The sequence below is a fragment of the Williamsia sp. DF01-3 genome, assembly GCF_023051145.1.
Lineage (GTDB): Bacteria > Actinomycetota > Actinomycetes > Mycobacteriales > Mycobacteriaceae > Williamsia.
In genome coordinates this window covers 5114699-5172234 of record NZ_JALKFS010000005.1, presented here as the reverse complement: position 1 = coordinate 5172234, position 57536 = coordinate 5114699, and the positions used below count along the sequence as shown (strand labels likewise).

Sequence of the window (57536 nt, the reverse complement as noted above, 5' to 3'; positions counted from 1 at the left end):
CGTAGGCCCGGCCCACCACCGTGACGCCGAATTGTGCTGCTGAGCCGTCGCTTTCGACCACCTCGCCCGCCGGGACGGACACCGCGCAGAGGTTGAACAGGTTGCAGAAGTTGGTGTAGGTCCCCATCGTTGCGTTGACGCCGACGGGGTCGGCCTCCACGTCAGCGAGCGTCGGATGCATCGGGGCAGTCGGGATCAGCAGTGCGGTCGCGTCGCCGAGCACCGACATGGCGCGCTCGCCCAGCGCCTGCACGCGTCGGCGATCCGACAACAGGTCGGTGGCGCTGAACCGGTCGGCCGGGCCGATGATCGCGGCGACCGTCGGGTCCACGAGGTCGGAAGGGGATGCCGCTGAGATGAATTCGCCCACCGCGTCATACCGTTCGGCGACCAGGGCACCCTCGTACAGGAGCTTGGCCGCAGCCAGGAAGTCCGACAGATCGATTCGCTTGATCCGCACACCCGCGTTCTCGGCGTGTTCCACCGCGTTGTGGAAGGCCTCCTGCCACCGTGTATCGAGAGCAGGCAGCGTGGCCGGCACGGCGACCACCGGACTGTCGGGGGCAGCGAAATGCGTTGACGCCGGCCACGCAGCACCTCCGGCCATCACCCCCATCGCACGATTGGCGAGGTCCAGATCCGCGGCGAGGATGGTCACACAGTCATAGCTGGCACAGGCCGGCAGCACGCCCGCGGTGCTGACCACTCCGATGGTGGGCTTGATGCCGACGATGCCCTGCAGGCCGGCGGGCACCCGTCCCGATCCGGCGGTGTCGGTGCCGATGGCGATGTCGGCGAACCCCAGTGCAACGGCCACAGCCGAGCCGGAGCTCGAGCCCCCGGATATATGGTCGGGTCGGCGTGAATCACGCACGGCTCCATAGGGACTGCGCGTGCCGACCAAACCGGTCGCGAACTGGTCGAGGTTCGTCTTGCCGATGACCACCGCTCCGGCCGCGCGAAGGGCGGCGACCGATGCGGCATCGTGTTCGGGCCGGTACTCATAGCCCGGGCAGGCGGCGGTCGTCGGCAGCCCAGCGACGTCGACATTGTCTTTGACCGCCAGCACCACCCCGGCCAATGCGCCACCGGCAGCGATGGAGGCAGCGTGGTCTCTTTCGACGTCCGCCTGATCGCGCAGGGTGATGAACACCTCCGGCCGATCGGCCGCGGCGATCTGGGCGTAGATGTCGGCTATGCGTGTCACGCGACTTTTCCTGTCTTCGTGGCGAACTCGCCGCCGTCGGACCAGCGTTTGCGCTCCTCGGCGCGCGCCGTCTCCATCGCTGTCCGTTCGACCTTGATGTCGTCGGCGTTGTCGGTGAGGAACTGCTGATGCTCGGCCAGTGAGAACGTACCGTCGGTGATCTCCACATGTCCTCGGCCGGCGGCCATGTCGGCCCGCAGGTCGAGTAACTCGTCGGCACTGACCGGGTACCAGCTGATCTTGTCGAAGAACCGCAACAGCCATGGGTGCTCGGGTTCGAACCCTGCTGCCTCGAGTGGATGCCGATGGTTCCACACCTGGGTGGTGCGACCGACGAACTGGTAACCACCGGGACCCTCCATGCCGTAGATGCACATGTAGGCGCCGCCGATGCCGACCGCGTTTTCCGGGGTCCAGGTGCGAGCCGGGTTGTACTTGGTGGTGATCAGACGGTGTCGCGGATCGAGTGGAACGGCAACGGGAGCGCCGAGATACACGTCGCCCAGGCCAAGCACGAGGTACTCGGCGTCGTAGACGATGCGGTACACGTCGTCGACGGATTTCAGCCCGTTCATCCGCCGGATGAACTCGATGTTCCACGGGCACCAGGGCGCGTCGGAGCGCACGCCCAGCATGTACCGTTCGATCGCCTCGCGGGTCGCCGGATCGTCCCACGAGAGGGGCATGTGGACCGTGCGGCTCGGCACCACCAGCTCGGACGCCGAGGGCAGTTGAGCTTCGCACTCGATGAGCCAGTCCAGCAGGAGTGATTGCCGCATCACGGTTGCGTCGACCTTGACCTGAAGTGACCGGATGCCGGGTGTGAGCGAGACGAGTCCCGCGGGCCGGTCGGCCTCGATCCGTTGTGCAAGGGCATGGACCCGTGCTCGGAGCGCGAGATCAAGTGTCATGTCACCGTATTCGACGAGAACGTTGTCGTCGCCGCTGCGGCGATAGGTCACCTCGGTGGTGCCGTCGGCGGTCCTGGTGGATCCGAGCACTCCGTCGTCGAGATCGGTACCAGAGGACAGAACGGTGACCATGTTCGCACGCCGAGCCGTTCCCAGAGCGGCCGAACTCGCCACCTCGGCAACCCGCACCGGTACGAACCGGACGGTGTCGCCCGGTTTGAGCTGACCCATCTTCCAGCGGTCCGCCGTGGTGACGGTGACCGGGCAGACGAAGCCGCCCAGACTCGGTCCATCGGGACCGAGCAGGATCGGGGTGTCACCGGTGAAGTCGAGCGCGCCCACGGAATAGGCGGTGTCGTGGATGTTGGACGGGTGAAGTCCTGCCTCACCGCCGTCGGTGCGTGCCCAGCGTGGCTGCGGTCCGAGCAGGCGGACACCTGTGCGGTCGGAGTTGAAATGCACCTCGTAGGCGGTGTTGTACAGATCCTCGATGTCCTCGGGGGTGAAGAACTCAGGAGCACTGTGTGGTCCGACGGTGACGGCGAGTTGCCAATTGTTGGTCAGCGCCGGCTTCTCGTCGATCAGGATCCGGCGAGGAGACCCAGCGGCCGACGTCTGTGCCCGAGCCAGCGTGTCCCCGTCGGTCAGAGAACGTCCGTCCTTTCCGCCGAATCGCCCGAGGGTGAACGTGGCTCGGCTTTCCAGGTACAGCTCGGCGTCGATCCCGCCCGTAACGGCGATGTACATCCGCATCCCGACTTTGCCTGCTGCGCCGACATCGAGGATCTGTCCCGCTTTGACCTCGATCGGTGACCACTGCGGTACCACCTCACCGGCCACCGTCACCGGCACAGGTGCGCCGGTGACCGCGACGACCGTGTCTTCGTCGAACCTCAATTGCGGCCCGAGCAGGGTGCATTCGAGGCCAGGCGCTCCTTCTGCGTTGCCCACCGCGATGTTCGCAAGCCGGAACGACAGATCGTCCATGGGTCCGGACGGTGGAACACCCACCTGCCAATACCGGATACGGCCCGGCCAATCCTGAATGGTGCTCTGCGGGCCCGCCCGCAGTACCGAGATGCTCGACATCTGTTATGCCTCTGGTCGTGTCACGATGACCCGCACCGAGGTGGGGTCGAATCCGTTGCAGGGGTTGTTGATCTGGGGGCAGTTCGAGATCAGCACCAGGGTGTCGGTTTCGGCGCGCAATGCGACCCGCCGTCCTGGCGCGGACAATCCGTCGACGATGCCGAGCGAGCCGTCGGGATCCACCGGCACATTCATGAAGAAGTTAACGTTGCCGACCAGATCCGACTTACCCAGCCCGTGTCGCGCCCCACCGATCAAGAAGTTCTCCACACATGCGTGCTGGTGTTTGGTGTGGTGGCCGTAGCGAAGAGTGTTCGACTCCTGCGAGCACGCGCCGCCGACGGTGTCGTGGTTGCCCACCTCATCGGCGACGATGGTCATCATCGGCGCCGAATCATGGTCGCGGATCACGGTTCCGGTGGTGAGGAAGATGTTGCCCTGGGCGGCGATGGTGGTCTGGGCGGAGTAGCGGATGGTGTGATCGGCACCGCCGAAGAACAGGGTGTCCACGGCCTGGTTCCCGTGCAGATCGACGATGGTCAGCACATCGCCGGCTTCGACGATGCCCGACCACGGTGCGCGTTCGCCGATCTCGTGGTCGAGGATCACCTGTCCGTCGACGAGAGCGAGGTCGCGTGCCGATGCCGTTGTGGCAGAGGTCATCACGGTGTCCTTTCGGAAAAATTGCGGAAGGGGTTCACTGGGTGCGGGAGGTCGGACTCTAGAAGTGGGCCGCGCCCCACACGTCCTCGGAGTTGAGCACCGCTCGCTGATATTCCGGGTCTGTATCGGGTAGCGATGCCAACGCGGAGTCGAGATCGCCCGGTGCCTTCCACGCCAAGATCTCCAGTGGCCCCACATCGAAACCGGGAGACGGGTCGAGAGGGTGCGCCGTGTTGACGATCGCGACGGTGCAGGGGAGATGCAAGAGCAGATCTACATACTTGTCGCGGCCGGCGGAGCCCTTCGACGTCAGTGTTCCGTCGGCCTCCACCACGATGCTGTGGAAGAACGACAGGGACGGAACCACGTCGGTGGGGGTCAGTCCGTGCTTCGCCGCCGCCAGCGTGAACATCTCGCGGCCGGCCGGCGACGTCGAATGAACAGCCCCGGCACCATATTTCGCGACGTTCCCGGCGAGGGTGCTGGTACCGCACAGGGCGTCGTGATGGCCGGAGGTGTCGGTGACGATGGTCGCGAGTGCACGACCCTGATCGCTGAGGAGCGGGTGACCGGATCCGAGGTACGCCTGCCACGGCACCTTGACCGTGTCGGCGACATTGAGCCGCTCCCACGGTGCATCAGCGCGCCACAGGAGGATGTGCGCACATCCGGTGCCGGCCACATCACGCAGTCGCAGGCGTGTTCCGCGGGCAAGAACCTTCACCGTGTAACGCCCACCGGGAACCGTCTCCGCCCACGTCATGTCGTGCGCGGCGACGTTGTCGGGCAACGGTGTCCACGTCGATGCCGGCACCACCGGCATGGAGTCGGTGATGGTGGCGGCCTGTGCCCGCGCATGCTCGCGGGCACCGGCGGTGGTGCCGGTCGAACCGGTTGTTGTCCCGGTGGACGTTGTCATGACGAGAGTTCCTTTTCTGTGAGAGCTGCTCGATCAGGCCGGCTGCGCCGGGCGGATCAGATGGGCTCGGCGGGCGCGGCGACCTTCACGGGCATCGGATGCTTCTTGCCGTGTGGGAAGCAGGCGACTCCGAGCAGGATGGCCACGGCGATACAGATCGGGCCCGCCCATTTCAGGATGGGCATCTCGCCGGCCGGGTCGAAGATCTCCGATCGCGGCCATGCCAGGTTCACGACCATGGCGAGCCCGTAGATGACTGCGAGAAGGTTGATGGGAATCCCGAAGCGGCCCAGGCTGAACAGCTTCTTGCCCTCGGCGTCGACGGTGGGGGTGCCGTGAGGCCAGCCCTTGAGGCGTCGCCACAGCATCGGACCCGTGACGGAGAGGTAGGCGAGGTAGATCAGGATGATGCAGACACTGGCAAGGGTCGCGAAGATCGCCGAGTTGCCCACGTTGACCACCAGGACACCGATGCAGAGAACACCGATCAGGATCGACGGGGCGATCGGGGTGCCGGTTCTGGGGTTGACGTGCGAGAGAATCCGGGATCCGGGAAGCCGGTCGTCGCGGGCCATCGAGAACATCAGCCGGGAGCATGCGGTCTGAATTGCCAAGGTGCAGATGAAGATCGCCACCACGACGTCGCACAGCAGGACCTTGCCCCAGAACGATCCGAGCACGGAGTCGAGGACGTATGGCAGCCCGCCGACGGCCAGTTCTTCACCGAGGCTCGGTGCTGCCATCAGGGCGCCGAGCAGCATGAGCCCACCGCCGATGGCCGATACGGTCAACGCCAAGCGGATGGTCCGCGGTGCGACGCGCCGCGGGTTCTTGGTCTCCTCGGCGAGCTCGCCTGCGGAGCCGAAGCCGACCATGACGTAGGCGGCCATCAAGCCGGAGACGATGAAAGCCCAGACGTACCCTGGCTGTTCGCCGGGAATGCCGGTGTCGAACACGACGTCGGGGCCGCGCTCGGCATGGGTGAACAGAGCCAGGATCACGGCGATGACGCCGACGATCTCGCAGGTGACACCGATGCTGTTGACTCGGCTCATCCAGTTGACGCCGATGCAGTTGATGATGGTGGTGATCACCAGCAGGATCGAGCCGAGCAGCACGGCGTTGGACGCGCCGCTGGTGCTGGTGAGGGCAGGATCGGAGCCGATGAGCTGGAAGCCGGTCCAGATGGACGGCATCACCACCTGCAGCGCAATTGCTGCCGCCGAGGCGGTGACGATCTGCGCGAGGATCATGAACCAGCCGCCGAACCAGCCGATCACCTCGCCGCCCATCCGGCGCGACCATTGGTAGATGGCCCCCGAGATGGGGAAACGAGCGGCGATCTCGGCGAAGCACAGAGCCACCAGGAGTTGACCGACGTAGACCGCGGGCCATGTCCAGAAGAATGCCGGACCGCCGAACGAGAAGCCGAGTCCGAAGAGCTGGAAGATGGTTGTCAGGATGGAGACAAAGGAAAATCCCGCCGCAAAGGACGCGAATGTTCCCAGCGAACGATGGAGCTGCTGGGTGTAACCGAACGCGGAGAGATCGTCGGAGTCGCCGTTCTCGGTGACGCCGCCGCTCACTGGTGCCGAAGGTGGTTGCGCAGTTGCGGTCATGGGAGATCTTCCTGGTAGTGGGCCCATGAGCCCGGTTTATCTGTCAGGTGATAGATAAACCGTTCGCTATTTCTGTCGAGTGACAGGTTTGTTACCCCGAGGCAAACGAGTGCAACAACTGTGTTTCCGAATGCGCACTGGCCAGGTCAGGTCCATTTGTCATCCGAGCCGCGCTGCGACGACGGATCGGCTGCGGCGGATGACAGTAAGGTGCTCTGTGTGAGTTCGGTTTCGGCAGGGCCAGGTCGCCCGAGGTTGGTGGAGCAGCGTCGCCGTGGGGACACCGCGCGGGACGAGATCCTCGACGCCGCCGGAGAACTCTTCACCACACGCGGATACTCCGGTACCTCCACCCGGATGATCGCGGAGGCCGTCGGTATTCGGCAGGCCTCTCTCTATCATCACTTCAAGACCAAGGACGACATCCTCGAGGCGTTGCTACAGAACACCGTGGCGCGGGCGCTGGCCACGGCGCAGCAGCTGCGAGAGGCCGTCGGCGAGCCGGCGCTCGAACGGCTGCAGTCGCTTGCCAGATTCGACGCCGCCCAACTCGCGGGTTCGAGGTGGAACCTCGGCGCCCTGTATCTCTTGCCTGAACTGCGCACCGAGCGCTTCGCCGAATTCCGCCAGGCGAGAACAGATCTGGCGCGGATCTACGCCGCGCTGGCAGGCGAGGTGCTCGGTGACCCCGACGATCCGCGTCGACACCTGCCGTTCCGGCTCGTCGAGTCGGTGATCAGCATGCGTTCCGATGAGATGGCCGGCGCGCTCGGCGCCGACTCTCTGCACGAGATGGTCGACCTCTTGGTCGATACGATCGCACTGGTCTTGAAGTAGTTGCCGCAGCGACGAATTCGCAGGTTTTGTGTCCAGGCGCAGGAGTTGCAACGCCTGCCCCGAGACGGAAAGCCTGTGTCCGTGGACGGTCGAACGCGCGACGTCGAGTTCAGAGCACCTCACCGGGCAATGCGTCGTGAACCAGGAGTGCTATCTGCACCCTGTTGTTGAACGCCAGCTTCTCCAGGATGTGCGAGATGTGACTCTTGACCGTGGCGATGGACACGAACAACTCTTCGGCGATCGCAGCGTTCGACATCCCTCGCGCGACCGCGATGGCCACGCGCTGCTCGCCGGCGGTCAGCAGATCGAACTGTTCTGTTGCCTTCGTGCGGCGATCACCGGGGTCGGTGAAGCGCACGATCAATTTGCGGGTGATCGACGGCGACAGGATCGGCTCGCCCGCAACAACTTTGCGCAGAGATGCGATGAGGTCGGCGGGCGGGGTGTCCTTGAGGAGGAAGCCGCTGGCGCCGGCTTGCAACGAACGCAACACCAAGTCGTCGGTATCGAAGGTGGTCAACATGATCACCTGTGGCGGCTCGGCCATCGAACGTAAAGCGATGGTGGCCTCGAGCCCGTTGACCTTCGGCATCCGGATGTCCATCAGCACCACGTTGGCGCCGGACTGCTGTGCGAGCGCCGCGACCGTGGACCCGTCTGCGGCTTCGCCGACGATGTCGATGTCCGGCTGCCCCGACAGCATCGTCCGCAGACCCGCACGCACCAGCCACTCGTCGTCCACGAGCAGCAGGCGAATGGTGGATGGGGCCTCGGTGCTCACAGGCTGCCCGCTTCCCATGGCAGGCGAGCGGTCAGCACGAAGTTGCGCTCCACGACGCCATACGACAACTCGCCGCCGGCGAGAGTGACCCGCTCGTTGATGCCGACAAGACCCGACTTGGCCCCCGGGATCGGTTCGATGGCCGAATTGGCAGCCATCGACAGTGGTTGGTGAATTCTCACACTCAGCCCATCTCCGGGTCCGCCGCTGATGTGCACGGTCACCGGAACAGCACCCGCGTGTTTACGCGCATTGGTCAAGCCCTCCTGAACAATTCGATAGGCGGCCCGGCTGACCACACCCGGGACGTCGTCGAGGTCGCAGATGTCGATGGTCGCGCGGATCTGACTGCCCGCCTCCTCGGCTTCGCCGAACAGGGTGGGCAAGGTGCTCAGCGATCGGGTGGGCTGAGCAAAATCCTCGGAGTCCTCACGCAGCATGGCGATCACGTCACGAAGGTCGACCAGCATCTGATGGACGCCGGCGCGGATCACCCCGGCCGCCCGGCGGATGTCTTCCGGTGGTGCGTCGGGCCTGAACTCGAGCGCGCCGGCATGCACGGACAGCAGGCTCATCCGGTGGGCGAGCACGTCATGCATCTCCCGTGCGAGCCGTTCGCGTTCGGTGGCCCGCGCATTGGCGATCCGCTCGCGCTGCTCGGCCTCGACGGTTCGCGCACGCTCGGCCAGTGAGATCAACAGCTGCCGGCGGTTGCGGACCATGGTTCCCCACCCGACCGCCACCGCAGCCATCAGTGACCAGAACACGAGTACAGCGAGCAGCGACTCCTGACCTTCCGGGTACAGCCAGCGGTTCGTCAACGCCGTGACAAAGCTGGCCAGGGCCACCGAGACCGCGTAACGCATCGGCTTGTGGACGGCGAGCGAGAAGACCGCCAGCAAAGCCACCCCGCCGATGGCAGAGGTGAATCCGGAGGCGACCGTTGTGACAATTGCCAGAGCCAGCGGCCATCGGCGCCGCCACACCATGGCCACGCAACCCGCGACCCCGACCGCAAGATCGGCGACGATCATGCCGGAGATGTCGTCCAGGCGTGGGCTGATGGCGACAGCACCGATCGCGGCGGCCAGCAGGATCATCAGTACGTCGATCGCGATGTCGCGTTTGCTCCGCCGGCCGATCAAGGGGTGGGGATCGGTCTCCAGTTCGGCCCGCACGGCCCCGGGCATCCACGCGCCCCGAGCCGTCAGATCATCCCATCCATCTGTCACAGCAGCCCACCGGTTCGCATCGCCCGATCATGCGCGTCGAGGCGGCCCCGGGGCATCAGGCGAAAGGCGGAACTTCGGCGGGCGATGAGTTTTTGTTGCGGGCGATGTCTGTTGTGGTGTCCGCTTGATGCACAAAACGACCCTGGATCGGAGTCATCATCATGTCCCGCATGCTGTTCCTCAACACAACCGCCACCGACATCCCCGCGACACGCAAGTTCTTCGGCGAGCTCGGATTCGAGTTCAACGAGACCTTCAGCGACGAGAACACCCTGTGCCTGGTGATCAACGAACTCACCGTCGCCATGCTGATGACGCCCGCCCGGTTCCAGGACTTCATCACCGGAGGCATCGCCGACACCAGCAAAGAGCGTGAGGTGCTGATCGCCATCTCCGCCGAATCCCGTGAGGCCGTGGACACACTCGTCGACAAGGCACTGGAGATCGGTGGCTCCAAGTGGATGGACGCGCAGGATCACGGGTTCATGTACGGGCGTAGCTTCCTCGACCTCGACGGCCACGTGTGGGAGGTCACCTGGATGGATCAGTCCGCCATATCGGGTTAGGACAGCATTTCGGGCTAGCTCGGCATCTCGGGCTGAACCGGTTATTTGTCCGACTCCGACGGGCCGGGAGGCACGGCCGGCAGTCCGAACCGGGCGAAGTCGGCCTCCATGGTGTCGGAGAAGAAAGCCACCACATGACCGACGCCGTCGGCGGTGATGTCCAGGACCTGCAATTGGAAGGGCCTGTGCACACCGTCGGCGTCGAGCATGTACAGCCCGAACGCGGGCTGTCCGTTGGCCACCGCCGGTAGCAGAACCATGTCGCCCGCTGCGGTTGCCGGGCAGTTGGAACCGATGAGCGTACCGATGACCTCCGGGCCCTGGTACCAACCGATGAACGGTGGCATCTCCCAGATGGCCTTGTCGGTGAACAACGCGACGATGGCGTCGATGTCGTACGCCTCGAAGGCGTCGACCCACTTCTGCAAGAGTTCTCGTTGAGCGGCGTCTCCGGGTTCGACCACCGAATCGCGTTCCGGTGCAACCTCTTTGAGCTGGGCGCGGGCGCGCTGGAGCAAGCTGTTCACCGTTGCGGTGGTCAATCCCAGCGTCTCGGCGACCTCGGCAGCGCGCCACTGGAGTACATCACGGAGGATCAGGATCGCGCGCTGGCGCTCGGGGAGATGCTGGAGCGCAGCGATGAACGCCAAACGGATGGATTCACGAGAACCCACGACGGTGGCGGGGTCCGCGGTCTCCGACAACGTCTCGTCCGACCCGGCGAACGGCTCGAGCCATGGCACCTCGTGGTCCTCGAGGAGAGCGCCCTGAGGATCGGACGACTCGCCGCCGAGTCCCGAGGGCAGCGGCCGGCGCTGCTTGGACCCGAGAGCGGTGAGGCAGGTGTTGGTGGCGATCTTGTAGAGCCACGTACGTACCGAAGCGCGACCGTCGAACCGGTCGTAACCACGCCAGGCGCGGATGAAAGTTTCCTGGAGAAGGTCCTCTGCGTCGTGATGTGAACCCATCATCCGATAGCAATGTGCAAGCAGTTCACGTCGGTACGGTTCGGTGACTTCCAGGAAGTCAGAATCTACCGCGGCCTCGATAGTCATGGAGAAAAGGTTACGGGAGCGGTCTGACAACAACCAGGGTTCTCCAGCCATCGATTGCGCCAGGTTGGGCGGTTTTCGGGTGTCCGGTCGAGCGATGGCCGCCGCTCGTGTAGAGGTTGGGGAATGATTCGAGTCGGCACCTCGGGGTGGGTGTATCCACCCTGGCGAAAAACCTTCTATCCGGAGGGCCTGGTCCAGCGCCGCGAACTCGAGTACATCTCCCGGGTTCTGAACTCGGTCGAACTCAACGGGTCCTTCTATTCTCTGCAGCGGCCGACCAGCTACCTGAAGTGGACGGAGCAGACGCCTGACGACTTCCTCTTCTCCGTCAAGGGCCCGCGCTTTGTCACCCATATGAAGCGGCTCGTCGACGTGGACCAGCCGCTGGCCACCTTCTTCGCGTCGGGCGTGCTGGCACTCGGACCCAAGTTGGGGCCGATCCTCTGGCAACTGCCACCCAATCTCCCGTTCGACGCAGACACACTGGCCGCGTTTGCACGTCTGCTGCCGCGCACCACCACCGCAGCAGCCGAGCTCTCCACCGGACACAGTGACCGGATCGCCGACCGGGCCTGGACCACAACCGACGCGGAGCGGCCGATCCGTCATGCCCTCGAGGTCCGGCATCCGAGTTTCATGACACCCGAGCTGCCCGACCTGTTGCGCGAGCTCGACATGGCGCTGGTGCTCGCCGACTCGGCGGGCAAGTTCCCCGTGATCGACGAGATGACATCCGACTTCGTCTACGCCCGTCTGCACGGCGACACCGAGCTCTACACCAGCGGCTACACCGACGAGGCGCTCGATTCGTGGGCCGAGCGGTTCCGGGCGCGGGCGGTGGACCGCGATGTGTTCGTCTACTTCGACAACGACGCAAAGGTCAGGGCGCCATACGACGCGAAAGGGCTGCTCGACCGCTTGCTGTGACCTGGCTCGGGTAGCGTTGTCGCTGCGCTCAACAAGCGATGGCGCGCCAGGCAACGACTGGGGTGCATGATGATCGAGCGTTTGGACAAGCTGCAGAGGCGGCACCCCGTGTTGGGTTTCGGCATCGCCGTGATCTACAAATACGCTGACGATCAGGGTGGATATCTCGCCGTTCTCATGACGTACTACGCGTTCCTGGCGTTGTTCCCCTTGTTGCTGCTCTTGACCACAGGCGTCGGCATAGTGCTCGACGACAATCCCGAGTGGCAGGCGAAGGTACTCGATTCGGCGCTCGGCCAGTTCCCGGTGATCGGCCCGCAGCTCGGCGAACCGCAGGAACTCAGCGGTGGCACAGCAGGAATCGTGATCGGCATCCTCGGCGCCCTGTACGGCGCCTCGGGTGTCGGCCAGGCGGCCCAAAACGCGATGAACACCGTGTGGCAGGTGCCGCGTAACGACCGGCCCAACCCGATCTTCTCCCGGTTCCGCAGCCTGCTCTTGCTGACCGTGCTGGCGATGACCCTGGTGGGTACTGCGGTGTTGTCGACCTTCGCGGGACTACCCGGGCCCCTGGGGGCCTTGGAGGGGGTGACCATCGGTCTTCTGGCAGTGGTCATCAACTCGGCGGTGTTCACCATCGCCTACCGCCTGAGTACCAGCAACGACGTGAGCTATCGCGATGTGTTGCCGGGCGCGGTCGCGATGGCGATCGTCTGGCAGCTGTTGCAGACATTCGGAACGGTGTACGTCACCCAGGTGGTGAAGAACGCGAGCACCACCAACAGTGTGTTCGCCGTGGTTCTGGGCCTTCTCGCGTTCTTCTATCTCACCTCCATCGCCGTGGTGTTCACCGCGGAGATCAACGTGGTGAGAGTGCATCACCTCTACCCGAGGGCGTTGCTGACCCCGTTCACCGATGCCGTGGACCTCACCCACGGTGACCGCAAGACTTACACACGTCAAGCAAAGGCTCAGCGAGCCAAGGGTTTCGAACACGTCGATGTCACGTTCCGCAAGAACGACGACACCTGAGACCCGTTCGGCGTGTGTCCTTCAGATGACCCCGTGCAGCGGCGGTGGTGTGTCGTGCAGCAACGAACGACCGATGTGCTGATACTTCCACCGCACCGGGTCGTGCAAGGTGTGCGTGCGCGCGTTGCGCCAGAAGTGATCCAGGCCGAGATCTGCTGCGGCGCTTCGCGTTCCTGACACCTCGAAGAGTGCGCTCGACACCTCGTTGGAGGCCCGGTCGGCAACGATCTTCGCTGTCGCCACCGCAATCGAAGCGGCGGCGGCTCGCTCTGCTGACGCGTCGGCCTCGGCGACGAACGTGGCGTCCACCGCCTCGCCGGCGCTCTTCAGGGTTGCCTCGGCGGAGATCACCTCCACGGCCAACTCGCCGACGCGTTGAATCACCAACGGGTCGTCGATGGCGCGATCGACACCTGCCTCGAACCAGGGGCGACGGCGGTTTCGGACGAAATCAGTTGCGGCAGACAGCGCTCCTCGAGCGATGCCGGCGTCGATGGCCACGTGCAGCAGCTGGGCAAACGCGCCGTACCCGGCGGGGGCGCCCACCGCGCGAGCCCGGGCGACCAACTGGTCGCGGCGTAGGGACACTCCTTCGAACGTGATGGTGCCGCTGCCCGTGGTGCGTTGGCCGAGTCCGTTCCAGTCATCGACGATGCGGACACCGGCGGCGTCGACGGGGATGAACGCCACGTACTCGCCGTGCTCGAGCCCCGTCTTGTGGTCGGGGTCGTCGAGCCGTGCCAGCACGGCGAGCGTATGGGCGTACAGCGATCCGGTGCAGTAGTACTTCGAGCCATCCAGACGGAGCACGCCGCGGTCCGCTCTGACCGTGGTGGTGATGTCGGCGACGGTCTTGCCGCCCCGCTCGGACTGCGCGTTCGCGATCCGGCTTCCGCCGAGCACCGCCTCGAAGAGATCACGCTGTTGCGGTGGATCAGCGGCCAGACGAAGCAGATTCAGATACACGAAGTGGCTGTGCGGGATCTGCGCGATGTTGGGATCGGCTGTCGCAAGGATGCGGACCACCTCGGCCACGATGCTAGGCGGCAGATCTGCACCACCGAAACGGCTCGGCACCGTGATCGCCAGCAGTCCGCTGGCCGAGAGCTGATCGATCTCGCGATAGGGCAGTTTGCGGTCGCGATCGCGCGCCACCGCTCCGGTGGCGAAATGTGCTGCCAGGTCGTGGGCCACCGACAGTGCCTGCTCGGCAGTGTCGATGCGAGAGGCGATCGCGGTGCTCACGATGCGCCGACGCCGGCTTCCGCGTCAGCCGCTTCGAGTTCACGAACCAGCGGCAGCACCCTCGCACCGAAGTATTCGATCTCTTCCTGGAAGTGCAGGAACCCGCCGAGGACCAGATCGACGCCGAGTCGCTTGTAGGCGACGATTCGCTCGGCGACCTGTTCCGGCGTGCCGATCAGCTTGGTCTTGAACCCGTCGTTGTACTGCACGAGGTCCTCGAAGCTCGACTCGGCCCACATGCCCTTGCCGTCCGAGGTGGACGCGCCGGCCTGTCGCACCGAATCCCGGAACCCCTCCACTGCAGGACGATTGGCCTTCTCGATGATCTCCCGGAGGGTGTCCCGGGCCTCGGCCTCGGTGTCGCGGGCGATGATGAACCCGTTCAGCCCGAACTTCACCTCGCGGTCGTGGGCCCTGGCGACCGCACGCAGGTCGTCGACTTGTTCGGTGACACCATCGAAGTCCTTGCCGTTGGAGAAGTACCAGTCGGCGAAACGTCCGCCGTTGCTGCGGGCCGCGGTGGAGTTACCTCCCTGGAACAGTTCGGGATTGGGGCGCTCGGGTGTGTTGAGCGGCTTGGGCTTGAGGGTGAAGTCACGGATCCGGTAGAAGTCGCCACCGTAGTCGACATTGTCCTCGGTCCAGATCTTGCGGATGACCTCGAGGAACTCGGCACTTCTCCGGTAACGCTCGTCGTGCTCGAGCCAGGGCTCACCCAGCGCCTTGAACTCTCCGGCGAACCATCCCGACACGACGTTGATGGCGAACCGCCCGCCCGACAGGTGGTCGGCGGTGGCCCCGAACTTGGCCAGCACCGCCGGATGCCACAGGCCGGGGTGGATGGCGGCGATGACCTTGAGCTTTTCGGTCGCCCCCAACAGTGCGAGGCTGAAAGCTGTTGATTCGTGCTGGAACTCGGCACCGTAGGACGCCATGTACCGCACCTGAGACAGGGCGTACTCGAAGCCGTTGTTCTCTGCGGTCTGTGCGAGCTTCTTGTTGTACTCGAAGTCCCAGCTCGTTCGCTGTTCGATGTCGCTGGTCACCAGGCCGCCACTGACGTTGGGGACCCAGTAGGCGAACTTGATCTGATCGGCGATGTGTTCGGTGCTCACGGTTTGCTCCAATGGTTCTGCGGGAGGGGACAATCGGCTTGGGTGAGGGCGGCTTGGGTGAAGGCGCAGCGGCTCAGGAGGCGCCGGCCGGCGACAACGACGGCAGGAAGGCTCCCCGGACAGGCTCGGACGCCCGGTCATCGGCACTGAGCAGGCCGCGCCGGATGAGCCTCGGGCGCACGCCCTCTCCGAAGTGGTAGGCCTCTTCCACGTGGGGATAGCCGGACAGGATGAAGTGATCGAGCCCCAGAGCCGCATACTCCGCGATACGGTCTGCGACCTCATCGTGCGAGCCGACCAGCGCCGTGCCGGCTCCGCCTCGGACGAGACCGACGCCCGTCCAGAGGTTCGGGTAGATCTCCAGCGAGCGGGCATCGGTACCGCTGCTGAACGCGGCGCCTCCACCATGCAGTTCGAGCATCCGCCGCTGTCCTTCTGATTCGGAACGGGCGAGGTTTTGCTGGGCTCCGGCGACCACCTGAGGGTCGAGTGCACCGAGGAGCCGGTCGGCTTCGGCCCAGGCCTGTTCTGCGGTGTCCCGCGAGATCACGTGCAGCCGGATGCCGTAGGACAGTTCGCGACCTTCGTCCGCGGCGAGCCCGCGGATCCAGTTGAGCTTCTCGGCGACGGCGTCCGGTTTTTCACCCCAGGTCAGATAGGTGTCGGCGTACTTGGAAGCGACGGTTCCCGCCGCCGGGGAGGAACCCCCGAAGAACACCGGCGGAAGCGGGTCGGGCTTGCGGGCCAGATTCGCGCCCTCGACCCGCAGATGCTTGCCCGTGAAGTCCACCGGGCCGTCGGAGGTCCACAACTGCCGGATGATGTCGAGGTACTCGCCGCAACGCTCGTACCGGGCCTCCTTGGACAGGAAGTCGCCGAAAGCGCGCTGTTCCGACGATTCACCTCCGGTGACCACGTTGAGCAGGAGCCGTCCCTTCGACTGCCACTGATAGGTCGCCGACATCTGTGCCGACAGGGTGGGGCTGGTCAGCCCCGGTCGCAGGGCGACGAGGAACTTGAGGGTGTCGGTTGTCTCCAACAGCATCGCGGTGGACAACCACGCATCCTCGCACCACAAGCCGGTGGGCGTCAGGACGGCTTCGAATCCGTTGACCTCGGCGGCGCCGGCGAGCTGATTGAGATAACGCAGATCGGCGGGCCGATCTCCGGACATGTCAGAACCGTGACCACCCGCCATCAGATTCCGTGAGTCGCCATACGTCGGCAGGAACCAGTGGAAATGCAGGGACACGGAGGACGCCTTTCTGTTTGTCTGGCGGTTCGTCTGGATCGACCCGTGGTCGACGACGCCAAAGCCCGGAGTTTCGAACACAGTGTGGGCGGCGTCGACGCGGAGGTCCCAGGGTTCGGATCGGTGTGATTCCAAGTCGGCGATCACGCTGCCGCGGGGCTATTCTCGCCGGTGAGCGCGGTGTCCACCTGCGCTCAGATCGTCACGTCCACGACCCCGGTCCGTTGGACAGGTGTCGGCGCCGCTGCTACTTTGACCTTCATGACGAGCAACGGCCACCACATCCCGGAGGTCACCTATGTGACCACCGCGCTGGGATGTCGTCTGCCTTTCGCTCGTGTCCTCTGTTGTCGAATGTCCTGACCCGAACCGCCGCGCTCGCGGCATTTCTCTCAGACATCTCCCCGCCCCGGCCATCGTTGGTCCTGGAGGCGACAACTCGATGAGGACCTTCGATGACTGCAACACTTGACCACCGCATAGCAACACCTGTTCGCCCGTCCGCTCGACCCAATGCGCTAGCTGGTTCGCGGGTTGCTTCGCCTGCTCGGCCCGCTCATCCGCAGCCTGCGCTCGGCCAGAAGGCGCCCGCGAAGTTCGGCGGAACCCGCGCCGGGATCCACGTCGCGACACCTCAGCTTCATCTGTCGACCAAACCGGCGGCAGTTGTCCTGCGAGCGGCCCGGCTGCACGGCCCGGTGTTCCGCGACGCGGCATCGGCCGCATCGGGGTTGAGTATCTCGACGGTGAACCGTCAGGTCAGCGCCCTGCTGAAGGCCGGGCTACTGCGCGAGCGCGCCGACCTCGCACCTGCGGGCGCAATCGGTCGTCCCCGCCTCCCGTTCGAGCTGAACACCGCCGAATACCTGACGGTGGGCATTCACATCGGTCTCAAGGTCACCTCGATCACCACCCACGACCTGTTTCACCGCGTGGTGGGCGCCATCCAGATCCCGACCCCGGCTGCCGACACCCCCGAGCAGACCTTGACGTCGATCGGATTGAGCGCGAAACGTTTCCTCTCCCGCTGGCAGAACAAGCGTGTGCTCTGGGCCGGGGTGGCGCTGGCCGGCAGGGTCGACAACGGCGGACGTGTGAGCCATTCCCGGTTGAACTGGCAGTCCGCACCCGTCGGTGAAGTACTGGCGTCGGTGATCGGTCTGCCCATCTCGGTGGCGTCGCACGTCGAGGCGATGGCTGCCGCGGAACTCCTGCTCAACCCCCAAGCGGAACTGCTGGTCGATCCAGGTCAAGAAGGCGGCAGCTTCGTCTACTTCTACGCCCGGGAAACGGTTGGTATCGCCTTCACAGTCGGTGGAAGCGTGTACACACCCACCGCCGGGCCGCCGGAGATCGGACATTTCCCCGCGGGCCGCACCGAACTCCTCGACCCCCACCGCACCGGTCGCCTCGAACCGACCGTGAGCGACACCGGTGTGGTCGACGCCGCGATCGCTGCGGGGTTGACCATCGAGACCGTCGAAGACGTGCACCAGCTCGCTGCCGCAGGCAACGACGTGGCCCGCGCCATCCTGACCGAGCGGGCCGAAGTACTCGGCCGTGCGGTCGGCCTCATCTCTGACATCTTCAACCCCGACCACGTTGTCCTGGGCGGGCAGGCGTTCACGGATGCGCCTTCGACTCTGCCCGTGGTGGCCAGAGCTGTTCGCGAGACCTCCGTGTCCGAACGGCGCGACGTGCGCGTGTCACGGTCGGGTGCCACCGTGCAGCAGCAGGCCGCCGGCGCGGTTTCGCTTGATGCGATCTACAGCGACCCGATCGAGGCTCTGTCCCGGAGTCTGTGAAACGCAATCAAGCGGGCCGGATCACCGGCCCGCTCGATGTGCTCACAGGGTGTTGCTAGTCCGTGGTGCGCTTGCGGTAAGCACGCAACGCGAACGGCGCGAAGATCAGCGTGAGTGCCACCGACCAGAGCACCGTGGAGAGCTCCGGGTTCTGAAGCGGCCACGGAGCACCGGCCGGCGCTGCCGGCCCATTGCCCCACAATTCGCGCATCGCCTGGACGAGCGACGAGATCGGGTTCCACTCCGCGATGGTGCGCAACCAGGTGGGCATGGGCTCTGTGGGCACAAAAGCGTTGGACAAGAACGTGATCGGGAACAGCAAGGTGAACATCACGCCGTTGACCGCTTCTGGCGACCGCATCACCGAACCGATCAGGATGCCGAACCAGATCATGGCGAACCCGAACACGAGCACCAGAGCAAAAGCCAACGCGGCCTTGGCGATGCCTTCGTGGATTCGCCATCCGATGAGCAGACCCGTGATGGCCATGACCACGATGCCGATCGAGGAGTGGATCAGCGCGGCAACCGAACGTCCGACCAGAACGGACGAGCGTGCCATCGGCAACGACCGGAAGCGGTCGATGATGCCTTTCTCCAGATCGTTGGTGAGGCCGAGCGCGACGATGAACGCAGAGAAGGCAATGGTCTGGCCCATGATGCCGGGCAACAGCCACTCTTTGTAGTCGAATCCGGAGCCAGGACTGATCGACGCACCGAACACGTACGCGAACAACAGCACGAACATGATCGGCTGCACCGTGACGTCGGACAGCATCTCTGGCTGGCGCTTGGTGTGTAACAGGTTGCGCCGCACCATGACCAGGGATTCTCGGACCAGATCAGGCCGGCCTGCAGCGGATTTCGGGGTGGAGCGGCCGGTGTCGGCGGGTGAGGTGGTGGTGGTCATGACTTGTTCTCCTCGTTGTCGGCGTCCTCGGCGCGGTGTCCGGTGAGGGAGAGGAAGACGTCGTCCAGGCTCGGGCGGGTGAGTCCGATGTCGTCGACTGCGATCTCGCTGCGTTCGAAGATCCCGGCGATCCGGGTCAGGTCGGCGAGTCCATCGGCGCTCGCGGTGAGCTGCCGTGCGGACTCCTCGACGAACACCTCGCCGCTGTTCTCGCGCAGCAACCGGGTGGCTTCTTCGAGATCGTCGGCATGCGAGACCGTGATGACCAGACTGGCCTGCCCGGCCTGTTCCTTGAGTTGTAGTGGCGTGCCGGCGGCAATGATCTTGCCCCTGTCGATGACAACGATGTCGTCGGCGAGCTGGTCGGCCTCTTCGAGATACTGCGTGGTGAGCAGCAGTGTGGTTCCGTCGTTCACCAGCGATCGCAGCACGTCCCAGAGTTCCTGGCGGCTGCGCGGGTCGAGGCCGGTGGTGGGCTCGTCCAGGAAGAGCACCGGCGGCGAGGCCAGGAGGCTGACCGCGAGGTCGAGCCGGCGGCGCATACCTCCCGAGTAGGTCTTGACCACGCGGTCCGCAGCGTCGGTCAGGGAGAACTGCTCGAGCAGTTGGTCGCCGGACCGGCGTACGTCCTTGCGGGGAAGACCGTAGAGGCTGCCAATCATCCACAGGTTCTCGCGGCCGGTGAGCAATTCGTCGACCGTCGCAGCCTGACCGGTGAGGCCCATGTTGCTGCGGACGAGATCCGGGTTCTCCCGTACGTCATATCCGGCGATGCGAGCAGTGCCCGACGTCGGCTGACTCAGTGTTGTCATCATGCGGACCGTGGTGGTCTTGCCCGCGCCGTTGGGCCCGAGCAGTCCCAGGACGGACCCCGGTGGAACTGAAAAACTAACTCCGTCGACGGCGCGAACACCGTCGAATTCTTTGACCAGGTCGATGGCTTCGATCGCTAGGTCGGTGGCCCCCGTGGCAGTTGTCATGCGGGTAACCGTATCCACCGACTCTGACATCGGGCCAGCGCTTTTATCGCCGAGCTGGGTCACGGAACACTCCTCTGGTGGATGGATACCGAATCAGACAAATCCGGCTTCCGATGGTCTTCTGTCCTGATCAGGTGATCTGATGGTTCATGTTCAAGTGCGCTTGAAGTCAAGGGCTCGTCCCCCGGTGGTTCGTTCATCTTGTATTCGTCTGCGACGGCGAAGTTCCGTCGCCCCGTGTCGGACTTCGTCGCCGAGGCCCGCACCCGGCCGTTGTCTCAGGCGACCTGCTGCAGTTTGATCATCGCCCCGAACGGGTCGCCGATCGTGGCGAGTCGCCCGTACGGGGTGTCCTCGGGCGCGGCAACGACGGCCCCGCCGAGTTCGACGGCCTTGTCGACGGTTGCGTCGACGTTGTCGGTGCCGATGTAGATAGCCCAGTGCGATGGGACCTCGGACGGCAGGTAGCCGGATGCGTCCATGATCCCGGCATAGCCTTCGCCCGGCGCCCTGTCGGGAAGACTCAGCTGGCTGTAGCGGAACTCGTCCGTGTCCCCGAGGCTGACGACGGGATTGCCGAGCACCTCGCCGTAGAACTCGACGGCTCGTGTGTAGCCGGTGGTCTGGAGCTCGAAATACGTTGCGGCACCGGTCTCCATGTGCAGCTCGAATCCGGTGTGCTGTCCTGGTTGCCACAGTCCGAACACCGCGCCGTGCGGGTTTGCGCCTGTCTCGGGGTCGCCGCCCGGATCCATCACGATCGCCATGGTGCCCTGCTCCGGTATCTCCATCGGGTCTTGGAACACGCTGCCTCCCGAAGCGGCGACGGTTTTGACGGTGGCCTCGATGTCAGAGGTCTGAAAGTAGGTGCACCAGAAGTCCGGCATACCCGGATCAGGTTTCGGACCGAGGCCGGCGATCAGCTTGCCCTTGTGGGTGAACTGCGAATACCCGCCGAAGCGCTCGTCCATCTCGGTGTGGTCCCAGCCGAACAGTCGGCCGTAGAAGTCCGCGGCAGCGGCGGGGTCGGTACTCGACAGGTCGAACCAGACCGCAACGCCGTCGGAGTGGGTGGGAACTGGCATTTTTGGCTCCTCGGAAGTGTGGAAAGGGATCTCGGGAAGGTAGACACCCGGCGCCGCCAGAACTCATCGCGCCGGCGCCGAATGGACTCTGGATCCGCGGATGCGGCTGGATTTGATTGACAGCGCCGCACATGCGGCGGACCATCGTCAGGTGGGCGATCTCAAGATTCGACAGGCGGCAGAACTCCTCGGCCTCAGCGACGACACGGTGCGCCGGATGATCAGCGGGGGACAGCTACCCGCCCATGTCGACGGCAGCGGCCGTCAGGTGGTCGACGGCGCCGACCTGGCCAAGGTCGCGCGAGACCGGGCACCCGGCGTCGTGTCGACCGATGCACCGGTGGCGCGTTCGGCCCGTAACCGATTCGTGGGCCTGGTCACTGACGTTCGCTCCGACCCGGTGATGAGCCAGGTGACCTTGCAGTGTGGCCCGTTCGAGGTGACTTCGCTGATGAGCACCGACGCCGTGAACGAACTCGGGCTACGGCCCGGGGAGGTCGCGACAGCGGTGGTCAAGGCCACCACGGTCATCGTCGAGACCAGGAGCAGGTGATGGGCAGGCGGAGATCCACCACATCGGCTCGACTCTCCGAGTCGCTCAGCTTGGTGTTCGCTGCCGCCGTGGTGCTCGCAGGGTGCTCGACCAGCGGCACAGAAGGCGGACAAGTCGACGAAGCCGGCCTCACCGTGTTCGCCGCGGCCTCGTTGAAGAACAGCTTCACGGCATTGGCCGACGAGTTCTCCGAGACGCACGGCGGCGTCGACGTCTCCCTGAACTTCGACGGCTCCCAGGCGCTTGTCACGCAGATCGAACAGGGCGCCGATGCGGACGTCGTGGCCACGGCCGACGAGAAGAGTATGGCGAAACTGGGCGAGAAGGTGGCTGATCCGCAGATCTTCGCCACCAATGTGCTCACCATCGTCACCGCCCCGGGGAATCCGAAGAACATCCGTACCCTGGCCGACGTGACGAAAGACGGTGTCACGACTGTCATCTGCTCGGTGAGTGTGCCCTGTGGCAGTGCCGCGGCCCTGGTCGAGGAGAACACCGGCATCGACATCAAGCCGGTGAGCGAGGAAACGGCGGTGACCGGGGTGCTCAGCAAGGTCCAGACGGGGCAGGCCGACGCGGGACTGGTGTACGTCACCGACGCAGTCGGCGCGGGTGACTCGGTCACCACCGTCGCCGACCCCGCCCTTGCCGCGGTGGTCAACGCATATCCCATCGGGGCAGTAGCCGAGTCGGAGAACGCGCCTCTGGCAAAGCAATTCGTCGACATGGTCACGGGTGCGCAGGGGGCGGCGGTACTCGAACGAATGGGCTTCGGGCCGGCGACGTGAAGGCTTCGCAATCCGGTCTCAAGGCCGTTCCGGCATGGTTGTATGTGCCGGCCGCCCTCGGTATCGCACTGGTGATGCTGCCGCCCATCGCATTGGCGGTGAACACTCCCTGGGACGACTTCTGGGACAACGTCACCTCCGAATCGTCCGTGGACGCACTGGCGTTGAGTGTGCAGACGGCCGCGATCAGTACCGTCCTGTGCATCCTTCTGGGCGTTCCGATGTCGATCGTGTTCGCGCGGCGCGGTGGCAGCACCGTGCGCGTGGTGCGTTCGGTGGTGCTGCTACCGCTGGTCCTGCCGCCGGTGGTCGGGGGAATCGGTCTCCTCTACGCCTTCGGGAAATTCGGCCTGGTGGGCGAACGTCTTTCGGCCCTCGGAATCGACATCGCATTCACCACCTCGGCAGTGGTGCTGGCGCAGACCTTCGTGGCACTTCCCTTTCTCGTCATCAGTCTGGAGGGAGCGCTGCGCACCGTCGGGGCGCGATACGAACAGGTGGCGGCCACGCTCGGGGCGTCGCCCACCCGCACCCTGTGGAAAGTGACCATGCCACTGGTGTTTCCGGCGCTGCTCTCCGGAATGGTGCTGGCGTTCGCCCGTGCGCTCGGCGAGTTCGGCGCGACGATCACGTTCGCGGGCAATCTCCAGGGTGTCACCCAGACTGCGCCGTTGGCGATCTACGTGGAGTCGATCAGTCAACCGGAGCAGGCGCTTCCGCTCTCCGTGGTCCTCGTCGTGGTCGCGTTGCTCGTCGTGGTGGCCGTGCACGTGCGCGATTCGCGGCGGACGGCTGTGCTGTGACAGGCGATCTGATCGCGTCGCTGCGCAATGAGCTGCCGGCCATCGACGTCGAACTGACTGTTCCGCAGGGGCATACCGTCGCCGTCATGGGCCCCAACGGTGCCGGCAAGAGCACACTGATGAATCTGCTGGCCGGATTGTCGAGGCCGGGTGCCGGACGAATAGCCCTGGGATCGCGAGAATTGTTCGGCAGCAACACTTTCATGCCTCCACACCGACGCGACGTGTCGATGCTGACGCAGCAGGGACTGTTGTTCCCGCACCTCACCGTGAGGCAGAACGTGGCGTTCGGACCGTCGGCGAGGCGCCTGCCAAGAGCTCAGATCAGGGCTCGCACCGACAAGTGGCTCGACGCCGTCGGCGCCACCGAACTCGCGGATCGCAAGCCGGCGCAACTGTCCGGAGGTCAGTCACAGAGGGTGTCGCTGGCGCGCGCGCTTGCCACCGAGCCGTCGGTGCTGCTGCTCGACGAGCCGTTCAGTGCACTCGATGTGGATGTGGTCCACCGCATCCGGTCGATGCTCCGACAGATTCTCGCGGACCGCGCGCGGATCACGGTGCTGGTGACCCACGATGTCGCTGACGCCGTGACGCTCGCTGACTCGGCGATCATCTTGGCCGAGGGCCGGATCGTGGCGCGTGGCCCGGTCCGTGACTTGCTGGCCAGCCCGATCAACCAGTTCTCGGCGCAACTCGCCGGACTCAATCTGGTGAGCGGAGTCTGGAACGGTGACGTCCTGGAAGCTGCCGGCTTTGCGGTCTCCGGATTGCTCGATACGCCGATAGCACCGGGAACTGCTGTGATGGCGGCCTTTTCGCCGCGCGCTGTCGCCGTCTATCGCGATCGGCCCAGCGGCAGCCCGCGTAACGCCGTGAAGGCCGTTGTTGTGCAACTCGTTCCGCAGGGCGATCTCGCACGGATCGACGCCCGGGTTGCTGACGGGACGATCCTCACCGCGACCGTGACGTGGTCGGCTGTCACCGAGCTGGGACTCGTTGCCGACGATGAGGTGTTCCTGGTGATCAAGGCGAGTGAAGTGACCGTGTACGAGAGTCGGCACTGATACCCACGCTCTTTCGCGTTGGTAATGAATCGGGTCCGTGCCGGGTGACTTTTCGGTGGTCGCCTGCCGATGGCTGGGACGCGCCCACACCGATTCTCGGGCATCAGAATATTCCGACACTCATCGGTGATGCATCGAAAGGTGTTACGTTCACCCAACCGGAGAGAACGATGAGACTGCAGTAGTCGGGTGGGTGGCATGGCGTTCGTCGGCGGGGAGGGTACCTGCGTGTCGGCGGTTGCCTGTCTGCGCACCCGACAGTGAGCGGAAGGCCAGACAGATGGCATTGAACGTGTTGAGCAAGCGTGTAACCAGCAGGTGTGCAATCACATTCGCCGTGGTCACCCTCACTGCGGGAACCATGGCGGCGTGCACGTCGACCGATTCCGGTGACGACTCGAACCACCTGCAGGAACTCAAGGACAAGGGTGTTGTCACCGTGGGGTTCGCGGGTGAGGCGCCTTACTCGTTCGAGCAGGACGGCAATCTGACCGGTGCCACGGTGGCACTGCACCGAGAGATCTTCGGGAACCTGGGAATCGAGACCGTCGAGGGTGTGAACGCCGATTTCGGTTCTCTCATACCCGGATTGCAGGCCAATCGGTTCGATGTCGTGAGCGCCGGCATGTCGATCTTGCCGCAACGCTGCGAGCAGGCCGCTTTCGGCGATCCCGAGTTCAACTACACCACCGCACTGATGGTCACGCAGGGCAATCCCAAGGGGCTCAAAGACATGCAGTCGGTGAAAGACAGCGGCGCCCGATTGGCCACCATGACCGGTGCGGTCGAGTCGGACTACGCCGAGTCCCTGGGGATCGAGAGCACGCAGGTGGCCACGCCGCAGGACGGAATGGATGCCGTCACGTCGGGTCGTGCGGACGTCTTTGCGCTGACCGCCATCTCACTCAATTGGATGAAGACCAACAACCCGGGCGCGCCGGTTGACGTCACCGAGTCCTTCGTGGCGAACATCGACGGAAAGCCGCAGGTGGGTGCCGGTGCCACGGTGTTCCGCACCGATGACAAAGAGTTGCTCGAGGCGTACAACGCCGAACTGGCGAAGATCACGTCGGATCCGCAGAAGTACTTGGATCTGGTCGGCGAGTTCGGCTTCACAGAAGAAGAACTGCCCGATCCCAACCTGACCACTGCCCAACTGTGTGAGGGCGTTTGATCCCGACCGGAGCGGTATCCCTCCGTGGGTGAGAACTTCGACACCTTCCTGGATGCATGGCCTCGCATCCAGGAAGGCATCCTCACGACGATCTACCTGACGCTCGGCGGCGCTGCGCTTGCCTTTGTGCTCGCCCTCCTGCTCGGTCTCGCCGCGGGGAACAAGTACGTGCTGGTCAGGGGTGTCTCCCGCACCATAGTGGAGTTCTTTCGAGGCACCTCCCTGCTGGTGCAGTTGTTCTGGCTCTTCTACGTGTTGCCCCTGCTCGGATTTCAGCTCGAAGCGATGTTCTGTGGGATTCTCGCCTTGGGCCTGAACTACGGCGCATACGGCGCCGAAGTGGTCCGTGGATCCATTGCGGCGGTACCTGCCACCCAGTGGGAAGGCGCTGTGGCGCTCAACTTCTCGCCGTGGCAGCGGTTGCACCGCATCATCTTCCCGCAGGCCTGGGTTCAGATGTTGCCGCCGCTGAACAACCTGCTGATCCAGTTGCTGAAGGGCAGCGCGCTGGCCAGTTTCGTTCTGCTGCAGGATCTCACGTATCAGATCGAACAGCTCCGACGAGGGACCGGCGACACGGTGTTCGCGTTCGGGATCGGTCTGGTTCTGTACTTCTGCATCGCCTACGTGCTGACGCTGGTGATGAACCTGCTCGAGGTCCGCGCGAAGTCGCGTCTCGGGGCGGGCCCATCGATGCGCGAGGTCCTGCGGCTGCGCCCTGAGCGGCCCGGCGAGAGCATCGGGGTGGGCCGATGAATGCGCAGTGGAGCTGGGATCGGGCGTTCGATTCGCTGCCGGTGCTGCTCGAAGGGTTCCGGATCACGTTGCTGGCCACCGTGCTGGGCTTCCTGATCGCGGCGGTGCTGGGATTGGCCATTGCGGTGGTGCGGCACAGTGCTCCCAAAGCGGTGACGGTTCCGTTGCGCATGGTCACCGAGTTCATCCGGCTCACCCCACTCGTGGTGCAACTGCTGTTCGCGTACTACCTGCTGCCGCAGTTCTCCGCGTTGCAGATCGGCATCGCTGTACTCGGTATCCACTACTCCACCTACATGGCCGAGGTCTATCGCGCCGGCATCGACGCGGTACCACCGGGCCAGTGGGAGGCAGCGCACGCACTGTCGCTCCCGACGGTGCGCAAGTGGCGGGCTGTGGTGTTGCCACAGGCAATCCGCAAGACCACACCCGCGCTGGGGAACTACGCGATCTCGATGTTCAAGGACACCCCGTTCCTCTTCGCCATCACCGTGGTCGAAATGGTCACCGCAGCGCAGCAGTACGGCGCCAAGACCTTTCAGTACCTCGAACCGATCACCATGGCCGGGGTCATCTTCCTCATCGCCAGTTACCCCACATCCGTCCTGATCAGAAGACTGGAGAAGCACCTTGCCTACTGAGGGCACGTCGGGCTCGGCGCGCGACAACAACACACCGATGATCCTGTTCGACAAGGTCGTCAAGAAATACGGCGACCATGTGGTGCTCGACCATCTGGACTTCCGGGTCACCCGGGGCGAACGGGTGGCCCTGATCGGTCCCAGCGGCTCCGGCAAGACGACCATCCTCAGGTTGCTGATGACCCTGGAGACGCTGGACGGCGGAGTGATCTGGGTCGACGGCGCACCGCTGACCCACCAATACAAGGGGGACAAACTGGTTCGTGCGTCCGAGAAGCACCTGCGTGTGGTGCGTGCCAAGATCGGCATGGTGTTCCAGCATTTCAATCTGTTCCCCAACATGACTGTGCTGCAGAACATCACCGAGGCCCCGATCCATGTGCTGGGCCTGAGCAAATCGGAAGCGACCAGCAGGGCGCGCGAACTGCTCGAGACCGTAGGACTGTCGGACAAGGAGAACGCACATCCGACAAAGCTTTCCGGCGGTCAGCAGCAGCGCGTGGCGATCGCGCGGGCATTGGCCATGGACCCCGACGTCTTGCTGCTCGACGAGGTGACTTCGGCGCTCGATCCCGAACTCGTGGCCGATGTGCTCGGGGTGTTGCGCACGATCGCCGAGACGACGGAGATCACGATGTTGATCGTGACTCATGAGATGGGTTTCGCCCGCGACGTGGCCGACCGCGTCCTGGTGTTCGACGCGGGCAAGATCGTGGAAGAAGGCGACCCGGTCGACATCTTCACCAACCCCCAGCAGGAACGGACCAAGACGTTTCTCAAGGCAGTCCTGTCCAAGTGAAGGCCGCGACGTCGTGGACGATCGAACGGTCAGGACTCGGTGATGTTCGCCGGTTTCCGGTTCGGTTCCAGGCTGCGCGCACGTAACCGCTTGTAGCCCCGCACATTGAGCGGGCCGACGGACTTGAAGAAGAACCGCTCGTCCTCGACCGCGTTCGCGAACGTCGTGTCGGTGAGTACTGTGCCCGGCCGCGCCGAGCTGGTGAGGCGAGCGGCGATGTTCACGGGCTCGCCGAAGACGTCGCCGAGTCGTGTCAACACGGTTCCGAGGGCAACCCCCACCCGCAGCGGTGGCAAGCCGTGTTCGGCCGAGAGGTGTTGCAACGCAATGGCGATCTCGGCGCCCGCCACCGGATCCTCGGTGGAGAACATCACCGCATCGCCGAGCGTCTTGACCACGTGACCACCGCGCGAGTTGATGACCTCGAACGCGTTCGTCTCGAACGTCTCGAGGAGATCGTCGAGTTCTTCCATCCCGATCTTGCGTGAGAGACTGGTGTAGCCGACGATGTCGACGAAACCGATTGCCATGGTGCGATTTTCGCCCTCACTCATCGAGAGCGCATTCTGCAGCGCGGCAGACAGGTGGCGGCGCCAGATCAGGATCTGCACCCGCTGGACAGCCTGGAGCATCTGGGCGAGGTCCGGACTGTCGGCGGCGCGCATCCGTTCGGCGATGTGGTGTGCCTGCCATTCGGCCAGCCGGGACATCGTCTGGCCGAGAGCACGTGCCATCCCGATCTCGAACTCCTCGGGCTGTGCCTCGTCGAGGCCATGGACGAGTTGCAAGGCCTGGACGTCGTCGGCGGTGAAGAGGGGTTCGTCGGTCTTGTCCATGGCGAACCCGAAAGCGGTCCACACCCGGTCGGCGAACTCGGTCGGGATGTTGAGTGCGGCGGTGACGTCTTCACGGGTGAACAGTCGCTTACCGCCGAGCAGCAGCGATTCGATCGCTTCAGCGGAGACATCCGACTCGTCGGTCATGACATCGGCGTCCGAGAGGGGTCGGTTGCCGAAACCACGGGCAGGCCCAGTACGCCTTTCATCAGGTACGCGAGCAACGCAGGCATCTCGGGCCGAGTCCAGTTGCGACGCAAGCGCATGGCGTCATTGGCGATGGTCAGTGCTGCGTGCACGGTCAGTGCGGCCTCCGGGCCTGGAAGGTCGGTCTCGATCTGCTCGACCAGGTTCACCCATCGTGCCACGTACCGGCGTTGGTAGAGGATGAGTTCGCCATTGTCGAAACCTTCGAGGACGCTGCGGCTGTTGAACGAGACCGACAGGTCCGGAGTGGACGTGAGGACCTGGATGTAGGAGTCGACGAGCAGGGACAGCAGGGCTGCGGGGTTGTCGGCCACCGAGTACGCGGCGATCGCGCTGGCCTCGAGGCGGTTGGCGCTGCGCTGGCTGATCGCGATCAGGATCGCTTGTTTGCTCGGAAAGTGCTTGTAGACACTGGGGCCGGTGATCCCCACGGCCTCGCCGATCTCGTCGACACCCACGGTGGCGAATCCGCGCCGCCGGAACAGTTCGGCGGCCGCGTCGAGGATCTCGTCGCGTCGGCCGGCGGGCTCGGCGAGACCCGCAGGCGGAGGTGCGATGGCGGCCGCGTGATCGGGGGTCATCTCCACCACCCGGCCGACCAGCGTCACCAGACGTGCGATGGCGCGTGAGTTCGAGATGCGGGTGCGGTGTACGGACACACTGCCGTTGACGCTGAGGATGGTCCACGCCAGTTGGTCGACATCACGTGGGGACAGGTCGGTGCGGTGACCGAAGACCGCCCCCGACCACCGGTGCAGCACGGTGCGGGTGCGCCGGGCGACCTCGTCGTTCTGCTCTGGGGACAGGTGGGCGGTGGACCAACGCCAGAGCGCTGCCGAGTTCGGATTGGTGACCCCGAGCGCACACAGCTTCTCGATGGACTTGCCGATCGGGATCCGGCCGTCCGCCGCGGGGGAGAGGGCCGCGTCGGTGCATTGCTCGATGTCCTCGACGCCCGACATCACCGCGGCGAACAGGATCGCCTGTTTGTCGGCGAAGTGACGGTAGATGGAGGGGCCCGTGACGCCCGCGGCTTTGGCGATGTCCGCCACCGAGACGTGGTCGTACCCGCGCGCCAGGAACAGTTCGGCCGCGCGGTCGACCAGCTGGCGCTTGCGATCGGCGGGCCGACTCTGGCGCTGGGGGCGCGAGACGGGTGTGACGTCGGGGTTGGTGGACATTGTGAATCCACCCTAGCTCATGGAGGCGCTATTGAATGCTGCTCTGTACTCGGGGTATGGTCAAATAAGTTACAGCGCGTTAGCCTCATGTAGCTGGAGGAATATCAGCGAGGCGAGCGCCCGCGAACATCGCAGTTCATTTGAAAGGAAACCTCAGCGTGACTGATGCATACATCTACGAGGCCATTCGTACGCCTCGTGGCAAGCAGCGTAAGGGCTCGCTGCACAGCGTGAAGCCCGTCGACCTCATCGTCGGCCTCATCAACGAACTCAAGGTCCGCTTCCCGGACATGGATCCCGCCGACATCGACGACGTGGTCCTCGGTGTGGTTTCCCCCGTCGGCGAGCAGGGTGCGGTCATCCCGCGTACCGCCGCCCTCGTGGCAGGACTGCCGGACACCGTGCCGGGCACCCAGATCAACCGCTTCTGCGCCTCCGGTCTCGAAGCCACCAACCTCGCGGCCCAGAAGGTCGCGTCGGGCTGGGACAACCTGGTCATCGCCGGCGGCGTCGAGTCCATGTCGCGCGTGCCCATGGGCAGCGACGGCGGCGCGATGTTCACCGACCCCGCCACGGCGTACGACCTCTACATCGCCCCGCAGGGCATCGGCGCAGACCTGATCGCCACCATCGAAGGCTTCTCCCGTGAAGACGTCGACGCGTACGCCGCCGAGTCGCAGGCGCGCGCCGAGGCCGCATGGTCGGGCGGATACTTCGCCAAGTCGGTTGTGCCGGTCAAGGACATCAACGGCGTCACGCTGCTCGACCACGACGAGCACCGTCGTCCCGGCAGCACTGTCGAGAGCCTGGGCAAGCTGAAGTCGGCCTTCGAGGGCCTGGCCGCGATGACCGGCTTCGATGACGTGGCGCTGCAGAAGTACGTCAACGTGGAGAAGATCAATCACGTTCACACCGGCGGCAACTCGTCCGGCATCGTCGACGGGTCAGCTCTGGTGCTGGTCGGCAGCGAAGAAGCGGGCAAGCGCGCCGGCCTCACCCCGCGCGCCCGCGTCGTGGCCACCGCACAGACCGGCAGCGACCCCACGATCATGCTCACCGGACCCACCCCGGCCACCGAGCTGGTGCTCAAGAAGGCCGGACTCACCGTCGAGGACATCGACGTGTTCGAGCTGAACGAGGCGTTCGCCTCGGTTGTCATGAAGTGGCTCAAGGATCTGAAGATCCCGCACGAGAAGACCAACGTCAACGGCGGTGCCATCGCGATGGGCCACCCGCTCGGCGCAACCGGCGCAATGCTGGTGGGCACCGTGCTCGACGAGCTCGAGCGCACCGGCGGCCGCTACGGCCTGATCACCTTGTGCATCGGTGGCGGCATGGGTGTTGCCACCATCATCGAGCGTGTCTGACCTCCCGGACTTCTTCCCCCTTCGCCAGAAAGAGCTTTGAATACCTATGACTGACAACATGATCGGCTGGGAGCAGGACGGCGACGGCGTCGTTGTGCTCACCATGGACGACCCGAACCAGGGCGCCAACACGATGAACGACCTCTACACCTCGTCGATGGCCGCGACCGTCGACCGGCTCGAGGCCGAAAAAGACAGCATCACCGGTGTTGTGCTGACCTCGGCGAAGAAGACCTTCTTCGCCGGCGGCGACCTCAAGGACATGACGTCCGACCGTAAAGGCACGGACAAGGCTGAGCTGGCCACCCAGATCACCAACCACACCAACGGGATGAAGGCGGTGCTGCGCCGGCTCGAGACCCTCGGCAAGCCCGTCGTCGCGGCCATCAACGGTGCCGCACTCGGTGGCGGCCTCGAGATCGCGCTGCACACCCACTACCGCATCGCTGCCGACGTCAAGGGAATCAAGATCGGTCTGCCCGAGGTCACCCTGGGTCTGCTGCCCGGCGGCGGCGGCGTGGTCCGTACGGTTCGTCTCCTCGGCCTCCAGAACGCGTTGATGAATGTGCTGCTGCAGGGCCCGAGTTTCAACGCCACCAAGGCGAAGGAAACCGGTCTCGTGGATGAGGTCGTCGGTTCGGTCGACGAACTGATCCCCGCTGCGAAGGCGTGGATCTCGGCGAATCCCGAAGCGGCACAGCCGTGGGACACAAAGGGCTACAAGATGCCGGGCGGCTCACCGACCAGCCCGTCGCTGGCCCAGATGCTCCCGGCCATGCCCGCCCTCCTGCGCAAGCAGCTCAAGGGTGCCCCGATGCCGGCGCCGCGTGCCATCATGGCTGCCGCCATCGAGGGCGCATACGTCGACGTCGACACGGCGGACATCGTGGAGACGCGCTACTTCGTGTCGCTGGTGACCGGCCAGGTCGCACAGAACATGATCAAGGCGTTCTTCTTCGACCTGCAGGCCATCAACGGTGGCGCATCCCGTCCCGAGGGCTTCGAGAAGTACACCGCCAAGAAGGTCGGTGTCATCGGCGCCGGCATGATGGGTGCGGCCATCGCGTATGTCTCGGCCAAGGCCGGCATCGAGGTCGTCCTCAAGGACATCAACATCGAGGCCGCCGAGAAGGGCAAGAACTACTCGGTCAAGCTGGAGGAGAAGGCTCTCTCGCGTGGAAAGACCACCCAGGAGAAGTCCGACGCGCTGCTCGCCCGCATCACCCCGACCACCGATGCGGCCGACTTCAAGGGTGTCGACCTGGTGATCGAGGCGGCCTTCGAGTCGGTCGAGGTCAAGCACCAGGTGTTCCAGGAGATCGAAGACATCGTCGAGCCCGACGCGGTCCTCGGATCCAACACCTCCACGCTGCCCATCACCAGTCTTGCCGAAGGTGTGAAGCGGTCCGAGGACTTCATCGGAATCCACTTCTTCTCGCCGGTCGACAAGATGCCTCTGGTGGAAATCATCAAGGGCGCCAAGACCTCTGACGCCGTGCTGGCAAAGGTCATCGACTACACCCTGCAGATCCGCAAGACCCCGATCGTCGTCAACGACAGTCGTGGATTCTTCACCTCGCGGGTCATCGGCACCTTCATCAACGAGGCCATCGCGGCTGTCGGCGAAGGCGTGGAGCCCACGTTCATCGAGCAGGCGGGCGCACAGGCCGGTTACCCGGCTCCGCCGCTGCAGCTCATGGACGAGCTCACGCTGACCCTGCCGCAGAAGATCCGCAAGGAGACCGAGAAGGCACTCGCCAACGAGGGCAAGCCGGTTCCCCAGCACGGTTCCAATGCCGTGGTGGACAAGATGGTCGACGACCTCGGTCGTCCCGGACGCTCCGGCGGCAAGGGCTTCTACGAGTACGACGAGAACGGCAAGCGCGTCCGCATCTGGCCGGGTCTGCGTGAGGCGTTCAACTCGGGCACCAAGGAGATCCCCTTCGAGGACATGAAGGAGCGGATGCTCTTCGCCGAGGCCCTCGAGACCGTGAAGTGCTTCGACGAGGGTGTGCTGGAGACCGTGGCCGATGCGAACATCGGCTCGATCTTCGGTATCGGATTCCCCGCCTGGACAGGCGGCGTGATCCAGTACATCAACCAGTACGAGGGTGGCCTGCAGGGCTTCGTCGACCGCGCACGTGATCTGGCGTCGAAGTACGGCAAGCATTTCGAGCCGCCGCAGTCGCTCGTCGACAAGGCAGCCAAGGGCGAGAAGTACTGACGCTCCAAGTGATCGAGGGCTGACCGACAGGTCAGCGACTCAGCTCGTCACGGCCCGGTTCCCGCAAGGGGGCCGGGCCGTTGTCGTACCCGTCGGGGGGTGGCCGGACGGGGGTCAAATCGGGCCGTTTGGGCGTCAACCCGTCGCCGAGTGACCTGCCCCGCATGCGCCGGATGATCCAGGGAATGAAAAACGTTCGGGCCCATAGTGCTTCGCGGGCGATGACCTGGGCTGCGGTCAGCTCGGGACGTGGGGGCAAGGGGGCGCCCCAATCAGGTTCGCCATCAGCAAGATTCAGTGCATACGCGGCTCCGGCCGCAAACCGATCATGACCGAAGGCAGACGCGTGCAACCGGTCGGGTGACCAGGACCTCGGGTCGAGAAGCACTGGGGCGTCGACGAGGTCGACGAGAACGAAGTCGTAGCTGTCGGCGAACTCGCGCATCATCTGATTGACTGCCAGAAGTCGTGACTCGATCCGCCGCGCGATAGGCATAACGGAAATCGGGGTTGTCCTGGGACAGGCGTTCGGCACGCCGGTCGGCCCATCCGCGGTATCCGGTGACATCGTCGCCGTCGCACATTCCTTCGGTCTGGCTGTCGCCGATCGCCGCAAAACGTGAATAACTCAGCGTGACATTTTATGTGGCGACCCCACTCTTTCCAGTGCGCCGCTCCGCGCGCACCGCGTCAAGCTGCACGGTTATAGCTCAGAGTCGGGCATTTCGGGCGGGTTCGAGGTTTATCAACAGGCCTATTTCTGCTACCGAATTGCTCCCGAATTCACCTTGACACCTTTGTAAGGCAAGGGCTACTTTTCGAGTGGCCCAGATCACACCCCGGACTGGGCACGCCGAATGCATTCGCATCCGGCGCACATCCCGTGTAACTCGGAGGGCCTGGCCCGGGCTTGTCAGCCGTGGCCACATGCCGCCGGGAAAGGCATTGAAATGCGCAAGAGAACGAGCCGGATGGCGGCAGCATTTGTCGCGGCGGCGTGTGTCTTTTCCGTCGTCTCCTGTAGCGACGACAGCGGGTCCGACGAAGGCGGCACCACTGCGGCCGCCCCGTCGGAGAGCGGTACCAAGGCGACCGGCACTCCGATCAAGGTCGGATTCCTCAATCCGTCGAACGGTCCGATCACCCAGCCAGGAGTAGAGGTCGGCCAGAAGGCCGCGGTCAAGTACATCAACGAGTCGCTCGGCGGTGTCGACGGCCATCCGATCGAGGTCACCAGTTGCGCGGTCGACGTGTCCGCGCCCGAGTCGACCATCGGTTGCGCCAATCAGCTTGTGCAAGCGGGTGTCTCCGCGGTCATCGACGGCTACGACGCCGCGTCCAGTGCTGCACTTCCCATCCTCAAGTCGGCGAACATCCCACTCGTCGGCCAGATCCCGTTCGATTCGGTGACCGGTTCGTCGGCGGACAACCGCGTCTACTTCGGTCCGCCGCAGGCGTCCTTCCCTGGTGGGCGTGATGCAGTCGCTCAAGGCGCAGGGAAAGAACTCCCTGACGTTGGCCAATGTGGACGTCGCGGCCGCACGGCAGACATTCGAGCGCATCCTGATGCCGCTGGGCCAGCAGCTCGGCCTGGACGTGAAGAGCGTCTACTACTCGCCGACCAACCCGAACTACACCGCACTGGCATCCACGATCAACTCCGGTAACCCCGATGCCGGTGGTCTGATGACGTCGCAGACCGACGCCAACTGCACCAAGCTCGCGCAGTCGCTGAAGTCCGTCGGCTTCAAGAACACCATGTTCCTCGCTGCCTGCACCGAGTTCATCGAGACGATGGGTGCACAGGCTGTCGGTGCCCAGACCTATTCGCCGATCTGGCTCGAGCCGGCAAAGGACTCGGCCCCGGCCGAGATGCAGGAGAACCTGGACATCACCAAGAAGTACGTGGACGAGGCGGGCGACTCCGGTGGTTTCTATGCCTACGGCACCTTCTCGACGTTCGTCGACTTCGCCCGGACGCTGAACACCGCCAAGCCGGCCGAATACACCGGACCGTCGATCCTCGCCGCACTCAAGGGCGTGACCGACTACCAGAGCTGGTTGGGCCCGAAGCTCAGCTGTGGCAAGGCGACCTCGCCGAACTGCACCACCGAGATGTTCGTGTTCGAGGTGGTCGGTGACAAGAAGACCGAGCCCGTCGGCGGCGGACTGACTCAGCCCAACCCGGCTGCACTGCAGGCCATCCCGGGCGCCAGCTAGTCGAACCCGCTCCACCACAGCACAAGCCACTGGGGGGGTGGATCACTCGAGACTCTCGAGTGATCCACCCCCTGGCCTTGATGGCTTGATCACGCGCACATTCGCCTTGTCACGCAGATCCACACAGTGAGGTGGGCAACGACCCATGAGTCAATTCCTTCAATTCGTCGTCCTCGGCCTGGCGGTCGGGTCGGTCTACTCCGTGTTCGCCACATCGCTGGTGGGCATCTATGCAGCCACGGGTGTCATCAACTTCGCGCAGGGTTCCATCGCCCTGTGGGCGGTGTACGTGGTTGCCGCACTGCGCACCGACGGAACGTTTGTCCTCCCGATCGGGAGCATCAGCCTCGGCAGTGAAGACAGTCCGACGCCGATGGTCCTCGCCATCGTGATCGGTGTGGCCTCTGCTGCGCTGTGGGCGCTGATCGCGCACTACCTCATCTTCCGGCCTTTGCGCCGGGCCCCGGTGCTGGCGCAGGTCGTCGCATCGGTCGGCCTCATGCTGTTCCTCCAGGCGCTCGTGGACCTGCGATTCGACACCGAATCGCTGATGGCACTGCCGATCCTGCCGCAGACCACCTTCGAGCTGGCCGGAGCCGTCATCAACCTCAGTGACCTTCTGCTCGCAGTCGTGGCGATAATCATCGCGCTGCTCTTCTGGGCCTACTTCAGTCTGACCACCTTCGGGGTGGCCACCCGCGCCGGCTCCGAAGACGAACTCGCGGCACGACTCGCGGGGTACTCGCCCGACCGGCTCGCCGCCATCGTGTGGGTCATCACCGGTGCGGCCTCAGGTCTCATCGTGGTGCTCGGTGCGTACACCATCGGCTTGGATGCGACGAGCTACACGTTCTACATCATCCCGGCACTGGCCGTCGCACTCGTCGGAAGGCTGACGTCGTTCGGGGTCGCCTGTGTCGCAGGCCTTGTGCTCGGTGCGTTCCAGGCCGTCATCCTGTGGGCCGGCACCCTGGAGTGGTGGCCGACATGGGCGCAGACCGGTGTCGGCGACGCCGTGCCGTTCATCGTCGTGGTGATCGCGCTGTTCCTGCTGGGCGGCAAGATCCCGTCTCGTGGCTCGCTCGGTGAAGCCAAGATGCCCGCGGTCTTCATTCCGAAGATCCGTCCGATCCCTGTTGTGCTGACGATCGGTGCCGTGGTGGCGGCGGTGCTGTTGACCTCCGGCAGTTGGCGTTTCGGAATCGTGACGTCGATGATCCTGTCGCTGATTGCGCTGTCGCTGGTGTTGCTGACCGGCTATCTCGGTCAGATCTCACTGGCGAGCATGGCGTTCGCGGGTTCGGCAGGGTTTGCCCTGTCGAAGGTGACGACGAACTGGGGCGTTCCGTTCCCGCTGAGCATCCTGCTCTCGGCGCTGATCGCCACCGCGCTCGGAGTAGTCGTCGGCGTTCCCGCCCTGCGCATTCGCGGTGCCCAGCTCGCAGTGGTGACGCTGGCCGCGGCGCTGGCGATCCAGAGTTTCGTGTTCAACAACCCGTCGATCACCCCGTTCGAAGGCAACCTGATCTCAGATCCGAAGTTGTTCGGCTGGGACCTGTCGGTGCGCCAAGGTTCGGAACTCACGACCATTGAGTTCTCGATGATGGTCCTCGTGGTGGTGACCGTGCTGACCCTCATCGTGATGCGTTTCATGGCAGGCGCCACCGGACGCGCCTTCCTGGCCGTGCGTTCGAATGAGCGGGCCGCCGCCTCGGTCGGAATCAACGTCGCCGCAACAAAATTGCTCGGCTTCGCCCTCTCGGCATTCCTGGCCGGGGTGGGTGGATGCCTCATCGGATACAGCCGCGGACAGCTGTCGGCGGCGTCGTTCACGGTGATCATCGGGCTGACCCTGTTGGCGATGACCTACGTCGGCGGGATCACGTCGGTGTCGGGTGCCTTCATCGCCGGCATCATCGGCCCCTTGGGCGTGGGATACGTGTTCCTCACCCAGACAATCGATTTCGGTCAGTACTACCAGATTATCGCTGCCGGTAGCCTGCTGCTGATGGCTGTGCTGAACCCCGTCGGCGTCGTCGGAGCCGTCAGGGAGACCGTCGACCACATCAGGGCGAGGACCGGAAAGAACCGGAACAACAACACATCCGGACCGGACACGTCGTCGGTCGCAACATCCGAACCGAAAGCGAGCTCCCATGTCGGCTGAAGCACAAGGCGCACTGCTGCAGGCCCGCAATCTGTCGGTGCGGTACGGCGGCGTCGTCGCCAATGACAACATCACCCTCGAGGTAGGCGCCGGCGAGATCGTCGGACTGATCGGTCCGAACGGCGCAGGCAAGACCACCTTCGTCGACGCCGTCACCGGTTTCACCAAGTCGACCGGCGAGGTGTCGATGGCGGGCGTCCGGATCGACGGACGCCCTCCACACCGGCGGCGGGGGACGGGAATGGCCCGAACCTGGCAGGCGGGTGAGCTGTTCGCCGATCTGACCGTGGCCGAGAACCTTGCGGTCGCGGTGCAGAAACCGGGACTCAAGGCGCTCGTCACCGACGTACTCACCGGCTCCAGGCCGCCGGCCGACACGATCGGCGACGCGCTCGCGATGGTGGGTCTGACCGAGGCCGCCGACAAGCGTCCGAGTGAACTGGCTTTGGGCCAGCAGAAATTGGTCGGTGTGGCCCGGGCGCTCGTCGGAGGCACCAGCATGGTGCTCCTCGACGAGCCGGCCGCAGGTCTGGACACTCATGAGAGTCGTGACTTCGGCGACGAGCTGCGCCGGATCGCCGCCAGCGGAATCGGTGTCCTGCTCATCGATCACGACATGTCACTCGTCCTCGACGTGTGCCATCGCCTGTACGTGCTCGACTTCGGCAAGGTCATCGCTGCGGGTCCTCCTCAAGAGATTCGCGACGACCCCAAGGTCGTGTCGGCATACCTGGGCAGTGCCGAGGTGGAGGCCGAAGTAGAGATCGACGAAAACGGACAGTCCGCGGCTTCGCCTGTACTGCAGAAAGGTACGGCACAGTGACGAATTCATCTGGGACAAATCAATCTGGGACAACTCCCTCAGGCAACGACCCGTCGTTGCCCGGCACTCCCGCGACACGTCCTGCCGGGGCGCATGCAGCGGGATCCGACAAGCGCGCCCCCACAACCGGATCCGGCGATCCGGTTCTGACCATCGAGGGCCTCAACGTCGGATACGGCGGTGTGCCGGCCGTCCGCGATTTCAACGCCAGCCTGCGCGCGGGGAGATACTGGCGCTGCTCGGGCCCAACGGCGCCGGAAAGACCACCACCCTGCTCGCGACGATCGGCGCGCTACCCGTGTTGTCGGGCAAGGTCACCGCACTCGGACAGCCGCTGGACAAACGGGTCGAGCGCAACGCCCGCCGCGGGGTGACGATGGTGCCGGACAACCGTGGTGTGTTCCACAAGCTCACGGTCTCGGACAACCTTCGTTTGTCAAAACGCAAGAACGGTGCCGAGCTGAGTGACGTCTTCGAGTACTTCCCGAAGCTCAAAACCCTCAAAGGTCGTCGCTGCGGCAATCTCTCGGGTGGGGAGCAGCAGATGCTGGCCCTGGCCAAGGCGCTCCTGGCCAGACCGAAGGTGTTGCTCATCGACGAACTCAGCCTGGGACTGTCGCCGATCGCGGTGAAAGATCTGCTGCCACGTCTGCGCACCATCGCCGACGAGCAGGACATGGCGGTGGTCCTGGTGGAGCAACACATCGACCTCGCTCTCGCGATCGCCGACTCAGCGATAGTGCTGCACCATGGCCGGGTTGCACTGTCCGGACCCGCAAGTGACCTCCGCGGACAACGAGACAAGGTGGAGGCGGCATACTTCGGCCGGGTCGACGGCGACGTCGCGGCCACGCACTAGACACCGATTCGGTGGATGCTGCGTCAGATTCGCGTGGAGGAGGGGCAGTGCCGAAGGCGAGCAGCCAGAAGCGTGGTGGATCTCCTGCCGAGCCGAACGCAGCGAAAGCCGCTGCCCGCAGCACTCGGAACCGTCCCACCGACTCCGAGTTGCTAGACGCCGCGCTGTCGGTGATTGCGGACGTCGGCGCCGAACGCGCAACGATGGACATGATCGCCGACCGGGGTGGCACCTCGCGGGTGACCCTGTACGCGCACTTCGGTTCTCGTGACGGGCTCGTGGACGCAGTCATCGACCGGGAGCTGAACGCGCTGACCGCATGGATGTTCGCCGCGTACGACAAGGGTGAAACCATGGCCTACGGTGACCGGGCGAAGTATTCGGTCGAGTCGCTGTTCGAGTACGCGCGGAAACAGCCCGAGGGATTTCGGGTACTGCTCACCAACCGCGCCGACGACAACGTCCCCGGGCGCAGGCTGTTCGCAGCCCTGGAACCGCGGATTGCTCAACGACTCCGCGCCAACTACGCCGAACGAGGGGTGGAGGTGCAGGCCAGCGCCGACACCCTGGCCTCGCTGCTCCTCGGGATGAGCCTGGACGTGGCGTACCGCGCGGTGATCGTGTCCGGCGCGGGAATCGACGCGGCATGCGACCTGGCGGTGACGGCGTCACTCGCGGTACTGCGTTCGGTGGAGGTCCGGCAACTCCATGCGATCGACGAGTCACTCGCAACGCGATGACTCGTCGCGACGAGAACCGACCGTGCCCACCCGCGAAACAGGAACACGTTCTAATCTAAAGCGGTGGACGTGACATATGAAGAGAGCAAAAGGGAACTGCAGACCGACCAAGGGGTGCTGCGGTACCACGAAGCGGGATCGGGTCCGCCGCTGATCCTGCTACACGGTTCGGGACCAGGTGTCACCGGCTGGCGCAACTACCGTGGCAACATCGGCGTCTTCGCCGAGACCCATCATTGCTACGTGCTCGAGTTCCCGGGCTTCGGGGTCAGCGACGCGGTCAAAGGGCACCCCGTGCTCACCGCAGGATCGTCGGTCATCCGGTTCATGGATGCTCTCGGCATCGAATCAGCGCCGGTTATCGGCAATTCCATGGGTGGTGTGGTCGGGGTCAACCTCGCCATCAAGAAGCCCGAGCGGGTCAGCAAGCTCGTGACGATCGGGGGCGTCGGCCCGAACGTCTTCAGCTCCAGTCCCAGCGAAGGACTGCGGTTGTTGCAGGAGTTCACCGACGGGCCCGACCGGGACAAGCTGGTGCGGTGGCTGACCGGTATGGTCTACGACCCCGCGCTCATCACCGACGAACTCATCGAGGAGCGCTGGGAAGCGGCGATCAACCCGGACGCACAGGAGACCGCGCAGATGATGTACGGCTCAGCAGCTTTCGCCATGCAGCAACAGTTCATGGCCGCATCGGACACGCCGCCCTACTGGTCGATGATGCACAAGGTGTCCTGCCCGACCCTGCTCACCTGGGGTCGCGACGATCGGGTGAGTCCGCCGGACATGTCGATGGTGCCCATGCGGCTGATCCCGAACGCCGAACTGCACATTTTTCCCAACTGCGGCCACTGGGTGATGATCGAGGCCAAGAAGGCCTTCGAGGGAGCGGTACTCGACTTCCTGGGTCGGTGAGCCGAGTCGTCGGAAACCGGTCCCCGCTGTTGGGTCAGTGGGCGTCGGGTCCGGCGGTGACCACCTGAAGGGCGATCTCCGCGAGCTTGACGTTGGCATCCTGCGACAGTCGTGCCAGCAGGCGGAAGGCCTCGTCGGGGTCGAGTCCGTACCGTTCCATGATCATGCCCTTGGCCTGACCGATGATGTCGCGGTTGGTGAGGGCGGCACGGATCTGGTCACGTTCGCGGACGGCCGAGAACGCGATCGCGGCGTGCGCGGCGAACAGTGAACCGATCGACACCGACTCGTCGTCGAACGCATTCGGCGTCGAACTGTGCAGATTGAGGGCGCCGAAGTTCTCGTTCTCGATGTAGAGACAGAAGCAGATCATCGATTTGATGCCGAGCTCGTTGGCGCCGGCGGCGAACGCAGGCCAGCGGGAGTCGGTTGCCATGTCGTCGATACGCACGGTTTCTTCGCTGAGTGCCGAGCGGATGCAGGGACCTTCTCCGAGTTCCTGCTGCAATTCGTCCGACTTGCCTGCCAGGTCACCGATCATCACGGGTGTCTGGACATGGCCTTTGCCCGTCACGAGTGTGACACTGGCGTATTCCGCGCCGGGAACCGACTCAACGGCCGACTTTGAGATAGCATGCAAAATGGACTCGGTGTCTTTACTCTCCGACCGCAAAAGCCGCGCCACGTCGGCCATCTGGGCCGACAGGGCGGTGGACGGTGGGTAGATCTGCTGTGACTCCATGTGACCTCATCCTCGCAATGCCGTTTCCCGACGACAGGGAAAGCTTACTTTCCGATGTCAAATTGCCGCGTCTCGACTGACGTGATCATACTGCCCCGTAAATAGCTGCGACGTGGGAATACTTGCCGAGATGACGATGTGAACGGCGACTCTCACAACCGGCCCGGCCGTTGAACAAAGGACACGCTGTCGAGTATGTTGGCGTTCTGGCGCGCGGGGGGATCAACCGAAGGAATTGCATGCAGATCAACACAACCAGCCGTCGCGGCCTCGGCCGACTGACGGTCGCCTTGGCGGGGGCGGCGCTGTGTGTGGGCATCTCTGCGTCCCCCACAGGGGCGGATCCCCTGTGGCCCGGTGGCCCCGAGGTCCCGGGCGTTTCCACGCCCTCGGCCCCCAGCACCACCCCGAGCACCTCGCCCAGCGAAGACCGCCCACTCGGCCGCGCGAACTTCTCCACGCCGTCGCTCGATCCCGCTGACGGTGAGACCGTCGGCGTGGCGCAGCCCGTGGTGATCAGGTTCCAAGACGCCATCGACGACAAGAAGACCGCCGAGAAGGCCATCCGAGTCACCACCAGTCCGGAAGTGGAGGGGTACCTCTACTGGGTGGACCACAAAGAGGTTCGGTGGAAGCCCGAGGGATTCTGGCCCGCCGGCACCGACGTGACTGTCGAAGCCGGTAGTGCCACATCGAAATTCACGATCGGCGAGTCATGGGTGGCCACTGCCGACGACAACACCCACACCATCACCGTGGCCGTCGACGGTGACGTGGTGCGCACGATGCCGATGTCGATGGGGTCGAACGACAACCCGACCCCCAACGGGGTCTACACCGTGGGCGAACGATTCGCCGACATGTACATGGACTCCTCGACCTACGGTGTGCCGGTCGATTCGCCCGACGGCTACCGCACCTACGTCGAATATGCGACGCGCATCTCCAACAGCGGCATCTTCGTGCATGCTGCGCCCTGGTCGGTGGGACAGCAAGGCAACACCAACGTCTCGCACGGCTGCCTCAACGTGAGCACCGAGGACGGCCGCTGGTTCTTCGAGAACGCGCCCAAGGGCGCACCCGTCATCGTGCAGAACACCATCGGCGGAACCGTCGACGCCACCGACGGCCTCACCGACTTCACCACGCCGTAGACACCCGATCTTGGTGGGTTCGGGCGAGTGAACCCGCAGGTCGCGCTCACCGGAACCCACCAAAATCGGGGTGCTGGGGTCACCAGATGCGGACGCGGTCCCCGTCGTCGAGATACAGGGCGTCGTCGGGGCTGACATCGAAGGCGTCGTAGAAGGCGTCGATGTTGCTGATCACCCCGTTGCAGCGGAACTCCGGCGGTGAATGCGGGTCGATCGACAACCGGCGGATCGCCTCGGCCTCACGGGTTTTGGTGCGCCAGACCTGAGCCCACCCGTAGAACACCCGCTGCAGACCGGTCAGTCCGTCGATCACCGGGGCCGGCTTGCCGTCCAACGCGATCTGATACGCCACCAACGAGATCGACAGCCCGCCGAGGTCACCGATGTTCTCGCCGATGGTGAACTCGCCGTTGACCTTGTACTTCTCGTCGAGGCCCTTGGGGGTGAAGGTGCCGTACTGGTCGATGAGTTTGCGTGTGCGGGTACCGAACTCGGCACGATCGTCGTCGGTCCACCAGTCGACCAGGTTGCCGTCGCCGTCGTACTTGGCACCTTGATCGTCGAACCCGTGCCCGATCTCGTGACCGATGACTGCGCCGATGCCGCCGTAATTCGCCGCATCGTCGGCCTCGGGATCGAAGAACGGCGGTTGCAAGATTGCCGCGGGGAAGACGATCTCGTTCATGCCGGGGTTGTAGTAGGCGTTGACCGTCTGCGGGGTCATGAACCACTCGTCGTGGTCCACCGGGGCGCCGATCTTCGCGAACTCCCGGTCTTCTTCGTAGCGCTTGCGCGAGCGATGTTGCCGAACAGGTCGTCGCGTTCGATGCGTAGCGATGAGTAGTCGCGCCAGGTCGCCGGATAACCGATCTTCGGGGTGAACTTCTCGAGCTTGACCAGTGCCTTCTCGCGGGTCTGCGGGCTCATCCAGTCGAGGTCGCTGATGTTACGGCGATACGCCTTGACGAGGTTGTCGATCAAGACGTCCATCCGGGCCTTGGCCTCGGGCGGGAAGTGCTTGGCCACATACAGTTTCCCGACGGCGAAGCCCAGGCACTGCTCCACCAGCCCGACCCCGCGCTTCCAGCGGTCGCGGATCACCTCCGAACCGGTCAGGGTCTTGCCGAAGAAGGCGAAGTTCTCGGCGACGAACTCGTCGGACAGGTACGGCGATGCCGAATGCAAAAGACGCCACTGCGCCCAGGTCTTCCACTCGTCGAGGTCGCGGTCTGCCCACAACGCCGCCACACCTTCGACGAAGGTCGGCTGCCCGACCACTACTTCGCCGAATGTGGTCGCAGGTTCGGTGTGCAGCCCCGAGATCCAGGATTCGACGTCGAAGCCTGCTGCCTGGTCGGTCAATTCGGCAAAGGAGCGCAGGTTGTAGGACAGGTCGGCGTCGCGGCGACGAACCACGTCCCAGTGCTGCGCGGCAATGGCCGTCTCCAGATCCACAACCGTTGCCGCACGCGCTGCCGCGTCGTCGAAGCCGGCGAGTGCAAACATCTTCTCCACGTGTGCGCGATAGGCGGCCACGGTCTCGGCGTGGTTGTCTTCGCGGTAGTAGGACTCGTCGGGCAGACCGATCCCGGACTGCGTGATGTGGATCAAGTACCGATCGGACTGCTTGGCGTCGGTGTCGACGTAATACCCGAAGAGCCCGCCGATGCCACGGCGTTGCTGCGCACCGACGAGTCGGGCCAGCTCGGTACGGTCCGCGGCAGCGGCCAGATCGTCGAGGTCGCCGCGAATCGGCGAGATGCCCACTTCGTTGATGCGGGACTCGTCCATGAAACTGGCGAACAGGTCGCCGATCTTCTGGGCGTCACTCCCCGGCGCTGGATCGTTCTCCGCGCATTCGGTGATCAGGTCGCGGACGTTCTCTTCGGCGCGGTCGCGGAGCACATGGAACGCGCCGTCGACGGGACGGTCGTCGGGGATGACGTGCTCGCGCAACCATGCCCCGTTGACGTGCTCGAACAGGTCATCCTGCGGACGCACCGATTCATCGACCCAGCTGAGGTCGATCCCGGACCTGGGGTCCGACGCGTCGGCGGTGATGGAGGGGGTATCGGTGGAAGAAGTCACCAGACCATCCTGGCACTAGAGCCGGTTTTCGTCAGCCGACGGCCGGTGCGGCATCCTGATGGGCGTTGAGCAGCAGGTGATCGAATCTCTGGCGCGCTGTGTCGTCGATGGTGACCTCGCCGGAGGCAGCGGCGACGATGTTCTGGGCCAGGGTTCGCAGTTTTGTGTTCGTCTGCTGTGAGCGCCAGGTCAGGACGTCGAAAGCCCGGTCGGCCGGGATGCCGTAGACCAGCATCAACATGCCCTTCGCCTGCTCGATCACGGCCCGCGATGCTGCGAAGTTCTTGACCGCCGCGTCCATCGTCTCTTTGAGCTCGCTGTCGTGGCCGTCGGAGAGGTCGACGTAGAAGCCCTCGGTGCCGGTCACGGCGCCCGACTCGTCCAGCATCTGGTCTCCGATGACCAGCACGTGCCGAACCCGTCCGTCGCGGTCGATGATCCGGTGACGGCTGCTAAAGGGCCGTCCGTCCCGGACCAGGCCGTCGATGGCCTGGGCAACCCGCTCGCGGTCGTCGGGATGTTTGTGGTCGAGCAGGAATTGCGTGGTCGGATTCACCTCGCCGGGACGGTACCCGTGAATCGCGGCGACCTCATCGGACCACTCCCAACGCCGTTCCCTCGCGTAGAAGCGGAAACTTCCCACTGTGTGTGGGGTGCCACCCAGGACGTGCTCGATGGACTGGCCATCGGTGGGATTGTTTTCCATGTAGAACCTCCTCGGCCAACGTGCGGACAGAGTTGTAGAACCGTCGCGCTGTGGTGCAGGTTGGCGGCTAGCTGAGGCCCACTATCTGGAGCTAAAGATTTTTAGCATGAAGATGCGATCCATCGCCACACGCCCCGCGGACGAGTCGCAACGGCGGACGCACGCCCGCTCACCGCCTGTGATGTCCGTGTGTGGACCAGTTGAGAGCCAGTCGGCCGATGTCGGGCCTACTACATGCCCGCCAGGGGGTAAAGAGTTGCGAGCGGGCTAACTGTATCTCGTCCTGCCCGATGTCGGCGGGGCTACTGTGACGCAGTGTTCACGACGACCCTGGTGCGACGGCTTGCGGTGGATCTGTGCCGCGTCAGCGCCCAGAGCTGTTGTCGGTAGCCAGGTTCGAGCGCGGTTGCGGCTGGTCGGCCGTCGCCGGAGCGCGTTCTCCCGTCCCTCTTGATCGATTCTCCCGGCGCGGCCCCCGGCCGTCTCGGGGACCGATCGTCTTCCGCTCGATACGAGCCTCCATGTCACCAGGGGTTTTGCAGTGTCAGTAGTGCCAGCCATCTCCGAACCGACCGATCAGGACGGCGACCGGGCCATCACTCCGGCATCGTCACCCCGTGGGCGGCGCAGCTCGAAGGTGTTGTCGCGCATCAGCTTGCCGGTCCTGTCGCTGATCATCTTCGTCGGGTTGTGGCAGCTCGTGGTGAGCCTGAAGATCTGGAACGAGACCCTCGTTCCGGCCCCGAGCGCGGTGTGGGATGCCTTCGTCCAGACCTCGACGACCAACGACGGGGTGCGGGGCTACGCCGGCAAATACCTGTACGAGCACCTCCTGATCAGCCTCGAACGAATCGCATACGGCACCGTGATCGGCATCGCCGTCGGTATCGCCTTCGGCTTGCTGATGGGTACGTTCGGCAAGGTCCGCGCGGTCTTCGAACCGTGGATCACGTTCCTGCGCACCCTGCCACCGTTGGCCTACTTCTCCCTGCTCATCATCTGGCTGGGCATCAACGAAGAACCCAAGATCACCTTGCTGGCCATCGCTGCGTTCCCTCCCGTGGCCGTCGCCACCACATCCGCGGTGCTGGCAGCACCACAAAGTCTCACCGAAGCAGCAAAAGCGCTGGGCGGCAGCAAGTTCGACGTGATCAAGGATGTGGTGGTGCCGTCGGCACTGCCGGAGACCTTCACCGGGATCCGCCTCGCTGTCGGTGTCGCCTACTCATCGTTGGTCGCGGCCGAGTTGGTCAACGGTCTGCCGGGCATCGGCGGGATGGTGCGAGATGCCGCCAATTACAACAACACTCCGGTGGTGCTGGTGGGCATCGTCGCCATCGGTACCTCGGGGCTCATCATCGACGGTCTGCTGCAACTCATCGAGCGCAAGACCGTGCCCTGGCGTGGTCGCGCCTGACCAACGCCGCCTGAACTCCATACAGCAAGTCCCACAGAGAGAAAGAACCCGAACGAACATGAGTGATACAGCCCTGCCCGGACGCCTGCGTCGACGATGGACAACCGTGGTCGCCGCGCTCGCGGCTCTGACCCTGACGCTCGGCCTCGCCGCCTGCTCCGACGACAGCGACAGCGGCAAGGCCATCACCATCGGATATCAGGCCTTCCCCAGCGGCGACCTCATCGTGAAGAACCAGAAGTGGCTCGAGCAAGCGCTGCCCGACCACACCATCAAGTGGACGAAGTTCGAGTCCGGAGCCACCATCAACCAGGCGTTCATCGGCAACTCGATCGACATCGGCGCAATCGGGTCGAGCCCGGTGGCCCGCGGACTATCCGGCGCCTCACCGATCGGCTACAAGGTTGCGTTCGTCCTGGATGTCGCCGGTGACAACGAGGCGCTCGTCGCCCGCAACGGCACGAACATCAACAGCGTCGCCGATCTGCGTGGTAAGACCATCGGAACTGCGCTCGCGTCCACAGCTCACTACAGTCTGCTGGTCGCACTCGAGCAGGCCGGTCTCAAAGCGAGCGACGTCAAGATCGTCGACCTGCAGCCCCAGGCGATCCTGGCGGCATGGGAACGCGGCGACATCGACGCCGCCTACACCTGGCTGCCGACGCTCGACGAGCTGCGCAAGACCGGCAAAGATCTCGTCACCAGCCGGGCCATCGGTGAATCAGGCAATCCCACACTGGATCTCGGCGTGGTGTCGAACAAACTGATCGAGAGCGACCCGGAAGCGGTCAACGCATGGCGCAAGGTGCAGGCCCGCGCTCTCGAGCTCATCAAGTCCGATCCCGCCGCAGCGGCCGGGTTCATCGCACCCGAACTGGGGATAAGCGCAGATGAGGCACTCGGCCAGCTGAAGCAGGGTGTGTACCTGACCCCGGAATCGATCGCGTCACCGCAGTGGCTCGGCACCCCGGGGTCTGTCGGCAACCTCGCCAACAACCTGCTCAGTGCCGCAGAGTTCCTGGTGGAGCAGAAGCAGATCGACAAGGCGCCCACCCTCGAGCAACTGCAGCAGGCGATCTACGTCGAAGGTTTGCCCGGTGCCTTCGCACAGTAACGCCTCGACGTCGGGTGCGATCCGGCTCGACAACGTCTCGCACCGCTACGGCAAGGGTTCGGACACCGTCACCGCGGTCGGTCCGGTCTCCCTCGATGTCCCGGCCGGGGAGTTCCTCGTCCTGGTCGGGGCCTCGGGGTGTGGCAAAAGCACGCTTCTGCGGCTGATCGCGGGATTCGAGAGGCCCACCGACGGTCGCGTCGACGTGCTCGGCCGCGCACCCACCCCGGGTGACTCGGCGGGAGTCGTGTTCCAGCAACCGCGCCTCTTTCCCTGGCGGACCGTCGGCGGCAACATCGACCTGGCGCTGAGATACGCCGGTGTCGCCAAATCGGACCGGCCCGGCCGACGGGACCAACTACTTGAACGAGTCGGTCTGGAAGGCACCGCCGATCGGCGGATCTGGGAGATCTCGGGCGGACAACAACAGCGGGTGGCCATCGCCCGCGCGCTGGCCGCCGAGAACCCGCTGTTCCTTCTCGATGAGCCGTTCGCCGCGCTCGACGCTCTCACGCGGGAGCGATTGCAAGAAGACGTGCGTGCGGTGAGCACCGAAACCGGCCGAACCTCGGTGTTCGTCACCCACAGTGCCGAGGAAGCAGTGTTCCTTGGATCCCGGATCGTGGTCTTGACCAGGCGTCCGGGCCGGATAGCACTCGACATCGAGGTCGATCTACCGCGACGCGACGTCGATGCCGAAGCACTCAGGAGTTCGTCCGAATACAACGCATTGAGGTCGGAAGTCAGTCACGCGGTGAAGGCTGCGGCTGCTGTGTAGATTGGCTCGCTTCGCTCGCGGGCGGACGGCCTGTGTCGCGTGCTCTTCCTTCGTCGACTCGGTCGCTATGCTCCCTCGCTCCTCGGTCCAGAGCACGCGGGCCGTCCGCCGGGCGGGCTGAGGCGGTGTGCATTCTCTAGGAAGTTGTTTTGCTGGCGCACGGCTTTGTGCCTCGCGCCCGTGTTCAAACACGGGCGTGAGGCACAAACAGGTGCGGGAGTAGGTGGGGGAGAGACATTCAGGCCATTGTTTGCTGTCCTCCACCAAAATCGACCCCGAGACCTTGCGTCGAGGGCGTATTCCCGTCCGCTCTGCTTGTTGGCTCGCTTCGCTCGCGGGCGGACGGCCTGGGTCGCGTGCTCTTCCTTCGTCGACTCGGTTGCTGCGCTCCCTCGCTCCTCTGTCCAGAGCACGCGGGCCGTCCGCCGGGCGGGGTGAGGGCGGTGTGCGTCCTTGAGGGATCGTCGCTCGCCGACGCACGGCTTTGTGCCTCACGCCCGTGTTCAAACACGGGCGGGAGGCACAAACAGGTGCGGGAGTAGGTGGGGGAAGAAACATTCGGGCTGTTGTTGCTGTTCTCCACCAAGATCGTCCCCGAGGCCTTGCATCGAGGGCATATTCCCGTTCGTGCACGTTGACGGGGGCGTTTGTGGTGGGTTTTCAGGGATGCTCGCCCTGTCGAACCGGTTGCGCTCCGCCCGCGGGCGGTGCGAACCTCCAGGTCACCGACCCAAGGCGGTGTGCATCTCCCAGATCAGGACCTCGGCGTCGGTGGTGGCGGTGAGTCTCTCGCCGCCCCCATCGGTGATCCGGACTGCGTCGCCGGCGTGCGCCTGGCCGGTGGATTCGAGATCCACAGACCCCGACGCCACGAAGACGTGGCCCCACGGCAGGTCCGGCAAGGTGATCGATTGGCCGGCCGAGAGCCGGGCCACGTGCAGGGCAGCCGAGCGGTTCGCGATCCGGATCGCCGAGTCGTACTTCGGCATACCCGACGCCACGGTGACGAGCCCGCCCGACTGCAACTGATCGCCGATGTCGAGTTGGTCGTAGCCGGGCTCGATGCCGGCCTCGTCGGGTAGCACCCACATCTGCACGAAGTGCACGGGGTCGACTCCGGTTCCCTGGTGCAGTTGCCAGGTGTCGTTGCGTTCGGAATGCCGGATACCGGTGCCCGCACTCATCCGCTGGGCGAGCCCCGGATAGATGACGCCGGAATGGCCCATCGAGTCCTGATGCACCAGCGACCCCGACAGCACCCACGTGACGATTTCCATGTCCCGATGAGGATGGGTGTCGAAGCCCTGCTGCGGGGCGACGCGGTCGTCGTTGCTGACCAACAGCACACCGTGATGTGTGTTGGCCGGGTCGTAGTTGTCGCCGAAGGAAAAGCTGTGCCTCGAATCGAGCCAGTCGATGCGGGTGGTGGGTCGGTCGTCAGCGCGGACCAGTTGATGGAGACTCACCCCATCCATCTTCCGCCTGCTCGGTCGTCGTCGCAAAAATGGACGAATAGGGCCGAAAAGCAGCTGATTTAAGGGTAGTTACTCGATTGTGACGGTCTCGTAAGCAAGTCGGAAACTACATTGGTGCCATTTACCCTGTTACAGGAGTGAAAATTGTGACTATGCGTCGTTCCCCCGGCCGTTCCGCGGCCATTGCAGTTCTTGCGCTCGTCTGCGCGCTTGCCGCCACGTCGTGTGGCGCCTTCGGCAAGGAACTCGACACCGGCGCCGCGGCGATGCTGAACCAGTTCGCCGCCGCGATGGAAGACCAGGATTCGACGGCTGCGGCCGGGTTCACATCGGCGCCGGGGCCGGCCGGCACCGCGCTGCAGGCCACCCTCACGGGGATGTCGGCACAGAAGGTCGATGTGAAGGTGGGGCATGCCCAGGAGTACACCGACGGCACGGCGACCTTCGACCTCGAGACCACCTGGCAACTCGGCAACGAGCGCGAGTTCACCACGAAGACGGCCGGCTCGGCGCGCAAGCTGTCCCTCGGCTGGAGGGTGAACTGGCAACCCGAATTACTCGCCGACGACATGCCCGCAGGGGGAAGTCTCCGGAACATCCGCACCGACGCACGGCCCTCGCCGGTGGTACTCGACCGCTCCGGCAAGCCGATGCTGAACCTGCAGACGATCAACGAGATCGTTATCGACCCCGGCGCCACCCGCGATCTGGGGGCAGCAACCACGGCGCTTGCCGGGATCATTGCCCCGCTCGCGCCACTGGTCACCCCGGCCGTGATGACCCAGCAGCTCCGCGATTCGGGTAATCAGCCCGTCACCGTCGTATCCGTACGCGAGTCGGACATGGTGGCGCTGGCCGGCGACCCGAAGTCGGTGCCCGGAGTGTCGATCCGGAAGGTGCCGCAGCTGGTCCTGATCGACCGGCGACTCGATTCGCCGGTACTCGACGGCGTCCACGACTACTGGCAGGCCATCCGCGACGCCACATCCGGGTGGGCGGTCCAGATGCTGGCGCCCGGCCAGAAGCCGTTGCAGCTCGCCGGTGAGCAGGGGCCAGCCGGTCCGAACGTGCCCACCACCATCGACCCGATCACCCAGTTGGACGCCCTAGACGCCGTCGTCGAGGTCGCGCAACCGGCAAGCATCCTGGTGCTCGACGCCAAGACCGGAGCGATCCGTGCGTCCACGCGCAACGACCTTGCCACCGAACACGGCATCACCATCGGCAGGCAGTATCCGGCAGGCACAACGTTGGGCCCGGCCGCCAAGGTCATCAACGAGGTTGCCGGATCCGATGATTCGAAGGCGGCCGCATTGCTGGCCCAACTCGGCCTCGACGTGGACTTCACCATTCCCGGTGTCCGGCCCGAGGGCGGAGGTCAGGGCATCGACGCAAAACCGGTGACGTTCCGTTCCGAGGACCTCACCGTGTCCGCGCTGAACATGGCGACGCTCGGGGTGGCGATAGCCCGCGGCAGTTCGATCGCCCCGTCCATCATCGTGGGACAACCGGGTCGGGTCTCCGGGGGAGAGCTCGGGACCGTGGATCCTGCGGTGCTCGGCACGGTCGGCAAGGCCATGCGCGACACCGCCACCACGGGTGATGCCAGCGACCTGACGAATGCCTCCGGGATGCGAGCGCTCGTGGGCACCAACGGCCCGCAGGGTCCGGGCTGGTTTGTCGGCATCTCGGGCAGCAAGGTCTTTGTCGTCTACTGCGAGGGCGAGCGGTCGGGTACCGCGGCACTTGCTGTGGCGCAACGCTTCCTGACACCCCGGGTTCATCCGCAGTAGTCCCGGACCGCTCAGCGGGTCCTGGCCAGGGCGTCCGCCTGGCGGCGCGCCTCGCGGCGGTCCTTGATCACCGGAGCGCTCTCCTTGATCGACAGCAGGCACACCAGACTCACCGCCATCAAGGCTGCGGCGTAGAAGCCGACCGGGATCACGCTGCCCGATGCGCTCACCAGTCGGTTGGCGATCATCGGAGCGAAACCGCCGCCCAGCACCGCCCCGACCTGGAAGCCGATGCCGATCCCGCTGTAGCGCTGGCTCACCGGGAAGAGCTCGGCAAACGTGGTGAGGATTGGTCCATAGACGAATCCGGTCAACGCGAACCCGATCGAGATGACCGTGATGCATGCGGTGAACGACCCGTTCTCGGTGACCCAGAAGAGGTACGGCGCGAACAACAGTGCGGTGACCATGCCGAACCCGATCACGGGTTTGCGTCCGATCCGGTCGGACAGATAGCTGCCCAGTACGACGGTTGCGGCGTGGCACGCAAGGGCGACGGTGATTCCGAGGACAACCTCTGAGCGGACGAAGCCACGGCCGGGGGATGACTCGGTCAGGAACGAGAGCATGAACGTGAACAGCAGAAACGCGTAGCAGTTCTGGCCGATGTTCATACCCGCCGCGAGTCCCACGCGCTTCCAGTTCTCCTTGACAACCGCGAGCGCCTTGGGGGCGTCGACGTCTTCTTCGGAGGTGGTCGCCACGAAATCGGGTGTCTCGCTGATCTTCACCCGGGTCCAGATCCCGATCGCGAGCACCAGGCCGCCGGCCAGGAACGGGATCCGCCAGCCCCACGCGATCACATCTTCCATGGGGAGCAGCAGGACGAGCGCGAACGACAGGTTGGCCAGGATTCCGCCGACCGGCGAGCCCAGCGTGACAAAGGCGCCATAGAGTCCTCGGCGCTCGCGGGGTGCGTGTTCGGCGGCGAGCAGGGTTGCCCCGCCGATCTCGCCGCCTCGTGAGATGCCGTGCACCATGCGCAGGAATATCAGGATGATGGGTGCGGCCACACCGATGGCGTTGCTGTCGGGCAGGATGCCCATCACCAGAGTTGCCCCTCCCATCAGGAGAAATGCAGTGGTCAGTGCGGTTCGCCGGCCGAATCTGTCACCGTAGTACCCGAAGATCACCGCGCCGATCGGGGCCATGATGAACCCGACCGCGAACGTGGCGAAGCCGAGGAACGTGCCGAACCACGGGTCGTCGACGTTGAAATACACCTTGTTGAACACCAGTGCGGTGGCGGTGCCGTAGATGGCGAAGTCGTAGAACTCCAGGATGGTTCCGGCGCCGGAGGCCACCCCGATGCGAGTGGCTCCTTCGCGGCGGTCTTCGCCGGCTTGTGCGACTGGATGATTTGTGGCCACCATGTCTATGCTCCTCGTGACTGATGAAAAATGCCGGGTCTGGCGAACGTGCCAGGGTCCGGGTCTGGCGGATGGATCGATGATGCGCGCATCGCGGCGCGCTGCGAATAGGGAAAAGCCTTACTGCGCAGCCACCTTGGCTGCAGGGTTGGTCATCGCGGCGTCGGGCCATCAGGACAGCGTCGAGCGCAACGCCGGGCAGACGCTGTCCTGAGAGTTGCTGTGCGCTCGACTAAGTCGCGGGAACGAGGTCCCCGTAGCGCGGGAGTTCACCCAAAGCGTCGAGGATGCGGGCGAACTCGGCGGTCCGGCGGGCCTGGTACTCGTCGACGGTGAGCGGGTCAAAAGTATAGAATCCCTGCCCGTCGGAGATACCTCGACGACCGGATGCCATGTTCGACTCGACGAGTTCGGCAGGCGAAAATCGTTCGCCCAGTTCACCTCTCAAATAGTTCGACGCGTGGTACAAGATGTCGCACCCACCCCAGTCGATGAACTCGAGTAGCCCCAGAACCGAGAAGCGGGCGCCGAAACCGATTCGGACCGCACGGTCGATGTCTTCGGCACTGGCAACACCTTCGGCCACCATCCTGGCCGCCTCGTTCATCACCAGCGCCTGCAGGCGCGGCACGATGTAGCCAGGCGAAGGCGAGCAGGTCACCGGGGTCTTGCCGATGGCGATCAACAGTTCCCGCGTGGCCTCGACCGCCAGCTCGCTCGTGTGGACGCCGGCGCTGATCTCCACCAGGGGGATGAGGTCGGCGGGATTGAGCCAGTGTGCGTTCAGGAACCGCTCTGGGTGGGAGACGAACTCGTAGAGGTCGGTCACGAGGAAGCTCGACGTCGTGGAGGCGATCGGTACATCGTCTTCGACGGTGTTCTCGATCCACGACAGGGCAACGCGTTTGACCTCCATGATCTCCGGGACGGCCTCGAACACCAGCTGGGCAGAAGACATCGCGGTCAGGGCGTCCGGTGCCGACACGACCGTGACCCGATCGAGCACTTCTTCCAGGTCTGTGGGGTGCAAGAGCCCGAGGATGACCTTTCGCTCCAGCATGGAGCGGATCGACGCCTCCACCGCCTGCAGGTACGACCCTGTGCCGTCGCCGCGGTCGCGGAGGTCCACGACGGACACCGCGACGTGCCCGAACGCGAGTGCCGCCGCGATTCCCTGGCCCATGCGCCCGGCGCCCACTATCGCGACATTCGAAATGGTCACCGAGAGAATCCGTTCCGCAGGAAGTCCGACATCGAGTCGCGATCGAGGTCGGACAGGCCGAGCGCGTCGAGTGTGCGGCCACCGGTACCGGTGGCGCGTCCGGTGATCGCACCCGCGAGGGCGAGCAGGCCGTCGGCGACCGGTGTGGGCACCGATGCCCAGTGGCCGACCGACGACAGCAGCGCCAGCCCGATCTCCACGTCTTCGGTCATGTAGCGGTGCGTGTGCAAATCGATCTTCTCGCGCCAATCGCCACTGTCCGTGAGCTTTTCGTGTGCCGCATTCCCGTACATCCACTCGTCGCCGTCGGCCGAGTAGTGGTCCGCGAGAGGGAAATGTGGGGCCGCGTAACCCAGGGCCCGTCGTACGGCGATGCGCTCTGCATCCAGTGCGGATGTGACCCTGCGGATCGAATCCTGAGTGCCCTCGTTGTGGATGTCCCAGGCCGGGAAATGTTCCAATGGGCCAGCATTCATGAGGATCAGCGGGGGGTGGATGATCGGCCCGGCATTCATGAGCGCTCCGCTGAGTGCGTCCTCGACTCGTTCCACCGAAGGGTAGACCTCGGCCAAGGTGGCAAGTGCCCGGTCGGTGTGGCGTGCCGGGAACACCCCGGTGGGTAGACGGGTGGCATACCCGCTCACGACCACCCTGGACTCGCCGTACTTGCGGGCAAGGTAGGGGAGCGTACCGGTCTCCGCGAAGGCAACATCGGCCGCATTCCCCGAATCATGCAGTGCGCGAGCAAAAATGAGCGAACCGAAGCTACCTGGCGGCAGGTACACGACCTGCCCGTCCTGCAGATGTGGGGCAAGGGCGGTGGCGAGATCATCATGTGCGAAAGCGGGTATCGGGATGACGATCACATCAGCCGCGGCGACTGCATCACGGAGATCGGCAGTCACCGATATGCCGCCACCGTCGACCGGGATCCGGCGTTCTCCGCGATGGTCTTTGATATCGAGGTGACCCACCGACGTGAGGGCGTCGAAAGCACTCTGCTCCCGGCGCCACCACGTCACATGGTGATCGTTCTCGGTCAGTTCTGCAGCCGCGGCATAGGCGCCGTGGCCACCACCGATGACACAAACCTTCATACCCGTTCCTCGTCTCTCATCGTGCCGCTTGCGCGGCTCCAATTACGATGCGAGAAAACTACAATCGCGACCCGCCGGCGTCTCGGCTCCGGCGTCGACTGAAAAATTTTGCTCTCATGTTGCACGATTGTGCTGTGACCGACGACATCGATGATCAGATCGTGCATGCGCTGCAGGTTGCGCCGCGCGCACCGTGGGGAGCCGTCGGGGACGTACTCGGAATCAGTGCGGCAACCGCCTCGCGGCGGTGGGACCGCCTGGTGGAGAACGGGCTCGCATGGATCGTGACGTACCCGGGGGTGCGTACCTCGACAAGTGCTGCAGCGCATTTGTGGAAGTACACACCGCGGCGCGCCCGAAAGGCCTACTCGACGAATTGATCCGGGATCGCCACGTGGCGACCATCCAACGCACTGCCGGTGACAGCGACCTGCTGTTGACGGTGATGGTGCCCGACCTCGGTTTCCTCGGCGACTGGGTTCAGCGGCTGGCAGATACCGATGGTTCGGCCCGGACCCGCACCCGCGTGGTCATGCGTGTGCACGGCGAGAGCGAGCGCTGGCGGGTGCACGCGCTGTCCGACACACAAGAGACGGCGCTGGCCCAGTACCGACCCGCGCCCGTGCCGATGACACACGAGCCGGACGAGGCGGACCTGGAACTGATGGCTGCCCTGGCCACCGACGGCCGCCGATCCGCCGTCGACCTCGCCAACCTGACCGGACTCAGTGCCCCGACCGTACGGAGGCGGTTGACCCGGCTGATGGCAGAAAGAATCCTGTCGATCCGCTGCGAGGTGGCGCATGCCTACAGCGCGTGGCCGGTGACCGCCAACGTCTGGGCCCGCGGGAACTCACGCGCCCTCGACACCCTGGTCGAGTCGCTCGACGCCTTTCCTCAGGTACGCGTCTGCTGCGAGGTGACCGGGACCGCAAACGTGATCATGACCGTGTGGCTGCACCACATCAGTGAGCTGTCGCAGTTCGAACACGAACTGGAGCGACGGGTGCCGGGGCTGACAGTGGTGGACCGGTCTGTCACGCTCGAGACCTCGAAGAGACTCGGCTCCGTGCTCGACCGTGACGGGCGCCGAATCGGGTCGGTGCCGGTGGTGTTGTGACCCTGCCACCACCGCAAACTGCAGACCGCACGACGAGCGAGAGCCATTGCCGAACGCGCTCGCGCCGGTCCTACGTGTTCAGATATCGCGGGTTGGCCACCATCAGACGA

Annotated in this window: 52 protein-coding genes and 3 pseudogenes (2 of these 55 running past the window's edge); 30 read left to right on the top strand and 25 right to left on the bottom strand. The window is 64.7% G+C overall.

Going from position 1 to position 57536, the window contains the following annotated elements; genetic code table 11:
• The 5 genes in view from atzF to MVA47_RS26100 are tightly spaced (at most 58 nt apart) and all read right to left on the bottom strand, a layout consistent with a single transcriptional unit that may run on beyond the window.
• On the bottom strand, window positions 1-1207 hold the 5' portion of the coding sequence (atzF, locus tag MVA47_RS26120) for an allophanate hydrolase (RefSeq protein ID WP_247210468.1). The gene continues 455 nt to the left of window position 1, outside the view; 1207 of the gene's 1662 nt are visible here — the first part of the coding sequence; the start codon lies at window positions 1205-1207; the stop codon falls past the left edge of the window.
• On the bottom strand, window positions 1204-3207 hold the full coding sequence (locus MVA47_RS26115; protein ID WP_247210467.1) for a 5-oxoprolinase/urea amidolyase family protein: 2004 nt from the start codon (window positions 3205-3207) through the stop codon (window positions 1204-1206). Before MVA47_RS26115 ends, atzF begins: the two co-directional genes overlap by 4 nt.
• 3 nt (window positions 3208-3210) lie before the next feature.
• Window positions 3211-3870, bottom strand: coding sequence for an urea amidolyase associated protein UAAP2 (locus MVA47_RS26110; RefSeq protein ID WP_247210466.1), 660 nt, complete (start codon window positions 3868-3870; stop codon window positions 3211-3213).
• A gap of 58 nt (window positions 3871-3928) precedes the next feature.
• The gene (locus tag MVA47_RS26105; RefSeq protein ID WP_247210465.1) at window positions 3929-4789 is read right to left on the bottom strand and encodes an urea amidolyase associated protein UAAP1; all 861 of its coding nucleotides are present in this window, start codon (window positions 4787-4789) and stop codon (window positions 3929-3931) included.
• A gap of 56 nt (window positions 4790-4845) precedes the next feature.
• Window positions 4846-6408, bottom strand: a complete 1563-nt coding sequence (locus MVA47_RS26100) for an amino acid permease (RefSeq protein WP_247210464.1) — start codon at window positions 6406-6408, stop codon at window positions 4846-4848.
• A gap of 219 nt (window positions 6409-6627) precedes the next feature.
• Here MVA47_RS26100 and MVA47_RS26095 point away from each other — a divergent pair, with 219 nt between their 5' ends.
• Window positions 6628-7245 (top strand): TetR/AcrR family transcriptional regulator, encoded by a 618-nt coding sequence (locus tag MVA47_RS26095; RefSeq protein ID WP_247210463.1) that lies wholly within the window; start codon window positions 6628-6630, stop codon window positions 7243-7245.
• A 109-nt stretch (window positions 7246-7354) separates the two neighbouring features.
• Here the strand turns inward: MVA47_RS26095 and MVA47_RS26090 are convergent, their stop codons facing one another.
• Both MVA47_RS26090 and MVA47_RS27150 read right to left on the bottom strand, forming a co-directional pair.
• A complete protein-coding gene (locus MVA47_RS26090; RefSeq protein WP_247210462.1) occupies window positions 7355-8029 on the bottom strand; it encodes a response regulator transcription factor in 675 nt (224 codons plus the stop codon).
• Window positions 8026-9261: a sensor histidine kinase gene (locus MVA47_RS27150; protein ID WP_247210461.1), complete on the bottom strand. Its 1236-nt coding sequence runs from the start codon at window positions 9259-9261 to the stop codon at window positions 8026-8028. Before MVA47_RS27150 ends, MVA47_RS26090 begins: the two co-directional genes overlap by 4 nt.
• A gap of 161 nt (window positions 9262-9422) precedes the next feature.
• On the opposite strand from MVA47_RS27150, the gene MVA47_RS26080 reads away from it, so the two are divergent.
• Window positions 9423-9827: a VOC family protein gene (locus MVA47_RS26080; RefSeq protein WP_062796745.1), complete on the top strand. Its 405-nt coding sequence runs from the start codon at window positions 9423-9425 to the stop codon at window positions 9825-9827.
• Window positions 9828-9868: 41 nt separating this feature from the next.
• Here the strand turns inward: MVA47_RS26080 and MVA47_RS26075 are convergent, their stop codons facing one another.
• The gene (locus tag MVA47_RS26075) at window positions 9869-10882 is read right to left on the bottom strand and encodes a sigma-70 family RNA polymerase sigma factor (RefSeq protein ID WP_247210460.1); all 1014 of its coding nucleotides are present in this window, start codon (window positions 10880-10882) and stop codon (window positions 9869-9871) included.
• Window positions 10883-11005: 123 nt separating this feature from the next.
• Here MVA47_RS26075 and MVA47_RS26070 point away from each other — a divergent pair, with 123 nt between their 5' ends.
• Window positions 11006-11809, top strand: coding sequence for a DUF72 domain-containing protein (locus MVA47_RS26070; RefSeq protein WP_247210459.1), 804 nt, complete (start codon window positions 11006-11008; stop codon window positions 11807-11809).
• Window positions 11810-11878: 69 nt separating this feature from the next.
• Window positions 11879-12841, top strand: a complete 963-nt coding sequence (locus tag MVA47_RS26065) for a YihY/virulence factor BrkB family protein (protein WP_374474463.1) — start codon at window positions 11879-11881, stop codon at window positions 12839-12841.
• A 21-nt stretch (window positions 12842-12862) separates the two neighbouring features.
• Here MVA47_RS26065 and MVA47_RS26060 read toward each other — a convergent pair whose 3' ends face one another.
• From MVA47_RS26060 to MVA47_RS26050, 3 genes are all read right to left on the bottom strand, one after another.
• Entirely contained in the window at window positions 12863-14086 is a 1224-nt protein-coding gene (locus MVA47_RS26060) for an SfnB family sulfur acquisition oxidoreductase (RefSeq protein ID WP_247210457.1), read from the bottom strand.
• Complete coding sequence (sfnG, locus tag MVA47_RS26055) at window positions 14083-15201, bottom strand: dimethylsulfone monooxygenase SfnG (RefSeq protein ID WP_247210456.1); 1119 nt, start codon at window positions 15199-15201, stop codon at window positions 14083-14085. Before sfnG ends, MVA47_RS26060 begins: the two co-directional genes overlap by 4 nt.
• 73 nt (window positions 15202-15274) lie before the next feature.
• Complete coding sequence (locus MVA47_RS26050; RefSeq protein ID WP_247210455.1) at window positions 15275-16453, bottom strand: LLM class flavin-dependent oxidoreductase; 1179 nt, start codon at window positions 16451-16453, stop codon at window positions 15275-15277.
• 455 nt (window positions 16454-16908) lie between these two features.
• Between MVA47_RS26050 and MVA47_RS26045 the strand changes: the two genes are divergently transcribed.
• Entirely contained in the window at window positions 16909-18258 is a 1350-nt protein-coding gene (locus MVA47_RS26045) for an ROK family protein (protein WP_247210454.1), read from the top strand.
• Window positions 18259-18313: 55 nt separating this feature from the next.
• On the opposite strand, the gene MVA47_RS26040 is transcribed toward MVA47_RS26045, so the two are convergent.
• The 3 genes from MVA47_RS26040 to MVA47_RS26030 form a co-directional block, all read right to left on the bottom strand.
• Window positions 18314-19168, bottom strand: a complete 855-nt coding sequence (locus MVA47_RS26040) for an ABC transporter permease (RefSeq protein ID WP_030175186.1) — start codon at window positions 19166-19168, stop codon at window positions 18314-18316.
• Window positions 19165-20148, bottom strand: a complete 984-nt coding sequence (locus tag MVA47_RS26035) for a daunorubicin resistance protein DrrA family ABC transporter ATP-binding protein (RefSeq protein ID WP_023962413.1) — start codon at window positions 20146-20148, stop codon at window positions 19165-19167. The genes MVA47_RS26040 and MVA47_RS26035 overlap by 4 nt, the downstream gene beginning before the upstream one ends.
• Window positions 20149-20426: 278 nt before the next feature.
• The gene (locus tag MVA47_RS26030) at window positions 20427-21233 is read right to left on the bottom strand and encodes a VOC family protein (RefSeq protein ID WP_247210453.1); all 807 of its coding nucleotides are present in this window, start codon (window positions 21231-21233) and stop codon (window positions 20427-20429) included.
• A 100-nt stretch (window positions 21234-21333) separates the two neighbouring features.
• On the opposite strand from MVA47_RS26030, the gene MVA47_RS26025 reads away from it, so the two are divergent.
• The 8 genes from MVA47_RS26025 to ehuA all read left to right on the top strand — a co-directional run bounded on the left by MVA47_RS26025 (window position 21334) and on the right by ehuA (window position 27811).
• Entirely contained in the window at window positions 21334-21786 is a 453-nt protein-coding gene (locus MVA47_RS26025) for a TOBE domain-containing protein (RefSeq protein ID WP_281504886.1), read from the top strand.
• Window positions 21786-22574: a molybdate ABC transporter substrate-binding protein gene (modA, locus tag MVA47_RS26020; protein ID WP_247210452.1), complete on the top strand. Its 789-nt coding sequence runs from the start codon at window positions 21786-21788 to the stop codon at window positions 22572-22574. Before MVA47_RS26025 ends, modA begins: the two co-directional genes overlap by 1 nt.
• A 74-nt stretch (window positions 22575-22648) precedes the next feature.
• The gene (locus MVA47_RS26015) at window positions 22649-23377 is read left to right on the top strand and encodes an ABC transporter permease (protein ID WP_247211078.1); all 729 of its coding nucleotides are present in this window, start codon (window positions 22649-22651) and stop codon (window positions 23375-23377) included.
• Entirely contained in the window at window positions 23374-24441 is a 1068-nt protein-coding gene (locus MVA47_RS26010; RefSeq protein WP_247210451.1) for a sulfate/molybdate ABC transporter ATP-binding protein, read from the top strand. Before MVA47_RS26015 ends, MVA47_RS26010 begins: the two co-directional genes overlap by 4 nt.
• A 280-nt stretch (window positions 24442-24721) precedes the next feature.
• Window positions 24722-25615, top strand: a complete 894-nt coding sequence (gene ehuB, locus MVA47_RS26005; protein ID WP_023962423.1) for an ectoine/hydroxyectoine ABC transporter substrate-binding protein EhuB — start codon at window positions 24722-24724, stop codon at window positions 25613-25615.
• 24 nt (window positions 25616-25639) lie between these two features.
• Entirely contained in the window at window positions 25640-26371 is a 732-nt protein-coding gene (gene ehuC, locus MVA47_RS26000) for an ectoine/hydroxyectoine ABC transporter permease subunit EhuC (protein ID WP_062796773.1), read from the top strand.
• The gene (gene ehuD, locus MVA47_RS25995; protein ID WP_247210450.1) at window positions 26368-27012 is read left to right on the top strand and encodes an ectoine/hydroxyectoine ABC transporter permease subunit EhuD; all 645 of its coding nucleotides are present in this window, start codon (window positions 26368-26370) and stop codon (window positions 27010-27012) included. The genes ehuC and ehuD overlap by 4 nt, the downstream gene beginning before the upstream one ends.
• A gap of 37 nt (window positions 27013-27049) precedes the next feature.
• Window positions 27050-27811 (top strand): ectoine/hydroxyectoine ABC transporter ATP-binding protein EhuA, encoded by a 762-nt coding sequence (ehuA, locus tag MVA47_RS25990; protein WP_062796775.1) that lies wholly within the window; start codon window positions 27050-27052, stop codon window positions 27809-27811.
• A gap of 29 nt (window positions 27812-27840) precedes the next feature.
• On the opposite strand, the gene MVA47_RS25985 is transcribed toward ehuA, so the two are convergent.
• Together MVA47_RS25985 and MVA47_RS25980 are read right to left on the bottom strand one after the other, a co-directional pair.
• A complete protein-coding gene (locus tag MVA47_RS25985) occupies window positions 27841-28794 on the bottom strand; it encodes an adenylate/guanylate cyclase domain-containing protein (protein WP_247210449.1) in 954 nt (317 codons plus the stop codon).
• Window positions 28791-30035 (bottom strand): TetR/AcrR family transcriptional regulator, encoded by a 1245-nt coding sequence (locus MVA47_RS25980; protein ID WP_247210448.1) that lies wholly within the window; start codon window positions 30033-30035, stop codon window positions 28791-28793. The genes MVA47_RS25985 and MVA47_RS25980 overlap by 4 nt, the downstream gene beginning before the upstream one ends.
• Window positions 30036-30193: 158 nt before the next feature.
• Between MVA47_RS25980 and MVA47_RS25975 the strand changes: the two genes are divergently transcribed.
• Together MVA47_RS25975 and MVA47_RS25970 are read left to right on the top strand one after the other, a co-directional pair.
• Complete coding sequence (locus tag MVA47_RS25975) at window positions 30194-31402, top strand: acetyl-CoA C-acetyltransferase (RefSeq protein WP_099383417.1); 1209 nt, start codon at window positions 30194-30196, stop codon at window positions 31400-31402.
• 46 nt (window positions 31403-31448) lie between these two features.
• Window positions 31449-33626: a 3-hydroxyacyl-CoA dehydrogenase NAD-binding domain-containing protein gene (locus MVA47_RS25970; RefSeq protein WP_247210447.1), complete on the top strand. Its 2178-nt coding sequence runs from the start codon at window positions 31449-31451 to the stop codon at window positions 33624-33626.
• Window positions 33627-33657: 31 nt separating this feature from the next.
• Here MVA47_RS25970 and MVA47_RS25965 read toward each other — a convergent pair whose 3' ends face one another.
• Window positions 33658-34122 carry a hypothetical protein gene (locus tag MVA47_RS25965; RefSeq protein WP_308280611.1) on the bottom strand — a complete coding sequence of 155 codons (465 nt, stop codon included), beginning with the start codon at window positions 34120-34122 and terminating at the stop codon, window positions 33658-33660.
• A 361-nt stretch (window positions 34123-34483) separates the two neighbouring features.
• Between MVA47_RS25965 and MVA47_RS27145 the strand changes: the two are divergent.
• From MVA47_RS27145 to MVA47_RS25935, 7 genes and pseudogenes are all read left to right on the top strand, one after another.
• Window positions 34484-35014 (top strand): annotated as a pseudogene (locus MVA47_RS27145) (ABC transporter substrate-binding protein); the annotation flags it as partial.
• 88 nt (window positions 35015-35102) lie between these two features.
• The gene (locus MVA47_RS27140; RefSeq protein WP_308280610.1) at window positions 35103-35846 is read left to right on the top strand and encodes an ABC transporter substrate-binding protein; all 744 of its coding nucleotides are present in this window, start codon (window positions 35103-35105) and stop codon (window positions 35844-35846) included.
• Window positions 35847-35991: 145 nt separating this feature from the next.
• Window positions 35992-38013 carry an ABC transporter permease gene (locus tag MVA47_RS25955; protein ID WP_247210446.1) on the top strand — a complete coding sequence of 674 codons (2022 nt, stop codon included), beginning with the start codon at window positions 35992-35994 and terminating at the stop codon, window positions 38011-38013.
• A complete protein-coding gene (locus MVA47_RS25950; protein WP_247210445.1) occupies window positions 38003-38836 on the top strand; it encodes an ABC transporter ATP-binding protein in 834 nt (277 codons plus the stop codon). The genes MVA47_RS25955 and MVA47_RS25950 overlap by 11 nt, the downstream gene beginning before the upstream one ends.
• A 146-nt stretch (window positions 38837-38982) precedes the next feature.
• A pseudogene (locus tag MVA47_RS25945) lies at window positions 38983-39695 on the top strand (ABC transporter ATP-binding protein).
• A 47-nt stretch (window positions 39696-39742) separates the two neighbouring features.
• Complete coding sequence (locus MVA47_RS25940) at window positions 39743-40435, top strand: TetR/AcrR family transcriptional regulator (protein ID WP_374474333.1); 693 nt, start codon at window positions 39743-39745, stop codon at window positions 40433-40435.
• Window positions 40436-40498: 63 nt separating this feature from the next.
• Window positions 40499-41350, top strand: coding sequence for an alpha/beta fold hydrolase (locus tag MVA47_RS25935; protein WP_247210444.1), 852 nt, complete (start codon window positions 40499-40501; stop codon window positions 41348-41350).
• Between the two features lie 34 nt (window positions 41351-41384).
• Here the strand turns inward: MVA47_RS25935 and MVA47_RS25930 are convergent, their stop codons facing one another.
• Window positions 41385-42092 (bottom strand): GAF and ANTAR domain-containing protein, encoded by a 708-nt coding sequence (locus tag MVA47_RS25930; protein WP_247210443.1) that lies wholly within the window; start codon window positions 42090-42092, stop codon window positions 41385-41387.
• Between the two features lie 239 nt (window positions 42093-42331).
• Between MVA47_RS25930 and MVA47_RS25925 the strand changes: the two genes are divergently transcribed.
• Window positions 42332-43246 carry a L,D-transpeptidase gene (locus MVA47_RS25925; RefSeq protein ID WP_247210442.1) on the top strand — a complete coding sequence of 305 codons (915 nt, stop codon included), beginning with the start codon at window positions 42332-42334 and terminating at the stop codon, window positions 43244-43246.
• Window positions 43247-43325: 79 nt separating this feature from the next.
• On the opposite strand, the pseudogene MVA47_RS25920 reads toward MVA47_RS25925, so the two are convergent.
• Together MVA47_RS25920 and MVA47_RS25915 are read right to left on the bottom strand one after the other, a co-directional pair.
• Window positions 43326-45307: pseudogene (locus tag MVA47_RS25920) on the bottom strand (M13 family metallopeptidase).
• A gap of 58 nt (window positions 45308-45365) precedes the next feature.
• Entirely contained in the window at window positions 45366-46040 is a 675-nt protein-coding gene (locus MVA47_RS25915; RefSeq protein ID WP_247210441.1) for a PAS and ANTAR domain-containing protein, read from the bottom strand.
• A gap of 541 nt (window positions 46041-46581) precedes the next feature.
• On the opposite strand from MVA47_RS25915, the gene MVA47_RS25910 reads away from it, so the two are divergent.
• Genes MVA47_RS25910 through MVA47_RS25900 form a run of 3 tightly spaced genes read left to right on the top strand, consistent with a single transcriptional unit; the run spans window position 46582 to window position 49349 of the window.
• On the top strand, window positions 46582-47457 hold the full coding sequence (locus MVA47_RS25910) for an ABC transporter permease (RefSeq protein ID WP_374474330.1): 876 nt from the start codon (window positions 46582-46584) through the stop codon (window positions 47455-47457).
• A 58-nt stretch (window positions 47458-47515) separates the two neighbouring features.
• Window positions 47516-48571: an ABC transporter substrate-binding protein gene (locus MVA47_RS25905; protein ID WP_247210440.1), complete on the top strand. Its 1056-nt coding sequence runs from the start codon at window positions 47516-47518 to the stop codon at window positions 48569-48571.
• Window positions 48555-49349, top strand: a complete 795-nt coding sequence (locus MVA47_RS25900) for an ABC transporter ATP-binding protein (protein ID WP_247210439.1) — start codon at window positions 48555-48557, stop codon at window positions 49347-49349. Before MVA47_RS25905 ends, MVA47_RS25900 begins: the two co-directional genes overlap by 17 nt.
• A gap of 722 nt (window positions 49350-50071) precedes the next feature.
• Here MVA47_RS25900 and MVA47_RS25895 read toward each other — a convergent pair.
• Window positions 50072-50815, bottom strand: a complete 744-nt coding sequence (locus MVA47_RS25895) for a pirin family protein (RefSeq protein WP_374474327.1) — start codon at window positions 50813-50815, stop codon at window positions 50072-50074.
• A gap of 161 nt (window positions 50816-50976) precedes the next feature.
• Here MVA47_RS25895 and MVA47_RS25890 point away from each other — a divergent pair, with 161 nt between their 5' ends.
• Window positions 50977-52617: an NTF2-like N-terminal transpeptidase domain-containing protein gene (locus MVA47_RS25890; RefSeq protein ID WP_247210437.1), complete on the top strand. Its 1641-nt coding sequence runs from the start codon at window positions 50977-50979 to the stop codon at window positions 52615-52617.
• An 11-nt stretch (window positions 52618-52628) separates the two neighbouring features.
• On the opposite strand, the gene MVA47_RS25885 is transcribed toward MVA47_RS25890, so the two are convergent.
• On the bottom strand, window positions 52629-53990 hold the full coding sequence (locus tag MVA47_RS25885; protein WP_247210436.1) for an MFS transporter: 1362 nt from the start codon (window positions 53988-53990) through the stop codon (window positions 52629-52631).
• A 79-nt stretch (window positions 53991-54069) separates the two neighbouring features.
• On the opposite strand from MVA47_RS25885, the gene MVA47_RS26855 reads away from it, so the two are divergent.
• Complete coding sequence (locus MVA47_RS26855; RefSeq protein ID WP_281504883.1) at window positions 54070-54201, top strand: hypothetical protein; 132 nt, start codon at window positions 54070-54072, stop codon at window positions 54199-54201.
• Between the two features lie 18 nt (window positions 54202-54219).
• On the opposite strand, the gene MVA47_RS25880 is transcribed toward MVA47_RS26855, so the two are convergent.
• Window positions 54220-55209: a 3-hydroxybutyryl-CoA dehydrogenase gene (locus MVA47_RS25880; protein ID WP_247210435.1), complete on the bottom strand. Its 990-nt coding sequence runs from the start codon at window positions 55207-55209 to the stop codon at window positions 54220-54222.
• Window positions 55206-56306: an NAD/NADP-dependent octopine/nopaline dehydrogenase family protein gene (locus MVA47_RS25875; protein WP_247210434.1), complete on the bottom strand. Its 1101-nt coding sequence runs from the start codon at window positions 56304-56306 to the stop codon at window positions 55206-55208. Before MVA47_RS25875 ends, MVA47_RS25880 begins: the two co-directional genes overlap by 4 nt.
• Before the next feature lie 134 nt (window positions 56307-56440).
• Between MVA47_RS25875 and MVA47_RS25870 the strand changes: the two genes are divergently transcribed.
• A complete protein-coding gene (locus tag MVA47_RS25870) occupies window positions 56441-56686 on the top strand; it encodes an AsnC family protein (RefSeq protein ID WP_247210433.1) in 246 nt (81 codons plus the stop codon).
• A 14-nt stretch (window positions 56687-56700) separates the two neighbouring features.
• Window positions 56701-57426 (top strand): Lrp/AsnC ligand binding domain-containing protein, encoded by a 726-nt coding sequence (locus MVA47_RS25865; protein WP_247210432.1) that lies wholly within the window; start codon window positions 56701-56703, stop codon window positions 57424-57426.
• A 70-nt stretch (window positions 57427-57496) separates the two neighbouring features.
• Here the strand turns inward: MVA47_RS25865 and MVA47_RS25860 are convergent, their stop codons facing one another.
• Window positions 57497-57536, bottom strand: the 3' end of a protein-coding gene (locus MVA47_RS25860; RefSeq protein WP_247210431.1) for a phosphotransferase family protein. Its footprint extends 1322 nt past the window's final position; the window shows 40 of its 1362 coding nt (coding positions 1323-1362); its start codon lies off the right edge, out of view; its stop codon occupies window positions 57497-57499.

Coding starts and splice junctions, on each gene's coding strand:
- MVA47_RS26100 (WP_247210464.1), bottom strand. CDS start 6,408: ATGACCGCAACTGCGCAACCACCTTCGGCACCAGTGAGCGGCGGCGTC.
- MVA47_RS26110 (WP_247210466.1), bottom strand. CDS start 3,870: ATGACCTCTGCCACAACGGCATCGGCACGCGACCTCGCTCTCGTCGAC.
- MVA47_RS25890 (WP_247210437.1), top strand. CDS start 50,977: ATGCGTCGTTCCCCCGGCCGTTCCGCGGCCATTGCAGTTCTTGCGCTC.
- ehuB (WP_023962423.1), top strand. CDS start 24,722: ATGGCATTGAACGTGTTGAGCAAGCGTGTAACCAGCAGGTGTGCAATC.
- ehuA (WP_062796775.1), top strand. CDS start 27,050: ATGATCCTGTTCGACAAGGTCGTCAAGAAATACGGCGACCATGTGGTG.
- MVA47_RS25925 (WP_247210442.1), top strand. CDS start 42,332: ATGCAGATCAACACAACCAGCCGTCGCGGCCTCGGCCGACTGACGGTC.
- MVA47_RS26070 (WP_247210459.1), top strand. CDS start 11,006: ATGATTCGAGTCGGCACCTCGGGGTGGGTGTATCCACCCTGGCGAAAA.
- MVA47_RS26065 (WP_374474463.1), top strand. CDS start 11,879: ATGATCGAGCGTTTGGACAAGCTGCAGAGGCGGCACCCCGTGTTGGGT.
- MVA47_RS25930 (WP_247210443.1), bottom strand. CDS start 42,092: ATGGAGTCACAGCAGATCTACCCACCGTCCACCGCCCTGTCGGCCCAG.
- MVA47_RS26075 (WP_247210460.1), bottom strand. CDS start 10,882: ATGACTATCGAGGCCGCGGTAGATTCTGACTTCCTGGAAGTCACCGAA.
- MVA47_RS26105 (WP_247210465.1), bottom strand. CDS start 4,789: ATGACAACGTCCACCGGGACAACAACCGGTTCGACCGGCACCACCGCC.
- MVA47_RS26045 (WP_247210454.1), top strand. CDS start 16,909: ATGACTGCAACACTTGACCACCGCATAGCAACACCTGTTCGCCCGTCC.
- MVA47_RS26855 (WP_281504883.1), top strand. CDS start 54,070: ATGCGCGCATCGCGGCGCGCTGCGAATAGGGAAAAGCCTTACTGCGCA.
- MVA47_RS27140 (WP_308280610.1), top strand. CDS start 35,103: ATGCAGTCGCTCAAGGCGCAGGGAAAGAACTCCCTGACGTTGGCCAAT.
- MVA47_RS26035 (WP_023962413.1), bottom strand. CDS start 20,148: ATGACAACTGCCACGGGGGCCACCGACCTAGCGATCGAAGCCATCGAC.
- MVA47_RS25875 (WP_247210434.1), bottom strand. CDS start 56,306: ATGAAGGTTTGTGTCATCGGTGGTGGCCACGGCGCCTATGCCGCGGCT.
- MVA47_RS25955 (WP_247210446.1), top strand. CDS start 35,992: ATGAGTCAATTCCTTCAATTCGTCGTCCTCGGCCTGGCGGTCGGGTCG.
- MVA47_RS26115 (WP_247210467.1), bottom strand. CDS start 3,207: ATGTCGAGCATCTCGGTACTGCGGGCGGGCCCGCAGAGCACCATTCAG.
- MVA47_RS25980 (WP_247210448.1), bottom strand. CDS start 30,035: ATGTCCACCAACCCCGACGTCACACCCGTCTCGCGCCCCCAGCGCCAG.
- MVA47_RS26080 (WP_062796745.1), top strand. CDS start 9,423: ATGTCCCGCATGCTGTTCCTCAACACAACCGCCACCGACATCCCCGCG.
- MVA47_RS25885 (WP_247210436.1), bottom strand. CDS start 53,990: ATGGTGGCCACAAATCATCCAGTCGCACAAGCCGGCGAAGACCGCCGC.
- MVA47_RS26030 (WP_247210453.1), bottom strand. CDS start 21,233: ATGCCAGTTCCCACCCACTCCGACGGCGTTGCGGTCTGGTTCGACCTG.
- MVA47_RS25970 (WP_247210447.1), top strand. CDS start 31,449: ATGACTGACAACATGATCGGCTGGGAGCAGGACGGCGACGGCGTCGTT.
- MVA47_RS25985 (WP_247210449.1), bottom strand. CDS start 28,794: ATGACCGACGAGTCGGATGTCTCCGCTGAAGCGATCGAATCGCTGCTG.
- ehuD (WP_247210450.1), top strand. CDS start 26,368: ATGAATGCGCAGTGGAGCTGGGATCGGGCGTTCGATTCGCTGCCGGTG.
- MVA47_RS25905 (WP_247210440.1), top strand. CDS start 47,516: ATGAGTGATACAGCCCTGCCCGGACGCCTGCGTCGACGATGGACAACC.
- modA (WP_247210452.1), top strand. CDS start 21,786: ATGGGCAGGCGGAGATCCACCACATCGGCTCGACTCTCCGAGTCGCTC.
- MVA47_RS25950 (WP_247210445.1), top strand. CDS start 38,003: ATGTCGGCTGAAGCACAAGGCGCACTGCTGCAGGCCCGCAATCTGTCG.
- MVA47_RS26040 (WP_030175186.1), bottom strand. CDS start 19,168: ATGACCACCACCACCTCACCCGCCGACACCGGCCGCTCCACCCCGAAA.
- MVA47_RS25915 (WP_247210441.1), bottom strand. CDS start 46,040: ATGGAAAACAATCCCACCGATGGCCAGTCCATCGAGCACGTCCTGGGT.
- MVA47_RS25965 (WP_308280611.1), bottom strand. CDS start 34,122: ATGCCTATCGCGCGGCGGATCGAGTCACGACTTCTGGCAGTCAATCAG.
- MVA47_RS26025 (WP_281504886.1), top strand. CDS start 21,334: ATGCGGCTGGATTTGATTGACAGCGCCGCACATGCGGCGGACCATCGT.
- MVA47_RS26015 (WP_247211078.1), top strand. CDS start 22,649: ATGCTGCCGCCCATCGCATTGGCGGTGAACACTCCCTGGGACGACTTC.